We start from the raw sequence: 57,671 nt of genomic DNA on the forward strand, positions 1-57,671 counted from the left end.
GGTCCCGCGGGGACGTGGGTCCGATGATGCCGTGGTCTGGACCGTTGCTGACACCGATCAAGCACGCCAATGAGATGGGCAGATCGGAACTGCATCGAACCAGCATCATGTTGGCAGACAAGGCGCCGACCACGAACCGAAGCATGTACCCGAAGGATCTCAATCGAAGGCCGCGACAGAAAGCAGGGCGGGCACGAATTGATAAAGCGACACCGCCATCGCGGACAAATCATGCTGCGCAAAACAGCTCGACCAAGACCGCCCCGATACCGAAGTCCGGGGCCTGATGGAACCACCTAGGGGGCGCGCGAAGAAATGACAAGGTCCGATCATTTTACCCGATCACGCCACTTCCTTTTTTTCTCCTATACTTGCGAAAAGCCAGTCTTCGATTTCGGCCGCGTCAGGTTGTAGCTGTTGTGCAATTCCTCCGCTAAATTCAAGAAATGCATCCGCGTTTAACTGGTTCAGCCCAACCAATACTGGCAGGTCGAGTGCAAGCGCATCAGCAATGACCAAACGAAACCCTCTGCCTTCGGCTTCATGTTTGCCAAACTTGTTTACAATTAGGCAGTCGCTGACTGACAACCTCGCCAAGGCTAGTCCGACTGCAGATTCCAGAGCCTCGGGGTCCAGCCTGCAACCGCGGGCCTCGCGACCTAAGCTCTGCGAAATCCGTACTTTTGGTCCATCGGGCAAAACAAGAACGTCCATGTCACAAGGTCCTGCATCAGCGCGCTCTGTGTTGATTTGTGCCGTTCCTGCCGGACAGTATCCGGCTTGAATGACCGATTGCGCCACCTGATGCAGGACAAGATCGGTGTCGCCTCTGCCGGGGGCCATTGTGTAAGCGATACGCATATTGGGTCTCAGTTGCTGCTAAAGGGAAGGAATTCGACCAAGGCCCCTTCGGGAAAATGATCGATTTCAGAGGGAAGAAACGACAAACCGTCAGAGGTAGCCAGAAACGACACCTGACCCGAGTTCACATTGGATGGGCATTCAACGATATCACGGCCATAGCCGTCTACTCCGACAATCCGCGCTGCACGGACTTCGCACCGGCCTGCTTTCCGGCTCAAACTGTGTCCAAGAACCACATGACGACGTTCAGGATGAACCTGCGCGTTGCCCGCAAGAGTATTCAGAACGGTTTGGCCGATGACTGACCACGTTACGAAGGCAGATCCTGGATTACCGGGTAGCCCGAGCCAGACTGCGTTGCCAATTTTTCCAAGCGCGACGGGTTTGCCCGGTTTGATTGCGACTCCGGCAAAAAAGATCTCCCCTTGGGCCGCTGTGACCGCGGTGCGTAAATGGTCTTCATCACCGACCGAGACACCGCCCGTCGTGATGATCAAATCTGAGGTCGCAGCCGCCGACTGGAGTGCGCGGCGGATGCTGTCCTTATTGTCATCGACCTTGATGACATTTTGCAAATCGACGTCGGGACGGGACAGCAAAGATTGCAGCATCGGCGTGTTCACGTCCCAAATCTGACCGCCTGTCAGATTTTCCGTTCCCGAAGCGGCAACCTCGGACCCTGAGGCAAGCAGGGTTACGCGGATGCGGCTTCGGATATTGACCACCCCGTGTCCTGCTGCTGCAGCAGCTGCAATTGCGCGGGGTGTCAACATCATTCCAACCGGCAGGATTTCGGCACCGCGCTGATGTTCTTCCCCTCTCAATCGTATGTTTTCAACGGTATTCGGTCGCGTGTTGATCCGGATCATGGTTCCGAGCCGCTCGACCTTTTCTTGCATGATCACGCTGTCAAAGGGGTGTGGAACGGGTGCACCTGTAAAGATTCGACAGGCATCCGTTTCCGCGTACGGCGTGTCCGCAGAGTCACCCGCAGCGACACGTCCGTTGACGGGCAATAGCCATGGTCCATCACCGGCCAGAGCCTTGCTGTTCACCGCATACCCATCCATTGCAGAATGATCGAAACGGGGCATGTCTGCATGTGCAAGCACAGCAGCCGCAAGAATACGTCCGCGGCAGGTGTGGATCGGCGCGCTTTCAGTTCGCGCAACCGGCGTCACATGCTGCAAGACCTGTTGTAAAGCCTGATCGATGCTTATCACATCAGCGGCTACCGAAGGGTCATCGCAGCCACAGCCTGACGAAAGATGTCTTGGAAGATATGTCATGATGAACCTCGGACCCTTACGTTTCTTTTCATGCTTTTGTTGATCTGTGGCTGCGGATATCCGACAGGTGCGACGGGCGCTTGATCCGTGTGGGACCGTCAAGTGTCGTACGGTCTGTCGACAGCAGGTCTGAGATGATGCACTTCATGATCTTGCCTTGGTAGCCATCACTGGCCGGAGATCTGCGCCAGAGATTTCTGCGGATGCGACCAGAGATTGCACAAATTCCTTGGCCGCGTGGGCCCAGGAAGCCTTTTCGATGGCATCGGAAATCTTCTGTTTGACCGCGTCATAGGGCAGGATAGCGCCTTCTGCGACCGCATCCATCTTGATGATGTGCCAGCCATAGCGGGTAAGCACCGGTGCTTCGGTGATACCCCCTTCTGTCAAATCGCGCAGCGCAGCCTCAAACTCGGGAACGGTGTCGCCGGGGCTCAGTTGGCCCAAGGCACCACCGCTTGACTTCGAGCCGCAATCGCTGACGCGGGCAGCAAGGTCGGCAAAGCCTTTCGGGTTTTCCAAAGCCTGCGCCGCCAGATCGACAGCGCGGGCATGTGCCTCTTGGCGCAGGGTTTCATTCTTGGGGTCGCAGGCAATCAATATGTGCGAAACCTCCCACAAAGGCGGGCTGCGAAAGCGTGAGGGGTCTTTTTCCCACTCCGCCCGAACGGAATTCTCTGGCGGAGGCGACACAGCTACCGCTTCTTCGAGAAGGCCCCTGACAAGGGCCTCCTCATCTGTTTCAAACCGGCCTGGGCCGACCTCTTGAACCTGCGCTTCGATCCCGCGTTTCCGCGCTTCTTGCAGAAGCAGGGTGCGCACCGCCAAGGCATTTGCCGCTTTGCGCCATACGATGCCGGGTTTGCCTTTTGGGCCATCATGGTTCTGGGTCTCAGCTGCGATCCTTGCGGACGGCACCGTTTCACCATTGACGACGAGATCAGGAAAAAGCGCGTTCATTAGTACTACTCCGCTGGCTTCGGCATTGCGTCGGACGCGTTTGCGCCCTTGCCTAGTGGCATCTGCGTTTTGCGACCGATAGGTACAGCACCGATATTCGCGGGCAGCACCTCTTTCCGGCGTGAGCGCACCACCTGATAACCGGTCCGACCCAGAAGATAGCGGAACGGGGCAGCAAAGCCTGACAGGATGTGCACCAGCCGTGTGAATGGAAAGACCGCTATGATCAGCAGACCCAACACCAGGTGCAGCTTGAAGATAAACGCCACATCGGCGATGTAACTTGCCGCAGCGCCATCAAAGGTGAAGATACCCTGTGCCCAAGACATGAACTTGACCATCTCGTGCCCGTCCAGATGGCCAAGCGAAACGAAGATCGTTCCGAGGCCGAGGACAAGTTGCGCGATCAGCATCAACAGAATCGCGTTGTCCCAGAAGCTGGAGTTTTTTGCGATCCTTGGATCAGTCCAGCGGCGATGGAACAGCAACACGCCCCCGGCTAGGGCCGCAACACCCGCAATGCCACCCGCCACGACCGCAAGCGTTTGCTTCGCACCATGACTGATGCCGATGGCATCAAAGATCCAGATTGGTGTCAAAAGACCGATGAGGTGCCCAAAAAAGATCACCAGCACACCAACGTGAAACAGTACCGAACCGACGATGAGCTGCTTGCGTCGCAACATCTGTGACGACGAAGATTTCCATGTGAACGGGTCACGTTCGTAGCGCGCAATTGACCCGAGAATCCCGATCGCCAGTGCGATATAGGGAAAGGTTCCGAACAGAAATTGGTTCATTGCTTCCTCCGTCATTCTGCCGCTTGCTGCGGCGCGGGGGTGATGGGTTTATCCATGCGTGCCAGCATGTCGCGTACTTGCGGACAGCCAGCATTGGGATCCGGGCCAAAGCGGACTTCGGATTCTTCCCAAACCTTGTCGAGCGCCTCAAGGTCATCGGGGTCTAACTCTGGCTCTTCCAGCAACTCGGCCACTGCAGCCTTGTCCGCCTTGGCGCCAGATAGCTGTAACAAAGCGGCGAACACGGCACCGTAGGGGCTTTCCCGGCGGTCGAGCCGCGCGTTCAGAGCCTCAAGAATATGGGCCGCGTCCGCCAAGGTTTCCTGTACCTCGGCAAAGGGACGCGTGGACAGGAATTCCAGTAGCATGGGTAGGTGATCGGGCAGTTCCGAGGTTACCGGGTCGAAACCCGCCGCGCGATACATCTCGACCAGCGACACCATCGCGCCCCCCCTGTCCCGGCTTTCGCCATGGACGTGCTCAAACAGGTTGAGCGACAGGGTGCGCGACCGGTCGAAAAGACCCACATAGGTCTCTTGCAGGTCATAGATGTCGCGCCCGCTCAGCTCCCCCACGAGCGGGCGCAACGCCCGACGCGCTGCTGCTGTCAATCGCGTGTCCGAGGCCAGGACGCCTCCGATCTCGGGCATGGCATGCTGCAACTCGCGCGTCGGGTAACTCAGAACCAGAGACAGCGCTTTAAGGGTACGATCCATGGGCATCACATCGCCTCCGGCATTTTTAGGGGTTTCTTTGCTCTGCCGAATAGCGACGCTTTCGAGGTGCCGGTGGAACATCCGTTTCCGTCCGTAAATCCACAGCCGCCCTTAAGGTCATAGGCTTCTTCGACTTGCTCACGATGGGTTGTCGGTATCACGAACCGGTCTTCGTAATCGGCAAGGGCCATGATCTTGTACATATCCTCGATCACTCGGCCGCTAAGCCCAACCCGGGCAGCGATTGCCTCATCGATCACACCGTCCACAGTTTTCGACCGCATATAAGCGCGCATCGCCATCATGCGTTCAAGCGCGCTGACAACGGGGGCCTCGTCGCCTGCCGTCAGCATATTGGCCAGATACCGAACCGGAATCCTTAGATCCTGCACGTTGGGCATCATGCCATCCATGCCGATCTTGCCAGCCTCGGCCGCGTTCTGGATCGGGCTGAGCGGTGGGATGTACCAAACCATCGGCAGCGTCCGGTATTCTGGGTGTAGCGGGAAGGCCACTTTCCACTCCATCGCCATCTTCCAGATCGGGCTTTCCTGTGCGGCTTTGATCCAATCCTCCGGAATGCCGTCGGCCCGCGCAGTTTCGATGACCACAGGGTCGAAGGGATCAAGAAAGACGTCCAGCTGCGCGTCATAGAGCTCTTGCTCTGTTGGCGCATTTGCGGCGGTTTCGATCTTGTCGGCGTCATAGAGCATCACGCCGAGGTAGCGGATGCGCCCAACACAGGTCTCAGAACAGACGGTGGGGTTGCCGCTTTCAATCCGGGGGTAGCACAAGGTGCATTTCTCGGATTTGCCGCTTTCCCAGTTGTAGTAGACCTTCTTGTAGGGGCAGCCGGACACGCACATCCGCCAGCCGCGGCACTTTTCCTGGTCGATCAGAACAATGCCGTCTTCCTCACGCTTGTAGATCGCGCCAGACGGGCAGGATGCAGCACAGGCCGGGTTCAGGCAGTGTTCGCAGAGCCGGGGAAGATACATCATGAAGGTGTTTTCGTACTCTCCGTAGATTTCCTTCTGGATGCCTTCAAAGTTGTAGTCCTCGGACCGCTTCGAGAATTCGCCGCCAAGAATTTCTTCCCAGTTCGGGCCTTTCTCGATCTTTTCGATCCGTTCGCCGGTGATCTTGGAATAGGGGCGCGCCGTTGGGAACGCCTCCATCTCTGGGGCCGACTTCAGGTGGTCGTGGTCGAAATCGAACGGTTCGTAATAATCGTCGATTTCGGGCAGATCCGGGTTGGCGAAAATGTTGGAAAGAATCCGCCACTTTGAACCCTGTTTGGGCTGCAGCTTGCCGGATTTTGTCCGTTTCCAGCCACCGTTCCACTTGGCCTGGTTTTCCCAATCGGTCGGGTAGCCTGTTCCCGGCTTTGTCTCGACGTTGTTGAACCAGGCGTATTCGACCCCATCCCGTGTGGTCCACACGTTTTTGCAGGTCACAGAGCAGGTGTGGCACCCGATGCATTTATCGAGGTTCAGCACCATGCCGATTTGCGCACGAACTCTCATTCTGCTGCCTCCTTTTGGGTCGCTTCTTGGTCGAGCCAGTCGACCTTTTTCATTTTCCGCACGACGACGAATTCATCCCGGTTGCAGCCAACGGTTCCGTAGTAGTTGAAGCCATAAGACTGCTGGGCGTAGCCGCCGATCATGTGGGTGGGTTTCAGAACCGCGCGGGTCACAGAGTTGTGGATGCCCCCACGCTTACCGGTTTTCTCCGAACCTGGCGTGTTCACGATCTTTTCCTGAGCGTGATACATGAACGTGGTGCCGTCCTTGATCCGCTGGGACACAACGGCCCGGGCTGTCAGCGCACCGTTCACGTTGTAAAGCTCTACCCAGTCGTTATCGGCGATACCCGCCTTTGCGGCGTCATTCTCTGATATCCAGATCACCGGACCGCCACGGTTGAGGGTCAGCATCAGCAGGTTGTCGGAATAGGTCGAGTGGATGCCCCATTTCTGGTGGGGTGTGATGAAGTTCAACACAACGTGCGGGCTTCCGTCGCGGGCGTCGTGATTGACCTCTTCGGTGATGGTCTTGAGGTCAACCGGCGGACGGTAAGACACGAAGCCTTCGCCGAACGCGCGCATCCACAGGTGATCCTGATAAAGCTGCTGCCGCCCTGTCAGGGTCCGCCAGGGGATCAACTCGTGCACGTTGGTGTAGCCCGCGTTATAGCTGACCTTCTCGCTTTCGATGCCCGACCATGTGGGCGAGGAGATGATCTTGCGGGGCTGCGCCGCAATGTCGTGGAAGCGGATCTTCTGGTGGTGTTCGCCCTCGGCCAGATGCGCATGTTCGCGCCCTGTGTTTTCGCCCAGTGCTTCCCAAGCCTTGACAGCAACGTTGCCATTGGTCTCGGGGGCCAGCATCAGGATTACTTCGCAGGCGTCGATCGCAGTTTCGATCTTGGGCCGTCCTTTCGCCGCCCCGTCCTGTTTCACTCCGTTCAGAGCGGCAAGATTGTCGATCTCTTCCTGGGTGTCCCAAGTAATACCCTTGCCGCCATTGCCCAGTTTATCCATCAATGGGCCAACAGCGGTAAAGCGGTCGTAGATCGCGGTATAGTCACGCTCGACAACCACATAGGCAGGAGCCGTTTTGCCCGGGATAAGATCGCATTCGCCTTTTTTCCAATCGCGAACCTGATCCTGCGCCAGCTCTGTCGGCATGTCGTGCAGCAGAGGCAGGGCGACGATATCGGTTTCCTTGCCAAGGATTTCCGGCGCCACTTCCTGAACCTTCTTGGCGATGGCCTTGAAGATTTCGAAATCCGATTTGGATTCGTATGCCGGATCCACTGCGGCCTGCAGCGGGTGGATGAACGGGTGCATGTCCGACGTGTTCAGGTCGTCTTTCTCGTACCAACTGGCAGTTGGCAGAACGATGTCGGCATAAACCGCGGTGGTGGACATGCGGAAGTCGATCGTGACCAGCAAATCCAGTTTTCCTTCCGGGCCTTTTTCATGCCACTTGGCCTCTTTCGGCAGGGCGCGACCTTCTTCGCCCAGATCCTTGCCAAGGACGCCGTGCTCTGTGCCAAGCAGGTGTTTGAGGAAGTATTCGTGGCCCTTACCGGAGGAACCCAGCAGGTTGGAGCGCCAAACGAACAGGTTGCGCGGCCAGTTTGCCGGATCGTCTGGGTCCTCGCAGGACATTTCCAACTCACCGGACTTGAGCTGCTGGGCAACGTAGGCCGGAATTTCCATTCCCGCGTCTTTTGCCTGCTTTGCTACGTCCAGCGGATTGGTCTTGAGCTGCGGCGCCGATGGCAGCCAGCCCATACGCTCCGCCCGGATGTTGTAGTCGATCATGCTGATGTCCCAATCGCCGTCCGGTGCGGTCGGTGACAGGATCTCTTTCGCCTCAAGCGTCTCATACCGCCACTGATCGGTATGAGCATACCAGGCCGATGTCGCGTTCATGTGCCGCGGCGGGCGGCCCCAGTCGAGCGCAAAGGCCAGAGGTTGCCACCCGGTCTGCGGGCGCAGCTTTTCCTGCCCGACATAATGGGCCCAGCCACCGCCAGACTGTCCGACACACCCACACATCACCAGCATATTGATGACGCCGCGATAGTTCATGTCCATGTGGTACCAGTGGTTCATGGCTGCGCCGATAATGACCATGGCCTTGCCCTGTGTCTTTTCAGCAGTGTCGGCAAATTCGCGCGCAACATGGATGATCTTGTCAGCAGGTACGCCGGTAATCTTTTCAGCCCATTTCGGCGTGCCGGGGACGTCTTCATCATAAGAGGTCGCCACCCACTCGCCGCCAAACCCGCGATCCACACCGTAATTCGCGCAGAACAGATCAAAGACCGTGGCGACCAGAACTTCGCCATCGGCTGTTTGAACGCGCTTGATCGGAACGTTCTTGGTCAAAACGTCTGGGCGCTGGTCTCCGGTGGTAAAGGCTTCGGTGGCAGCGCCGCCAAAATAGGGGAAGTCCACGCCGCGAATGTCGTCATGATCATCGTCAAGAATGAGCGACATCTGAAGCGTGGCATCCTGTCCGGCTGCTTTCTCTTCAAGGTTCCACTCACCCTTTTCGCCCCAGCGATAGCCGATGGCCCCGTTGGGTGACACCAGCGTGCCGCTTTGCTCATCAATGGCGACGGTCTTCCATTCAGGGTTATTTTCTTCGCCCAGTTTGCCATCAAGGTCATCGGCACGCAGGAAGCGGCCGGGAACAAGATTGCCGTCTTTTTCGTCCAGACGAACCAGCATAGGCATGTCGGAATACTTGCGGCAGTATTCTTCGAAATACTCGGCCTGGCGGTCGATGTGGAACTCGCGCAGGATGACGTGGCCGAATGCCATTGCCAGCGCCGCGTCGGTACCCTGTTTCACGTTCAGCCAGACATCGGCGAATTTGGACGCTTCCGAATAGTCGGGGCAGATCACCGCCGACTTGGTGCCCTTGTATCGTACCTCGGTATAGAAGTGGGCATCCGGTGTCCGGGTCTGAGGTACGTTGGAGCCCCAGAGCAGCAGGTAGCTGGAGTTGTACCAATCCGCGCTTTCCGGAACGTCTGTCTGCTCGCCCCATGTCATCGGTGAGGCTGGCGGCAGGTCGCAGTACCAGTCGTAGAAGGACATGCAGACGCCACCCATCAGGCTCAGATAGCGCGATCCCGCCGCGTAAGAGACCATGGACATGGCTGGGATCGGCGAAAAGCCGAAAATCCGGTCGGGGCCATAGGTTTTGGCAGTGTAGGCGTTGGCAGCCGCGACAATCTCGGTCGCTTCGTCCCAGGTGGCGCGGACAAATCCGCCAGAACCACGCTTGGAGGTATAGCTGCTACGCAGGATCGGGTCATTCTGGATCGTGGTCCAGGCTTCGATCGGTGTCTTGGTCTTGCGCATCTCGCGCCAGACTTTCATGAGCCGTCCGCGAATGAGCGGGTTTTTCACCCGGTTCGCCGAGTACAGATACCAGCTGTACGACGCGCCGCGTGCACAGCCGCGCGGTTCGTGGTTCGGCAGGTCGGGCCGTGTGCGCGGGTAGTCGGTTTGCTGCGTCTCCCAGGTTACGATCCCGGATTTGACGTAGATCTTCCAGCTGCACGATCCGGTGCAGTTCACACCGTGTGTCGAACGGACGACCTTATCATGGCGCCAGCGGTTTCTGTATGTATCTTCCCAGCCGCGGTCTTCGTTCGTGACCTGACCGTGGCCGTTGGCGAACTCTTCCAGTTTGTTGGACTGGAGGAAGTTCAATCTGTCGAGCAGGTGGCTCATGGATTTGTCTCCTAGTGGCTACCCCTTGCGCGGGCAGGTCCGGCGCAAGGGTTTGGTCATTGGATCAGCAGGGAACAGGCGCATTCTTGCGGCTGTAAACGGCCCAGGTGATCACGGCGCAGAGCGCGTAGAACCCGAGGAAGGCCCACAATGCGCCGTGCGGTGCACCCGTCAGCGCGATCGAGGTGCCGTAGCTTTTCGGGATGAAGAATGCGCCGTAAGCTGCGATGGCCGAAGTGAAGGCGATGATTGCTGCGCTCTCACGCTCGATCGCCCGCTGCATGTTGGTTGTTTCTAGCTCGGGCAACAGGCGTGGGATTTCCTGTTTCATGATCGACGGGATCATCTGGAAGGTCGAGGCGTTGCCAACACCGGTCAGGAAGAACAGCGCCATAAAGCAGGCAAAGAAGCCCCAGAAATTGCCATCTGCCGCTTCGGGTGTGGATGGCAGGAACTGCAGTACACCAAATACGGCCGCGATCATGCCCAGGAACACCCAGAAGGTCACGCGCCCACCACCGAACTTGTCGGAAATCCAACCGGTTGCCGCACGGCTCAGCGCGCCGACAAGGGGGCCAAGAAAGGCATAGGACAGCACGTCAACATCCGGGAACTGGGTTTTCATCAGCAGTGGGAAGCCCGCAGCATAACCGATGAACGAACCGAATGTCCCGGTGTAGAGTATACACATAATCCAGTTCTGGCGGCGTTTCAGGATCGACAGCTGGTCACCGAGTGAGGCCTTCGCATCGGCGATATCATTCATGCCGAACCATGCGGCGATAGCACCTACAAGCAGGAACGGCACCCAGATGAAGCCCGCGTTTTGGATAAAGAGCTGGCCACCATCGGACATTTGCTGAGGCTCGCCGCCAATTGCGCCAAAGACGCCCACGGTGATCACGACGGGGACGACAAACTGCATCACCGACACGCCAAGGTTACCAAGGCCCGCGTTCATCGCCAACGCCTGTCCTTTTACCTTTTTCGGGTAGAAGTAGGCGATGTTCGCCATTGAGGAGGCGAAGTTACCACCCCCAAAGCCGCAGAGCAGCGCCAGGACTAGGAATGTGGCATAAGGTGTTTCGGGGTTCTGGACAGCAAAGCCGATGCCCAGTGCCGGCAGCAGCAGCGATGCTGTTGAAATCGCGGTCCACTTCCGCCCGCCAAAAATCGGGATCATGAAGCTGTAGAAGATGCGCAGCGTAGCGCCGGACAGACCAGGCAGCGCGGCCAGCCAGAACCGTTGTGAAACCGTGAAGTCAAAGCCGATGGCTGGCATCTTGGCCACGACGACCGACCACACCATCCAGACCGAAAAGGCCATAAGCAGGTTCGGGATCGAGATCCAGAGGTTACGGGTTGCGATGGCCTTGCCCTTTTCCGCCCAGAACTGGGGGTCTTCGGGGCGCCAGTCCGTCAGGACGTGGCGGCTGTTGCCATTTGAGGTGTCAGAGATCGCCATGGGTAAAACCTCCCGTATTGGCGTTTCGGGGGGCCGGCCAAGCGTGTCGCTCAGCCGGCCGTACATTCATTCAGCCGGTTGTTGGCCACTGTCCGGGCCAAGCCGGGCCAACGCGGTCTTGAGATCGTCAAGATCCTTGAAACGGGCCGTGACTGTCAGACCGTTGCCTTTCTCGGCCAGTGCGACCTTTTGAGAGCCTTCGAAGATCAACGCGAGTTGTGCTTCGGCCTCTTGCTTGCGCTTGGCCTCGGACGCGATGGCCTGGTCCACAGAGCTGAGGACATACTCTTCATCGAAGCCACCTTCCGGTTCCTTGAGCCAGATCCAGCAGACAACCCACGAGATCAGTGCGCCAGTTGCGATGATGAAGAAGAAAGTCTGCGTATCGACGAAGGTGAAGATAAAGAGGTAGAAAACCGCCCCGACGTTGCCGTATGCACCAGCCATGCCTGCGATCTGACCAGTCACCCGGCGTTTGATCGAGGGGATGATCCCGAAGGTTGCGCCTTCGGCACCTTGCACGAAAAACGAGCACGCAATAGTGATTGCGATCGCGATGATCAGCGGCCATGAGCTGTTCAGCAGCCCCATCAACGCAAAGCCGATGGCGATACCCAGCATATAGGCCAGCATCACGAAACGGCGGTTGCCCATGCGGTCTGATACCAAGCCACCCATAGGGCGGGCCACGAGGTTGATGAACGCGAAGGATGCCGCAATCAAACCCGCGACCACAGGTGTCAGCCCCCAAGTCTCCTGAAAGAACATGGGCAGCATCGAAACAACAGCAAGTTCCGCACCGAAGTTGGCGAAGTATGTGGTGTTGAGCGCAGCCACCGAGCTGAATGGGTAGCGGTCATCCTCTGGTACGCCACGGCGCAGGATCGGCAGGTTGGTGCGCAGCACTTGCCACACCTGGTAGACCACCAGGGTTACGACAGCGGCATAGCAGATCGCTGCAACAAAGCCGTCGATATACCCCATCATCTGCACACGGTAGATGAGGATCGACAGTATACCGATCAACGGCACGGTAAAGACGACCAGCATCACGAGGTCTTTGTAGGTCGAAACCTCAAGAGCCGAGCCTTTGGCTTTCTTATGGGTGTCCGGATTGGGGCCATCGGTGATGGCGAACCAGTAAAACACACCATAAGCGGCCATGATGACGCCCGACATGGCAATGGCATAGCGCCAGCCGTCATCGCCACCGAATATATTCAGTGCAATGGTCGGAATGGTCAGCGCCGCAGCGGCCGAGCCGAAGTTACCCCAACCGGCGTAGAACCCTTCGGCAAAACCGATGTCACGAGGTTTGAACCAAAGCGCAGTCATGTGGATACCAACGACGAACCCTGCCCCGACAGAGGACATGATCAGACGCGAGATAAACAGCTGCATTTTTGTGTCGCCGAACGCGAAGAAAAGCGTTGGCGCGGCCATAACCACCATCAGGATCGAGAACACCCGGCGCGGACCGTATTTATCGAGCGCGAGGCCGACAAGAATTCGGGCCGGGATTGTCAACGCAACGTTGGCAATGGCGAAAAGCTTGATGTCGTCTCTGGTCAACCAATCATTGGCGGCCAGCATCGACGATGCCAGTGGTGCCATGTTGAACCAGACATAGAAAGTTATGAAGAACGCGATCCAGGTCAGGTGTAACGCACGTATCGAGCGATCCTGAATGCGAAAGAGTGTTGAGATTTTCATCGCTGTTTTCCCTGGACTCTATTCGGCCGCCTGCATCGAAGATGCGGGGACGTGAGTTGGAATAATGAGGATTGGGCATTTTGCGCGGCGGGCGAGGAAGGCCGACACTGACCCGAACGTCATATGGTCGAATTCCTCGGCGATGGCATCCAGTTTGCGCGTGATGAAACCCAATGCGCCTCCATCAGCCTGATGTGAATGGCGCGCCATGACCAAAAGGTCTGGCTGACGTTCTTCTGTCGCGCGCAAGATCATTTTGCGCGCATCGCCTTCGGCGAGCATGACTTTTGCCTCATAGCCTGCGGCCATCAATTCCGCGGCCGCAGCCTCGGCGCCGGCTTTTTGTTCCTGATACTGTTCCGTGAATAGCTCGTCGGCACCTGAAGTTGCGCTACCGATATCTTCCACAACCGAGACCAGCGTAATGCTGGGTTTCAACGGCCCGAACATCTGCTGAATTGCGTCGAGCGCAATCCGCGCGTTGCGCGAATGGTCATACGCAAGCATGATTTCCATAGGTCCCTCCGTTCTCGCACGCCCGGAAATGGGCGCTTGCGTGTCGGGACCTGATTGAACGCCCTGAAACGGAACTTTCTTGATCTGTATCAAGATAGATTGGGTAACAGATTGAAATAAATGACGAAACCAAGTTTGTCATTTCGACTGTAGTGCAGCATCAATTCGCTGGACAATATTTACCAACTTGCTATTTGACTTTTATCAAGACACAATAAAACAAGTGTCAAAAAGGAGATTGCTAGGTGTATTTGGGGATGCCCGAGCCAGACTATCCGGACATTCGGAGCCTGCATTTGTTTGCAGCGATGAGCGGCGAATACTTCACTGCGCTCATGAGGGGTGCCTATGTTCAGAATTTCCCGCCGCAGGTCGACCTAATCGAAGAAGGCGACCCGAGCGATTTTCTGCACGTTGTCTTGTCTGGTTCAGTCGAGCTCTACTCAAGCTGGAACAATCGGGAAACCTCGGTGGCGACCGTGCGCCCTGTTTCAACCTTCATACTAGCGGCAACAATAAAAGACGCGCCCTATCTTATGTCGGCGCGAACGCTCGAGAAAAGCCGTATTGCCATGATCCCAAGCCAGGATGTGCGAGCTGTATTTGATGTCGACGCCCATTTCGCACGCGCGATCGTTACGGAATTGGCGCAGTGCTACCGATCTGTCGTCAAAAACACCAAGGATCTGAAGCTGCGTACGTCCCTTGAGCGTTTGGCAAATTACCTGTTGCGTCAGCAAAAGCGCGAAAACGGCAACGCCGAATTCCAGCTGCCGATCGAAAAGCGCCGGCTCGCCTCTCTGCTGGGTATGACACCGGAAAACCTGAGCCGGTCCATCAAGAGCCTGCAATCCTATGGTGTGAGTGTAAACGGCAATCATGTGACGATCTCAGACCAAAAGGATTTAGAGAAGTTCGCAAAACCCAGCCCACTCATCGACGACTATTCAACGTAAGAGTATCATATGTCTGAAAAAATGCCCGGCGCCGCCGGAGATATTGCTGCGCAAAACCCCGAGATTTGGAACGCGTATTCAGCCCTCGGCAAAGCTACTGCCGAGTGCGGACCATTGACCGATCGTGAAAAGCGCCTTGTGAAACTGGCTTTGGCAATTGGTGCCAGTTCAGAGGGTGCGGTTCATTCCCACACCCGCCGCGCCAAGTCGGAGGGGATCGAGGACAGTGCCATCATGCAGGTCGCGATGCTTGCAATCGGCCCTCTAGGGCTTCCTCGCGCGGTGGCTGCGAAAACATGGATTGAGGATGTCGACTGACGGATTCGGTCCAGCGACGGCAGGAGGTTAACAAAGAGGGTTCTGAACGGATCGCGAACTCAGCCAAAGGAAAGGCGCTGTGCTTTGGCCGCGCGGTTCAAGCCTGTGCACTCGCGTAGTTCAGTGAAACCTCCAAAAGATGTTTGGTGTAGGCCGAATCCGGTTCCATGCTGCGCATTTTTTCGACGCTCAGGATTTCGACGATTTCCCCGTCGCGCATGACGGCCACGCTGTCGCACATATGACCAACCACTGATAGATCGTGGGACACCATAACGAAGGTCAGCTTGTGTTTGGCCCGCAGGTCGCTCAGCAGGTTTAGAATTTCCGCCTGGACAGATACGTCCAACGCGGATGTCGGCTCATCCAGCAACAGGATTTCGGGTTCGGGGGCCAAGGCTCGGGCAATAGCCACACGCTGCCGCTGTCCACCGGATAATTGGTGCGGATAACGAAACCGGAAGGCACGGCCAAGACCTACATCGTCAAGCAGTTTGTTGACCCGCGTGTCAATGTCCTGAAACCCGTGAAGGTGCAGAGTTTCCGATAAGACGTGATCCACTGAATGGCGCGGGTGCAGCGACGCATAAGGATCCTGGAACACCATCTGCACAAGCTTGTAGAACTCACGCCCCCGTTTATGCGCGACATGCGCGCCGTCAATTTCGATCTCACCAGACCATGTGGGCACAAGCCCCGTGATCGCTCGCAAGATGGTCGACTTGCCCGAGCCGGATTCGCCCACAAGACCGAAACTGCCGCCGCTGGGCACATCAAATGATGCCCCCCTGACGGCGTCAACGCGGTCTCGATCCTCGCCAAACCAGACATTCAGGTTTCTGACAGAAAGAGACTTCATAGCAAACCACTTACGCTGGGTTGTTGGCACCACTCGGGGTCGCGCACCAACGCCTCAAGGCGGGTCTTGGGCGCATCAAGTCGCGGTAAAGAGTTCAGCAATCCCCGGGTATAGGGATGCGATGCTTCGTGTAGCTTGTCGGCATCGCAAACTTCGACGATCCGTCCGGCATACATAATCAGCACTCGGTCGCAGAATTCGGCCACAAGGTTCAGGTCATGGCTGATGAATATCAGACCCATGCCACGGTCCTGCACGAGCCGATCCATGATGTTAAGCACCTGCCCCTGCACGGAAACGTCCAAGGCTGATGTAGGTTCATCGGCAATAAGAATCTCCGGGTTGGGGATCATCATCATTGCGATCATGATCCGTTGGCCCATGCCGCCGGAAACTTCGTGCGGATAGGCCCGCATGACCCGCTCGGGGTCGCGTATTGAAACCGCCTCAAGCATTTCAATCGCCCGCGTGCGGGCAGTGCGATGGGTGGCTTTTTCGTGCAGCCGATAGGCTTCGATGATCTGATCGCCCACTGTCATCACCGGGTTCAGCGAAAACTTGGGGTCCTGCATGACCATCGAAATACGCGAGCCCCGGACCGAGCGCATCTCCTTTTCGGACGCATTCAACAGCGGTTGCCCTTGCAAGTCGATGCGCTTGGCCTCAATCCAGCCCGGTGGGCGGATAAGCTGCAAGATCGCCCGACCGGTCATCGACTTGCCCGAGCCGGACTCACCGACAATTCCAAGCCTCTCACGCCCGAGCGAAAACGATATGCCCCGGACTGCGTCAAATACGCCGGTATTGGTAGGAAATTTGACCCAAAGGTCCTCGACGTCGAGAAGGTTCATGATGCGCCATCCTTTGGGTCGAGTACGTCGCGCAACCCGTCACCCAGCAGGTTGAACGCGAGCGAGACGGTGAAAATGGCCAAGCCAGGGATCGTGGCAACCCACCAATGGTCCAGCAGGAACCGCCGACCCTCAGAGATCATGGCCCCCCATTCCGGTGAGGGGGGTTGCGCCCCTAGGCCCAGAAAGCCGAGGCCCGCCGCAGTCAGGATGATGCCCGCCATATCCAGCGTCACTCGAACAATCAACGAGGAAATGCAAAGCGGCCAGATATGACGGGTGATAATCCTGACAGGTCCCGCCCCCTGCAAACGGATTGCGCTGATGAAATCAGAGGACCGAATTGTCAGCGTTTCCGCTCGCGCAAGGCGCGCATAGGGTGGCCATGCGGTCAGGGAAATCGCCAGAACCGCATTCTCGATCCCCGCGCCGAGGGCTGCAACAAAGGCCAGCGCCAGCACGAGTTTAGGGAAAGCCAGAAAAATGTCGGTGATCCGCATCAGGATCGTATCTGTCCATCCGCCCGCATAGCCCGCGATCGTCCCCACCATCAGCCCGGCAACCGGGGCGATCAGCGCTACTAGGGTCACGATGTACAACGTGATCCGCGAACCATAGATCAGTCGGCTCAGGATATCCCGGCCCAGAGAATCGGTACCCAACAGATGGCCTTCGCTTCCGATTGGAAGAAGACGATCCGACAGCACCTGGGCGAAGGGATCATAGGGGGCCAGCCATGGGGCAAACGCTGCAACAAAGCCCAGCAGAACCAGAATACCAAGACCGAACATGGCCATATGGTTGGACCGCAGCCGCAGCCAGCTCTTGTAGGCCGAGGCCAGCTTTGCGTGGCGGCGCGACGTGGGTGTGTCAGTTAACAGCCAGTCGTGCAGGGACTCTTTGCGCTTTGAATTTGTGGCTTCCGTGGTCATCGCGCCCTCGGGTCAAGGACCTTGTAGAGAAGGTCGCAGAAGATGTTTAGAAGGATGAAAACCAGTCCAACAACCACGGTACCCCCAAGAACGGCATTCATGTCGGCCGACAACAGGGCAGTGGTGATGTAAGAGCCGATGCCGGGCCATGAAAATATGATTTCAGTCAGCACGGACCCTTCCAACAGGTTAGCATAGCTTAGGGCGAACACGGTGATAAGCTGCACGCGGATGTTGCGAAACGCATGCTGCCAGATCACTGCACGTTCCGACATGCCCTTTACCCTTGCGGTCACGATGTATTCCGCTGAAAGCTGTTCCAGCATGAAGCTGCGGGTCATGCGGCTGATATAAGCCAAGGAGTAATATCCCAGGATTGAAGCCGGCAATATGATGTGACTGAAGGCATCCCGGAACACCGTCCAGTTGCCATCAATTGCCGCGTCCACAAGCATCATGCCTGTAACGGTGGGGACCATTCCATCGTAAAAAATAGAAATGCGTCCTGGGCCAGCCACCCACCCCAAGATACCGTAGAAGACCAACAGCCCCATCAGGCCCATCCAGAACACCGGCATGGAATACCCTACCAGCGCAACGACCCGGGCAATCTGGTCAATCCACGATCCACGGTGAACGGCGGCCATGACACCCAGCGGTACGCCTGCAAAAATACCGATCAACGTTCCAAGCGTTGCCAGTTCGAAAGTTGCGGGAAAGACGCGCGCGATATCCTCGCTCACGGGCCGCGCAGTCAGAAGCGACTCACCAAAATCGCCGTGCAATACGTCCCAAATGTAATACCCGAATTGAACAAGTAGGGGCTTGTCCAAGCCCATCGCCTCGTATGCCGCATCATAGGTTTCCTGAGACGCGCGTTCGCCAACTACGGCCAGAACAGGGTCAATTGGCATAACGCGGCCAATTATGAAGGTAACAAACAACAGCCCCAGCATAGTTACTGAAACGGAGGCAAGCGTTGTGATTGTCGTATTTACCCAACGCGGAAAGGGCGGTTTGATCCGCCCAGTCCGTTGCTTTTCAACCAGCGCCATTTACTTGGTAACCGGCCAGTACGAAATCGCCGTAATGGCGCCGCCCAAAGTCAGGCCCTCGACGTTTTCATTCATCCCGGCCTGTTCCGTTTGCTGGAACATGATCGCGAATGGTGCGGTTTCCCGGAACGTGGCCTGAATGTCGTGATACATCTTTTCACGTTTCGATGTGTCACCTTCGACCACGGCTGCTGCGGTTTGCTCGGTCAGACCACCGGTATCCCAGCTGTTACGCCAGGCCAGAAGCCCGGTTGCATTCGCTTCGTCCGAGTTATCGGGGTTATAGGCAAAAGTACCCGCATTGGTTTGGGGGTCAGGGTAATCCGGACCCCATGCCCCAAGGTAGATGTCAAGCTCGCGCGCACGGTACTTGGCCAGGACCTGTTTTCCTGTTCCTACCTCAAGGTTTACCTTGATACCTGCCTGCGCAAAGGTGTTTTGCAGTGACTGCGCGATCTCAAGTCGTTCCTGCGCCTCACGCACACCAATCGTGACTTCGAGGTTTTCGACACCGGCAGAGGCCAGCAATTCCTTGGCCTTTTCAACATTCAGCGAGAACGGGTTCTCATCCACGGCACCAAGATAGGTACGCGGCAGGAAGTTCTGATGGGTCACATACCAGTTTTTCAGAAAGCTGTTTTCCATCCCTTCATAGTCGATCAGGTATTTCAGGGCCTGGCGAACCTCGGGTTTTGACAGTTCCGGGTGCTTTTGGTTGAACGAGACATACATCAGGCGCCCGCGCATCTCGCGCATGATCTTTACGCCTTCGACGCCGTCAAGGCCATCAACATCAGACGGGGTCAGGTCCCGTGCCACGTCGATATCACCACGTTCTAGCATCAGGCGCTGGGTCGCGCTTTCTTGTACATGGCGAACCACCACACGTTCCATCGCCGGAGCGCCCAGATAAAAATCGGGGTTGGCGTTCAGCATGACGCTTTCCTTGGGCTGCCAAGCGCCCAGAACATAGGCACCCGATCCGGCCGAGTTGGTCTTGAGCCACTCGTTGCCAAGGTCACCGTCCTTTTCGTTCTCCATCACCAGTTTTTCATCCACGATACTGCCTAGGGTGGCTGTCAGGCAGTTCAGAACAAACGAAATGGCATAGGGTTTGTCCGTCGTGATCGAAACTGTGTTGCCGTCAACCTTGATTGTTTCGTTGATGTTTTCAGGGGTAAAGCCGAATTGGGTCAGGATGAACGCCGGCGTCTTATTCAACTGGATCACACGACGCAGTGAAAAGGCTGCATCCTCGGCGCGCACGGGGTTGCCCGAAGCAAAGGTGACGCCTTCGCGCATGGTAAAGGTGATTGTCTTTCCGTCCTCTGAGACGTCCCAGCTTTCCGCAAGGTCCGGCTGATATCCGGCCTCAAGGTTGGCCGGGTCAAAATTCACCAGCTTGCCATACATGTTGCGAATAACGTCCGCGCCCGCAAACTCGAAGCTTTCGGCCGGGTCAAGCGTGGTAATATCGTCAATACGGTTTGCGATCACCAATATGTTGTCCGGTGTTTCCGCCGTGGCGGGCAGGGCGGTGAACCCCACTGCCACACCCAGTGCAGCTGACGTCAAGAGCTTGGCGAGGTAGGTCATCGATTGAATCTCCTGTTGGTGTTTTCATTCGTTTTTTTTAGTTTCGGCTGCGTTATTGTTCATTCCAACTGGACCGCAGCACCCTGATCCAGTTGCGATTGCAGATTTTTTCGATGAGCTGTTCATCATACCCGTGCGCGCGCATAGCTCTGCGCAGGTTCGGCAGGCCCGAGACATCCTTAATCTCTTTCGGGACTTTTGCCCCGTCGAAATCGGACCCCAGCCCGACGCGATTTTCCCCCAGTTTATCCAATAGATGGTCGAGATGCCGGATCATTGTCTCAAGCGGTGTATCCTCATCCATGCGCCCATCTTCGCGCAGGAAGGCGGTGGCAAAGTTCAAGCCAACCATGCCGTCCGTCTCGGCAATCGCAGCAAGCTGTTTGTCAGTGAGGTTCCGGGCCGAGGCTGTCACCGCGTTTGCGTTCGAATGTGTGGCGACCAACGGTTTGGTGCTGTGGCGGGCGACATCCCAGAACCCGGCTTCGTTCAGGTGGGACAGGTCGATCATGATACCCAGTTCATTGCATCGCCGCACCAGCCGCAGACCGTGATCGGTAAGGCCGGGTCCCGTGTCACCGTCCGAGGGAAAGCGGAAAGGAACACCATGACCAAAAATCGTCGGGCGGCTCCAAACCGGGCCAAGCGACCGCAGCCCGGCAGCATAAAGCACTTGCAGGGTCTCAAACTCGGGGTCAATGGCCTCGGCGCCTTCCATATGAAAGATCGCGGCAATCCTACCTTCAGCCATAGCTGTTTCTATGTCGCCGGATGTGCGCCCAATGCGCAGCAGGCCGTCTTCCTCCAATTTCAGAAGGATGGCAGCCTGCGACAGCGCAACAGGCACCGCGTCTTCCCAGCTGATCGGCTCGGTTAGGGGCACGTCATAAGGCGGATTCTGCATCTTTTCCTCATCCCGCTCTTCCGCCATGGGAGAGGGGACAAACACGGCGAAAAACCCGCCTGCGAACCCGCCACTTTTCGCCTTGGCAATGTCCAGGTGACCATCGCTGCCGGTTTCAAACATACCGCGCGCCGAAAGACCGCCAGAGCGAAAAAGCTTTAGCAGCAGATCGTTGTGACCGTCGAAAATAAGGGGGCGTGTCATATCCATCGCAGTGGTCGGTCGCACACTTGACGTCTTGGTGTTCATGAGATGCAGGCTATCAGTGAAAAAGGAATAGACAATCCGGAATTGTATTCCATAATCTCATAGAGCTACCAGTTAAGCTGGAACGCACTCAGGTAACGACTTTTTGGCGCGTAAATCTTGGCACAGCCTGCCCGAGTATCAGGCGCTCAGGGCATTTATGGAAACCGGAACTGCATCTGCGGCCGGTACACGGCTTGGGCTGTCGCAGTCTGCCATCAGCCGATCCATCGCCAATCTGGAATCGCGCACCGGGCGTATTCTGTTTGAACGCGACGGCGGCCGCCTGCGCCCCACCGCAGAGGCAATCCAGCTCAACCGGCGGCTGGATCCATTGTTCGAAGCCCTTGACCGCATAGACGGACCGTCTGAAATCACGCGTGAAACCCTGTCACTGATTGCGCCGCCCAGCTATATGCAAAAGTACCTGGTGGAACTGAGTGCAAGCTTTATCAAGGCAAACCCAACTTTCAGTATGAATTTGCTGGTGGGCACCCACGATGACATCCCACGGCACTTGCTTCAGCATAGCTGTGATCTTGCCCTGATTGGCGATGAGATGACGCGCTCGGGCTTGCGAACGACACTTTTCAGGCGATCTCCCGCAGTTTGCGCGTTGCCAAAGGATCACCATCTGGCACAAAGGGATTTGATTGAGCCCGCTGACCTTGTAGGGGAAAAGCTGATAGCCCTGACCCGCAACAACGTCAGCCGTGGCAAAATTGATCAGATCCTTGCCGAAGCCAATATCCACGAACCGCCTGTTTTCGAAGTTGATTCATGGCAGCTTGCCATCGAACTCGTACGGGCCGGAGTTGGCATTGCTATCATAAACCCATTTCCGTCGGCGCTTTACCCCGGTGAAAACCTCGTGTTTCGAAGACTTGCCGCACGGATCAGCTTCACGACGGCCTTCGTCTCAAGCGAGAACCGCCCGCTGTCGCGCGTTGGCAGGTCTTTCCTGCGGCATGTCAGGTTAAACACATGCAGTGACGGCTTTTCCGAAGCCCATTAACTCTTGGGATGCTTCTGGCTAGCGGGATGTTTTTCGACCCCTGTATTGTTTCGGCACCCAAGTGCGTGAAATCTAAAGACCTCAAGGGCCTGATATCTATACCACATCTGCCGGAATTTCAGCCGTTCTTTTTCTTAACGGCTGCGCTGTGCAGGGCGGATGCTTCGGAATTCGCGCTGCGCAGCATAAAGGCGTGCTCGGATGCCACGAAAAACATCGTAACCCCCATGTCCAGCAGCTCTGGGGCGGCGTCCGCATTGGCAGCGAATGTCATGAATGCCTTTCCGGCTTTTGCGGCGGCTGTTCCGGTAGAGCGCATGGCGTCCAACACTTTCGGGTCAGACATATCGGTTTTGTCGTAACAGACCGCCAGGTCCGCAGGCCCCACGAACAGCCCGTCTATCCCGTCAACCGAGGCGATGTCATCTGCTGCTTCGACGCCCGTCGGTTCTTCGATCTGGGCAATGACAATGGTTTCATCCACGCTTTGTTGCAACACGTCCTTCATGGGACGGGTCGCGAAACCCGCCCATCGGGTTGAGCCGGCATAGCCGCGCCCGCCTTCCCCAAAACGCGCCGCGCGGGCGATGTCCCGCGCTTTTTCAACGTTATCCACATGCGGAACGACGACACCAACCGCACCACTGTCGAGCGCTTTGAGCACCTCAACCGGGGTGCCAGTTGGCAGGCGCACCAGCACCGGGAAATCCAGCGCTCGCGCCATGGCAATACAGATGTCCATGCGCGCCCGGTCAAAGGGTGCATGTTCGGCATCGAGGCAGACAAAATCTAGCTTTGATTTCGCTAGAACCTCGATCAACTCATGCGCCGGGGTCTTCAGAAATGTTCCGACAAGTACCTCACCCGAGGCCATGCGCTGTTTGAGTGTATTCATGAATAGGCTCGCTTTTATGCTTGGGATCAGACCGAGCCGCGTTCAATCAGGCGGCAGGGACTCCGGATCTTGTCTTCTACTTTTTCGTCTTCAACAACGATCCGGGTTATGACATCGGTTGCGTGTTTGGCCAATGCCTGAATGGGTAGGCAGATCGTAGTAAGCTGATTGCGTTCCCATTCCGCCATTGGAATGTCGTCGAATCCCACAACCTTCATGTCGCCGGGAAAACTCAATCGCATGGCCGCAGAAAGACGATCCCTAAGACCCATGGCAAACAGGTCATTTCGGCATAGGAACCCGCCGGGTATTTCTTTACCGGTCGACTGTAAGTCATCCGCGACGCGGGCACCATCATCGTAGCCGCAACCGCTATCAAAAACCTTCCTGGGCGTTTGACCCATACGTTGCAGCCCGGCAACGTGACCGGCGAATCGCGCGGCTCTGATCTCGTGTCCGAGAGCGCCGTTGGCCACTGCAAGTCTGCCGCAACCGCAGGATCGGATTTTTTAGCTGCACCATCACGACCCCAACGATTTGCGACAGGTGTGATTTTAGCGCCTGCGCCAATGCGTTGGGTTGATAACCCATTTACAGTGCTGCTTTCAGGATTCGTTCTTGCGTCTGTTCTTGAACAGTGTAATTGCGCGAAAACGCACTTGATACCGCGGCCCGCTGTGCAACGTCGCCTGCGGGAACTCTTTCTTCTGACATCAGCGTCGGTCTGGTTACCTAACCCTTCAAGCTGGCTGTCTCGGCTGGCTTCAGCATTCTCGCCTTGCGGCTATCACCCGAGATCCGGATATTGTTGCCTCGAAAAGTTGACACGGGCAGTCAATATCGCGGGGATCATCCCGGATTTGGCGGGCTCGAACCACTGGTTCAGCGTCTTGCCGATGTTCATCCTGCATGGGTTCTTCACCAATTCTTCGGGCATGGCGAAGGGGGCCTATCGTGCTGCCAAAGCGTGGATCGGCTGGAAGCCCGTCGGTCTGGCCGTGTCGACCGTGCTGGCAGCGGGTACGCTGGCCTCACTCATACCGCCTTCGGCTGCGCTGACGGTCTATGATGCCATCGTGGATGGAGGCATTGAGCGATTGCTGCTGGCAGGCTTTATCCTTGGCGTGTACTCGGTGTTTCTCTATGTTGGGTTTATCATGCTGCGCTTTGCTGCCAATCCCGACCTTGGAGAGCGCTGACCCGAGGAGACCTTCATACCATTCGATATCCGAATCGACGCCTACACAACGGCGGTTCCGTCCGACGGCCGCCTGAAAGAAATCGCGGGGGGCTTCGACTTTACCGAAGGGTCGATCTGGCATCCGACGGAACACTTGCTGATCTTCCCTGACATCCAGGAAAGCCACCAGTACAAATGAACAGAGGCCGAAGGGCACAGGATCTTTCGCACACCATCCAATCAGGCCAACGGCAACTATTTTGATCGTGACGGCCGGGTGATTTCCTGCGAACACGCCTCATCCTAAATTTGGCCGAACTCGCGAAAATAATGGAACTCTACGCGATCAGGACCTGCCCTTTCAGGGCGTATTCCGATTGGCCTCGAACGGCATGCCGATGCTGGTTACGGACGATTCCCAGCAACCCAACAGGTTGTGCCTGCCGGTGGACGAAAGCCAGATTTTCGTCAGGGGCAGCAGGGATGGAATTGAGCACGCTGTTCATCACCGCCGCTACCTCTGTTTGCCGCATTCCGACCGCGATGACTGGTCTGGCTATGTTCTGAACCCGAAAGGAGCCGCGTGACTGACGCCTACGACATTCCTCCAAGCATCGACAATACAAAGCCTGCAACCCTGGTGCATCCGAAGGTCACCTTGCGCATGCGCGACATGTTTCTTGTTTCCATCGTCAGGTGCAACAGTCGATGGATCATCGATGAACACGAAGATAAAGGGCGAAAGTGATCTTGGCCCGATCCCGCTTGTATAGCTACTTGGATCTCTTGTTGGCTGTGAAAGCGCAGTGCTAAAGCCGGTCGCACAGGCCAATATGAACCTGTGGTCAGGCAATTTTGAAGCATACCTCCCGCCACCGGAAACCACGATGCAAGGTGTCCGTATGTTTCAAGAAAAAAAGTTGGGGAGAGCGTTTGGAAAAACAATGGCGTCAAAGCTTTGCGGCACATTTCCGCTGAACCTTGACGCCATTTGGTAGTAGTGAAGTCGCCCCGCAGGTTATGCGGGGCGAGAGGTTTCTTATTCGGCGGGAACCACATCCGAGTGGGTGTTCTCCACATGATGTTTTTCGCGAACCGGACGCACCATCAAGTTGGCAAAGAACGCGATTACCAGCAACGCAGCCATACAGTACATAGTTGTATTATAAAGCGTCGCGGTCGGGTCGGTGGTACCCACAGGCGCGATTTCCATCAATTTCGCAATCGTGACCGTGTTAGCGGCGGCCAATTCGTTCAATTGTGCAATCGGCGCGCCAAATTTCTCAGCAAAGGCTGCTGGATCAATTTTCGCGGCAAGGTCGGCAATCGCGTTTTCTTTGGACAGGCTCCGCAGGTAGGTGATTGCGAACGGCCCCAACACACCAGCCGCTGACCAAGCGGTCAGAAGGCGTCCGTGGATTCCGCCCACATGCATCGTTCCGAAGATATCGGCCAGGTAGGCTGGAATTGTGGCAAAGCCGCCGCCGTACATGGTAAAGATGATCATTGTTGCGATGTAGAAGCCGATCAACGCCGTGACTCCACCGGACGCTGCCCAGAACGGGATGGTGCAGTACAGGATCGTGCCCAGAACAAAGAAGCAATGGTAGGTGTTCTTGCGACCGATATAGTCCGAGGTCGACGCCCAGAAGAACCGTCCGACCATGTTGAAGACTGAAATCATCAGAACGTAAGTTCCAGCAAAAGCAGCCGTTACGAGTGCGAGATCACCAAAAATCTCGTTGATCATCGTCTTAGCCACACCGATCACGCCAATCCCTGCGGTCACGTTGAAGCACAGAACAACCCAAAGCAGCCAGAACTGCGGTGTCTTCATGGCCTGGTCGATGTGCACGTGGTTTTGCGTCACCATGCGTTTCGCAGACGGTTTGGGCTCCCACCCAGCGGGTTTCCAACCTTCGCGCGGAACGCGATATTGAAAGGCGGCGAACATCATGACGAAGAAATAGACAATTCCCAGTGTCAGGAATGTTGCTGCGGCGCCTGTATTGCCAGTGCCGACCACATATACACCTGCCTCGCCGCCGAACTGCGCGGCCTGTTGGGCCGAGGCGACGACAACCTCAATTTTCCCGGCTGCCGTTTCGGCAAAACGACGACCACCTTCCGTGATGAGGTTTACCGTGTTTTCTGCTCCAAGGAATTCGGGCGCTGTTTGAAATGTCGACAAAAGCCATTGGTTCAACGGAGCACCAATCATGGCGCCGCCGCCAAAGCCCATAATGGCCATGCCCGTTGCCATGCCCCTGCGGTCAGGGAACCACCGGATCAGGGTCGATACAGGCGAGACATAGCCAAGGCCTAGCCCTGCGCCGCCAAAGACACCGTAACCAAGGTACAATAGCCACAGCTGATGGGTCGCGATCCCAAGCGAGCCAATGACGAAGCCACCGCCCCACAGGATTGCAGCAACAACCCCAACGTAGCGGGGGCCGACCTTTTCAAGCCATTTGCCGCCGACAGCAGCCGTAAGGCCCAGAACCACGATGGCGACGGAAAAGATCCATACAACGGATGACAGCGACCAGTCACTGCCTGACGAGGCAACGACGCCCAGCTGGCGTGTAAGAGGCGGGTTAAAAACGGACCACGCGTAGACCGATCCGATACAAAGGTGGATGGCAATAGAGGCCGGCGGCACCCGCCATCGGTTGTAACCTTCTGGTGCGACGATGTTTTCCTTGCGCAGAAACCCTAGAGGTCCAGCTGCTGAGTTTGTCATTACTTCTCCTCCGAAATGCGGGACGCCTCCATCCCTGGAACGGCTGCACCCGTGTCGTTGGTCTACGACGGTAGACAGCGCGCTTTTGCCGTATGATCACCGGGCAAAAGGTTGGTCAACAAAAATTATTGTGAGTTAACAAATGGTTATGAGAATTTTTCTGCACTGCAAAAAGGACAAAATGTCCAGTTCCAGACGAAACACTGGAAAACCTCCGGACAAATTGTCCAATTTTCGAAGGGGAGAAATGGCCGGTCAGGACGAATTGTCTCCGGCAGGGCACCACACAAAAAAAGTTGTTCCCCGCCCTTCTTGGCTTGCCACAGTGATTAAGCCACCTGCCCGTGTGATAAGGGTTTGGCTGATGGACAACCCTAATCCGGTGCCTTCTGCGTGTCTGCTAGTAAAGAACGGGTCGAATATTTTGTCTAGCTTTTCAGGCGCAATGCCTTTGCCAGTGTCGGAAACCGAAATCTGACTGCCGGCTACCTCATCCCGGTCCGCGGGTCCCGTTCTGATCGTTAGCGTCCCTGTGTCATTCATGGCCTGTGTCGCGTTAATGATCAGATTCACCAAAACCTGCTGCAACTCCGTTTCCACGATCCTTACTGAAGGCGCTGGAGCATGACTCTGAGTAACCTGAATGCCGTGTTTGCGCAGGTCGGCGGACACCAGAACAAGCGCATCCTCAACGGCACTCTGCGGATCAACCAGAGTCGCAATATCAGACATTTCACCAGGCCGTGTGAAATTCAGCAACTTACCCACAATGATATTTATCCTGTGGGTTTGATCATCAATAAGATCAAGCTCAGTTTTCAGCGCGGCCTGATCCTGAGGGCTCAGGCTGGCCCTGAGAATTTCTAAGTTGCCCTGGATCACCGCGACGGGATTGTTGATCTCATGTGCGACGCCTGCGGTAATTTCGCCGATAGAGGCCAGCTTTTCCGACATCACCAACTGTGCATAGGTTTCTTCGAGTTTCCGATTGGCCTCGCTCAGTTGTTCAGTACGTTTTTCAACCTGATCGTTCAGGTTCTCTGCGTAATCCCTGAGCGCCTCATCGCGGTCTTGAATCTGATCAAGCAAACGATCCAGATGGCGTGCAACCGCACCGATCTCATCCTTGGCCTCGACGACACCGATGCGCGCGTTCAGGGCGCCTTGCTCTGCGCGCTCCATCGTGGCTGTTATTTTCTCCAACGGAGCAAAGACGCCTTGCGCAAGCCGCAAAAAGATCGGCACCGACAGCCCAATTACAGCAATAAACGCCAGAACCAACGTAACGATCGTGGCGTTTCGCTGCATTTTGTAAGGTTCTTCCAAAAAACCGGTGTAAAGCATGCCAATGCGTTTTCCGGTTACATCGGACAACGGCACGTAGCCCGAGATATACCAATCGTTTACAACAAAAGCGCGATCCAACCACGGGAGCCCCTGGCCCATGACATGCCTCCAGACAACCTCGGAAACTCGTGTTCCCAAAGCCCGGGTCTCAGAGAACAGGCGCACATTCGTTGAAATGCGCACATCATCCAGAAACAATGTGGTGGTGCCAGTGCGCGTTTCATGCTTCGCGTCCTCACGGTAGATGAGGGCGTTCATCCTGTCGATAACGGATAGATTTCGGTTCAATAGAAGTCCGCCAATCAACAGGTCCTGACCAACCACATCGCGATGCGTGGCCAAGAGAACCATGCCACGGGTTTCCACAGATCGCTCAATGCTGCGGGCGGCCTCTGTCTGTACCAGTGGAAGGCTGGCTTGCTTTGCCAAGTCTGGTGATATGTTGTTCAAGTCCTGCGCACTCAAAACCGCCAGCCCAGCTCCTGTGGTTCCACGAGAGGCCGCAATCGCTGCATTTCGCAGGCTGGCAGGCATTGTAGACTCGTCCGATTGGTCGAAAAGTAGAAAGTCGAGACCCATTTTGGACTGTTCTTTCGCAAGAAACCGTTTGAAATGCTCTCCTCCTACTGCCCGGGCTTTGGCAAATCGAACCGATTGGACAAGTGCGGCGACTTCGGCGGCTTGCGTTGCCTCTATCCGGCCAAAATACTGCTCAGCCACGCGCAAATCACTCGCGACTTTTGCTAGGAGAAGTTGGTCGTACTTGTCGATCCAGCGCACCATTGTTACGCCAAGAAGAAGTGGCAGCAGAACGACCAGAGGCAACAGCGCTAGCAAAAGCAGCCGCAGCCGCACCGATCGCATCGGCCTCAGAGCCCCCAAGCCTGGCATTTCCGGTCAATCGTTTTACGGGCGACCCCCAATCGGCGGGCGGCCTCGGCCCGATTTCCGCCGCAGGCATCCAGCGTCTCAAGGATATGACGCTGCTCAACGGCTGCCAGGCTTTCAATTTCACCCGTTGCAGAGGTTTTTCCCAATATCGGATCGTAACCCCCATTGATCAGCGCACGCTCAACGGTGTTGCGTAGCTCCATCACGTTGCCGGGCCACCGGTACGCCAGCATTCGCCGGCGCGTCACTGGCGGCAGGGCGGGTTGCGACAACCCAAGCCGCGCCGACAAGCTTTCGGAAAAATACCGGATCAGCTCAACAATATCTTCCCCCCTTTCGCGCAGTGGCGGCAGGGTGATTTCAATGACATTGAACATATAGAACAGGTCGGCGCGAAACCTGTTGTCATTTACCGCCTGTTGCAAGGATTGCGTACTGGAAGAAACGATCTGCACGTCAATTGCTACACTGCGTTTTGCCCCAATTGGCCGAAAACGACCCGTGGTCAATAATTCCACAAGCAGATTCTGGCAACCAGGCGACAGCATCTCGACGTCTTCGAGATAGAGTATCCCGCCCGCAGCGTCCCGCAGCATGCCGTCTTGTTCTTGCCAGTGATCATCCGAGTTCGACTCGATCCGTCCGAAAAGCCTTGTTTGAAGTGTATCTTCGTTCATCCCCTTGCATTGCAGCCAGACAAACGGATTTTCAGCCCGCGAAGAATTGGAGTGCAACATGCGCGCCGCTATTTGCTTGCCAGACCCGACTTCGCCACGAATGACAACATGTGACGACGTTGTCGCGGCTTTGGCTATCGCTGCGCGCACCGATTTTATTTCATTCGAAGATCCCAACAACGCGTCGCTATTGTGCAGCAGATCCTTACCCGCTTCTACCTCGTGTCGCAGGGCCGCGTTCTGTCGTAAAAGCTGCGCGCGCGCCAGGCTACGTGCAATTGCGTTCAACAACTGGTTTACACGGAACGGCTTCAACAGAAAATCCGAAGCCCCGGCCCGGATTGCCGCAATGGCCGTATCGAGGTCGGCAAACGCTGTCATCAGTATGACATCCGAAAACAGACCGATGCGCCGTTGGTCCGCCAGCCATTCAACCCCGTTTTGCTTTGGCATCACATTGTCCAACAAGACAATGTCATAGCTGTTCGCATCAAGCAGATTGGCAGCTTCTTCGGTGTTGGACGCGACGTCCACAGTGGCGCAGTGTCCCATCAGCGCCTTTAACAGGAAATTCCTCATCCCAGGTTCATCATCAATCACAAGAACCGAAGCTTTGGAAAGTTCAGGGGTAAAGCTGCCCACCAAAACATCGGTTGCGCCGACAGTCCGCGCCGCGGATTTCGATGGGTCACTTGTCATCTTGATGGTTCGACTCATTTGGCCTTTGAAAGTGTTTGGCGGATTGAGTCCAGGCATTCATGTCTCGACCGGTTTGACGGTTTTTCAACCAGGTGGGAAGTCATTGCCCATATGGTTCCTTCAAATACAGGATTCAATTGCTGAATTTGCGGTATCTGTCTCGCCCTGTCCCTCCGGATGAATGACGACGCCCCGACCACCGGGCCCAAAACGGCATAAATCATCCGATTGAGAGAGTTTTATTGGTCAACCGGACAGCGCAACAAAATCATGCTCGGATTCTAATCACCACGGCGCGCTATCTTTTTGCGCAAAACTAAACGAATACGGTTTTCGAAGGGTTGTCCACGCGGAACAATCGCCCCTTTCACACTCACAATGATCGGTTCACTTGTTCCACTACAGGCTTTCAAGCCGCCTCGACTAACTCAATCCCGTGATCCTGCGCAGCAAGCGTAGATCGACGAAATGCCGATCCTCACTTTTGCTGGCTCTGTAATTTTCTATGATCCGACAGTGAGTAATCGTGCGATGGCCGTTGTCCGGGGCTCAGAATAATAAACACACCACCTCGTACCACCGGAAACTCCGCGGTTGTTAGAGTTCGGGCAGATCGCTGGGTCTGGGGTAGAAATTGCGGCAGGAACGAACCTCTCTTTTATGCAGATCAGGAATGCTACCCTTATTCATACGCTCCCACTGTGCGCAGCCCGAACTGTATAAACGTAAGCTGAAATGGGTGCTGCGTCTGCGTATGTGCAATTGTATAATAGGTGGCGACGAAATATTAATAATATGATACGTCATAAAAAGAATTTGTAAGTTTTGTTTCCAGAACCCGGGATTTCCTAGCGTATAAAGGCGGCCAGATTGGTGAGTCCGAACGTCAATTGCAGGGAATGTGGTGCGGCCAATCCTGCCGGATCAAAATTCTGTCACAGCTGCGGAAACGCGCTGACGTTTGCATGTGGGGTCTGCGGTGAGGCCGCGTTGGCGAACGCGCGGTTTTGTACGGCCTGTGGCTCGGCTTTGTCGGGTGTCCCCGAGGAACCGGCGCACACCGCGCAACCAGCCACCCAGCAAGCGTCCCAGTCAAAACAATCCGCTGAAAGTGTTGCTGAGCGTCGCCAGTTGACAGTGGTTTTTTGTGATCTGGTTGGGTCCACGGCGCTGTCCGAGAAACTCGACCCCGAAGACTACCGTGAACTCATAACGAAATACCGCGATCTGGTAGGACACAACGTCGCAAAATTTGGTGGAGAGATCGCAAATTATGCCGGTGATGGTGTGGTTGCGATTTTTGGTTACCCGACCGCACAAGAGCTGAGCCACTATTCGGCAGCGCTCTGCGCATTGGAAATTGCAAGCTCGGCGCAGGACATGGATATGGGCTTTTCGCGGCAGCCTGTGTCAACAAACGTGCGTATCGGAATGCATACGGGCCCGGTGGTTGTCGGTACTGCGGCAAATTCCTCAACGGACGAAAGGGTGTGGTTATTCGGGGATACGCCAAACGTTGCTGCGCGTATTCAGGCCGCTGCCGACGTTGGCGAGGTGGTGGTGTCCGAGGTAACGCGCCGGTTAATTGGTGAGCGGTTGGATTTCACCTCCATCGGCAGCCCACAGCTGGCGGGTGTCAGTGCGCCAATGCAGCTCTACCGCGTCCGGCGAAAGGTTTCAGGCTTTGAATCGGCCCGAAAGGACTTTTCGCATGACACGACACCGACAATTGGAAGAGCCGCAGAAATCGCGCTGGTTCGGTCAAGATGGGAAGGGGCATTGGACGGGGAAGGGCAGGTGTTGCTTCTGACCGGTGATGCCGGCGTTGGAAAGTCTAAGATTGCCTTTGGATTGAAAGATGAGCTGTCAGACGAAGATGCGGCCCAACTCACTTTGTTCGGCTCTCCGCTGCATCAGAGCAGCGCATTTTTTCCAATCAAAAATGCACTGACCAAACTGACAGGGATGTCCCCGAACGCCAACCCGGAGGACAGTCGGAACAAGGTACTCGGTTTTCTGAACGATTTGGGCCTGTCTGCTGATGGCTGCGCAGCCCCAATTCTGCGTTTGATGGGACTTGGTAACAGCACCTCGTCGGCCGAGCGGATGGCCCCCGAACGTGAGAAAGGCGCGTTGATTGAAGCGCTGCTGCAATTGTGTGCAGGTTTAGAGCAACGCCGGCCACTGCTGCTGTTGCTTGACGACGTGCATTGGTTTGATGCCTCTACGCTGGAATTCGTAAATGGTTGGGTTGAGCAGTTGGCCAATCGGCGTTGCCTGACCCTGATGACAGCCCGCACGGAGTTTCAATCGCCTTGGCGCAATCAGTCTCATGTCACCAGTTTGGAGCTGAACCGACTGGTGCGCCGCGACATTTATAAGCTGGTCGAGAGTATCTCGGGTGTACGTCCCTCCAAGGAGGTATTGAGCCAACTGGCGGAACGCACCGACGGCGTCCCATTATTTGTCGAAGAACTGACCAAGATGGCGATGGAGTCGGGTCTGCTGGTCAGCCGGGGGCAAAGTCAGGCTGAGCTTTCTATGGCGATCCCTGAATCCTTACAGGATTCTCTGATGGCACGGTTGGATCGGTTGTCTGCCAGTCGTGAGATCGTTCAGGTTGCTGCTGCAATCGGGCGGAACTTTGAACGGAAACTGCTGTCCGAGGTTTTGGATTGGAGCGACGCTGACATTTCGAATGCCCTTGAGCAGCTATTGGAAACTGAACTTATTGTTCCCGCAGGGCAACCCGGCGCAGAGGACGCGTATAGGTTCCGACACGCGTTGGTACAGGATGCGGCCTATCAGTCCATGTTACGATCTACGGCCTCAAGATGGCATGGGCGGATTGCCGAAATACTTGAGGAGCACTACAAGGAAACTGTCACTCGTGAGCCGGAAATCCTGGGCCATCACTATTGGCGCGCGGGAAACTACGCTGCTGCCGAAGGCAAGCTTATGATGGCGGCGCGGCAGGCCTTGGATCATTCCGCCAATGTCGAAGCGATCACGCATTTGAAGCATGCTTTGGACTGCCTGCAGGAACTTCCCGCCTCGCAAGTGCGGGACCGCCGAGAGATCGATCTTCAGATCATGATCGCCGTTCCACTGGCGTTTGTGCGCGGGTATGCGCACAAATCGGTTTTGGCAGCATATTCTCGGGCGCAGGCGTTGTGCCGCGAATATGGCGAAACTGAACGGCTGTTCAAAGTCGTTTATGGGCAGTTCCGGTCAACAATGCTGGGTGGTGAATACGCGATTTCCAAACAGAATGCGGACAGATTGGTATCGCTCTGTGAAGACCTGAAGAGCCCGTTGGTATTGGCGTCGGCTGAACGATCGCATGGATCGCTGAATACATATCTGGGCCATCCGCTGGAGGCGTTGACGCATCTGGACGCGGGGATTGGCGTGAACCTTTCAATCGAGCACCGTTTCGTGGGGCTTGACTACGACGTGGTTGATCTGGCGGTCGCGCTTCAAGGCTATCGGGCTTTGTCGAGCTGGTTGTCAGGTGACGAAGCCACCGCATTGGCGGCGATCAAAGCGTCGTTGGTCCACGCCGAGGAAACCGCGCACCCATTCAGCCAGTCTTTTGCGCATGCCTTCCTGGGATGGATTTCACAGTTCCGCGGCGATGAGACAACGGTGCAGGACAGTTCGGCCACGTTGATTACACTGTCTGAGGAGTATTCGTTTCAATTCTGGCGCGGTTGGGCGCGGGTGATGAACGGATGGGCGCGCCGCAATACGGATGGTGAGAAATCGCTGGAAGGCATTGAATTGGGCCTGCGGGAATGGCGGGATACCGGTTGTCGGCTGGGTTTGAGCTTTTTTCTTTACCTCTACGCGGATGCCGCCATTTTGCACGGACGTCTAGATCTGGCCGAAGACCTTCTGGATCAGGCCGATGGCTTTGCCGAGGACAGCGGTGAAAAGTTCTGGATCGTTGGTTTGACCCGCTTGCGGGGCAGGCTGGCGCTTGGACATGGCGATGAAACCAAAGCCATGGACCATTTCAAAAAGGCCGCGATGCTGGCGCTTGAGCTTGGGCATTATGGCCCGTTGCTGCGCGTGGTTCAGGAACTGTCGAACCTCAATTCTTCATCAGATTGCCTGAGCGAAGTGGCCAGGACCGTTGAAAAAACGATGAAAGCAGCCAAGGCACACAAACCCGCCCTGATCGAGGTGGATACCATTTTAAAGAAACTTAAGACAGCAGTTCCGGAGGCATCATCGGGCAAAAACTGAGATCGAAAATCTGTCGCAGAAAGTCGGAAGGACACAGCCAATATGACAAGGAAAACCAAGGATGATCGGTGCCATCAAACGGATGTTACCGGTGTCATGCCAAAACTGCCAAAGCAGTTTGATACCTTCCCCTTCTACTATGCCTCGCTGCAATGCCAATGGATGTATTGGTACACCTCGCTCGAAGCCGCGAAACCGTTTGTTAAAGACACCGGTCTGTGTGTTGCTGAATTTCCCGACGAGAAAGGTGACAACAAGGCTGTTATACTGCTGAACTTCCAACGCTATACGGCGCATTACGATAACTCATTGGGTTTCGTGAACGAGGTGGAATTCAATCTTCTGGTCTACCCCTCGAACCGGGTGCCAGGTGTCCCGAAAATGACTTTGACCGAGTATTTGCACGGTCGCGACCAGACCAAGACAATTGGTCATCTGCGCGTTCATGTGGCTGCCGATAATGCGATGGCGGTCAAGGCGGGGCGGCAGGCTTTTGGCGAGCCAAAATTTCTAGGGCAGTTTAACTACAAAGTTCCCTCGCTGAACGCCAAGATGAAAGGCGATCCCCCGATTTCGCCGAAGGCTTGGTGGATACAACTGGTTAACCCGGATGATCCCCAGACCATTGTCTACGATCTGGATGCCGATCTGGGCAAACTGTCAGGCGATCAGTGGACGCTGACGAATTGCACTCCGATCCCGGAATTTGCGACCGGGCTTGGCCGTACGGTTTGGACAAGATGGACCATCGCAGGCCTGTTTGAAACTGCAATGCTGACGACCAAGGAAGGCAAGAAAATCGCGAAGTCGTTCAAGCTGAAACTGGGCAGGAATGATTTTCCAATGACCCGCGACATGCACAGGTTGTTTACAGACAAGACGCCGGTTGCCGTGCAGGTTTTTGAAAGCCCACCGGCGTGTTTTGAACCCCGAGGCTTTTACGTCGACGCAATAGACGGGGACCGCCATGACCACGCATGACGATACCATCGCCTACGATGCCTTTCTGACTGTCAGCGCCGCATTGACCGGGTACAACGCTGCCGAGTTGCAGGCGACTGGCTGCGCGGCAGAATATTGGCATCATGTGCAGCAGGTTTTGCCCGAGGGCATTCTGAAAAAGTTTCTGTCCCTTGCACCGAGGCTGGGCAAGAAAGACGACGACAAGATCATCCGCGAGTCTTACTTGCCTGACAGATGTCTTGGTCCGGTGGCCCGGTCACTGATCCAGCTTTGGTATACCGGGCAATGGGTGCCGCTGCCACAGGAATGGCGTGAAAACTACGGCGCCTCGCGCTTTGACGTGGTCAAGATCATCTCGACCCGGGCGTACAAGGAAGGTTTAGTCTGGGACGCCATCGGCGCACATCCACAAGGGGCCAAGCAACAGGGATTTGGAGCGTGGAGCCTTGAGCCCCCGAAACAGAGAGGGCAGGCCGATGAACGCAATTCCTGACGACGAAAGATGCTATGATGTGGTGATTGTGGGCGCGGGGTTTGCCGGTGGTATCCTGGCGAAAGAGCTTGTGTCCGAAGGGCATTCTGTTCTGATCCTCGAAGCCGGAGAGGATCATGGCAAGACATGGGAAACCTACAGATCTTATCTGGATCAGTACTATCTGTCTTTGGCAAAAACGCCGAATTCACCCTATCCGAACCTGCCTACCCTGCCGTCGCCTTCGGTTCTGGACATCACCGCAGTTCGCGGGACAGAGCCCGACACCAACGGGTATTTCGTTCAACGTGGCCCTTTGCCGTTCGGCAGCAATTACCTGATGGCGTATGGCGGAACGTCGTTGCATTGGCTGGGCACGAGTCTTCGGATGATGCCCGCAGATTTTGAGATGCAAAGCCGGTTTGGGCTGGGGGTCGACTGGCCCTTCAAATACGACGACCTGAAGAAAGACTACGAGCGCGCCGAGTGGGAGATCGGAGTCTCTGCCGATGCCGTTGAACAGACCCCCAAGGCACTTGGGATCAAGACTTCGGGTCCGAAGGACAGCAAGGACTATTTTGCAAAGGATTATGATTATCCGATGCATTCGATCCCTTCATCTTATGTGGACGAGTTCTTTGCCCGTGCCGATGGCATGGCGATTGAGGTTGGCGAGGATGCAAGCGATGCCGTTCACCTAAAGGTTTCACGTACGCCGCAGGGTCGCAACTCAACACCGCGCAGCCCGAAGAATGGCAAGGGCATTCCGGTTGGTGATGAAGTACGAAACCAATTTCAACCGCGCGGCGCGACCGGTCCGTTCGCCTATATGGGCCAGCGGTGCGAGGGGAATTCCAGCTGCATTCCAATCTGCCCAATTCAGGCCAAATACAACGCGATGAAGACCCTGGAAGATGCAAAGCACATCGGCAAGAACCTGATGGAGACCATCACGCAGGCGATCGCATCAAAGGTTGAACTGGATGAAAACGGACGGGTTTCCGGTATAACATACAAAAAGTACGCGTTCCCCGGTGTTCCGCAGTACGAATTACGCCGCGCGACGGGCAAGCACTATGTCCTTGCGGGCGGTGCTGTCGAAAACGTTACGCTCGCTCTGGCGTCTGGGATTTGTAAAAGCAGTGACGAGTTGGGGCGCAACCTTATGGACCATCCCTATATGATGACATGGGGCGCAGCCCCCGAACCCGTAGGGCCGTTTCGCGGGCCGGGATCGACATCCAGCTATGCGAATTTCCGCGATGGAGCCTTTCGCGACAAAACGGCTGCATTTCGGTTAGAGATCGGTAACTGGGGCTGGAACTTTGCCGCCGGATCGCCAAATTCAGACGTTGCGCGGCTGGTTGAACAGGAAAACCTGTACGGCAGTGCCCTGCGTGACAAGCTGTATCACGACGTCCAAAGACAGGTGCGCCTGGGAACACTGGTCGAACAACTGCCCCGGTCTACAAACCGCATCACAATCGACCCGGCTTATCGCACGCCCATGGGCGAATACCGTCCGGTGATCAGCTATGATCTGGACGATTATTCACGCGCCGGGCTGGCCGCCGCTTATGACGCCTGCGCACGGATATTTCAAAGGTTGGGCATCAAAAATCATACGTCCTACAACCCGTCGGATGCGGGATATTTTACCTATGAAGGCAAAGGTTACACCTTTTTCGGGGCCGGCCATCTGGTCGGCACGCACCGGATCGGCACCCACAAAACCAATTCTGTAACCAATGATCAGATGCGGTCGTGGGATCACGATAATCTCTGGCTGGTCGGCGCTGGTTCAATGCCCACGATCGCCACGTCAAACCCGACACTGACTCTGTCAGCCATGGTCTACAGGGCCGCCAGGGCCATTACTGCGGCCGTTCGGAAGGGGATGCGAAATGACTTCAAACGACACGCTTGAGAAAACGCGGGAAAAACTGTGTGGTCTGCTTCAAAAAGCGCTGATACTCGAACTTTCCACAATACCACCCTATGCAACGGCCTGTTACTCTATTTTGGAGCAGGGGCAATACGATCGGTCTGAGCCTACCATAGTGAATGCCGAACCCATCGAGGTGATCCGCCAGGTCATGGTCGAAGAAATGTTGCACATGGTGCTGGTGGCAAATGTCCTGAATAGCATCGGAGGCCATCCAAAGCTAAACGACCCAGATCAGTTGCCGACCTATCCAACGAAACTGTTGGACGGTCGCGGGCCAAAGGTACACCTGCGCCGGTTTACCCCTCAGCAGGTCAAAAGCTTTCGCCTGATCGAGACGGCCCCAAAAGATACAGGCCCAGCCAAAAAAGGTGATTATCACACGATCGGAGGGTTCTACACCTACATCAAGCAAGAGCTTGAAAATGCCTGTGACACGTTCGGCAATGACGCGATCTTCATCGGTGATGAAAAGCGGCAAATCTCAAATGATGATTATTTTGGGGCAGGGGGTGAGGTGATCGAAGTGGTCGGCACCCCGAAACAACGCCGCATTTCTGCGATGCGAGCGATCACGGAAATCATGGAAGAAGGTGAAGGTGCCGATATGGGCCACAGGGCAGGGGACAAAGACGTAATCCCAGGGCCCGAAGGACGCGAAGACGTCGCGCATTACTTTAAGTTCAACGAAATTCTCCACAGCCGGTACTATCATCCAGATGATGCGGTAGATGAACCTCCGACAGGTGGTGATCTGATTGTCGATTGGAGCGCAGTCTCTCCGATGCAGGATGATCCGTGCGAAAGCAACTATGCGCGCGCACCGGAGGTTGCGGAAATGTCTGCGGAATTCAATACCGCCTGGACCGGTTTGCTGGACGGCTTGGAGATTGCTTTCAACACGGACAAGAGCGCTTTGCGTGACTTGGTGCCGACGATGTACATCATGAAATCTCTGGCACAAAAACTCATGCGCATACCGTTGCCAGACGGATCAGGTGAAACTGCCGGTCCTACCTGGACATATTTGGTAAAAGCTTAGATTCAGCTTGGCTTATACGCGTCCCTCCAATCACCCGGCACGTTCGACCAAACACGGTTTCGTTGGATTATCCCGCTTGACTGCCGTTTTCTAATGGCCGGGGTTTTCCGGTTCCGTCAGCGCGGCTTCGCGATCAAAGGCTGATGCCCAGTCATCCAGCAGAGGGCTGTTGCCGTGCAAGAGACGCCACTGTCGAATGCCGTTGCGCCAGCCCGCACGGCCAACACGGGTGAGTGGCTCGGGCGCTTCAGCGGCAGGCACACCCTGCTCTAACAGGCGCCACGCGTCTTTCTTGGCGGTGATGTAGTCTTCGGGTGCCCAGGCGTTTAGCATCTTTTGAAATGCTTCAAAGGCGGCCCGGTTAAATGGCTTATCCTCACCCATTCGACCGATCACGGGATTTTCGGGATGCAACGCTCCGCATGGCGTCAGCCCGGCTGGAATCGGTGTATTAGCAGAATGCGTACGTCCTGCCCGCAGCAGTTTGGGCAGGACGTGGGTGTGCGGCCCGTCGGGAGATCTGCCGCCCGTGTCCGGACCTCCGATCATTTGATAGACTTCTACGCGCCCAATCCGTGTCAGCGCGACGCGATGCGGGTGGGCGGCGAGGATCGCAGGCATCGCAGGGTTGCCAACCTCGAACAGCGACCTTCCTGCGTTTTCCCGCAGGATCTTCAAAAGGTCGCCATCCAAAGTGCGGATACAGAAATCCACCTGGAACTGGTTCAGCCCCATGTCGAACAGGATACCATGGCGGTCTTCGACGCGGATCGCGTCCGCGTCCGGCCCCAGTTCCATCAGCACCTCCCGCTGGTTCATGGCCGCCATTTCCTGTGGCAAACACAATGAGACAGCCTGGGTCCAGCGATGCGGTTTCGGGCTTAGGGTTTCATAGGCAACGGGAACGACATTTTCCAAGCTATCCAAACGAATACCGCCACGTGACGTGAATTGCACGTGCTCCTTCATATCCCCGGGGGAGGGATCGCTTGAGACATGATGGAACTCGGCAATGGCACCGAAAGACCCCATATTCCAGCCGCTATCTTCCTGAGTCAGAGCCTGTTGCGTGACCATGGCCAGATCAAGCATGCGTGGGTTCCTTTCGTTCCGAAATCCAAGCGGTCATCCCGGCAGCAACCGCATCGTAGACGGCGCGCCCGACAGCTTCACCAATATCTGTATGAAGCCCGGCAAAGTCGACTATTCCGATCGGTGCCGCAACGGCAACGCAATCCGTACCCGTGCCAGTTGCAATCCCCGTGGGCAGGTTAAAATGGGCGTCCATCACAGCAGCGGTCCGGGCTTGCACGGCGATGCTCATGGCTTCGATCAGACCGGTTTGGCTTAGCCCGGTATCGACGCGCACGGCCACGTTGATGGTGCCCCAATCACGGTTTGAGTAGTCGACACGCTGGCCGACCCTTTCACCATTGGACAGGCCCACCGTGGCCACGGCCTGCGCCATCACAGATCCAACTTCGGCAGTTCGAGACTCAAAATGCTTGATCGCCCGTGACGTCAACAGGGCTACTGCATCCTCGCTGTTGCGGCGCTTCAACTCGTTTGCCAACCACATGCGCACATCCATTCCCTGGGGCAGATCGGCGTTGCGCACCTCACGCCACAGAATCTGTGAGGCCAGAACAAAACCGGGCCGGTTGACTGCCCAGCTCAGCACTGCCATTTGCTGCCCCAGATCAAAACTCAGCCACGGGGCGTTCAACGTCAGACCGTTCACCCGACGACCTCAAGCGGTTGAAACACGGGACCAGAGGCGGTGTTCTCGTGCCAGACGGAAATGCCAAAGCTGCGCGCCATCAGATTGGCTGAGAGGACTTGCGCAGGAGGGCCGTCAGCGATCACACCGCCCTCTGCCAACAGGATCAGCCGCGTGCAATGACGCGCGGCAAGCCCGAGGTCATGCAAGGACACAAGCACAGCCCTGCCTTCATCGGCAAGATCACGGAACACTTTCATGGTCGAAATCTGATGTGCAGGGTCCAGACCTGCGGTGGGCTCATCTGCCATCAGGATGGGCGTGTCTTGTACCACGGCCCGCGCGATCAGCGCACGGGCCTGCTCACCGCCCGACAGGCGGGATGCAGCACGCAGGCGTAGCGCCCCCAAGTCCATTCTGTCGATGACCTGATCAATAAGAGCCTGATCCCTTTCAGCTATCGCACCTGTTGGTGAAAGATGCGGCAGGCGTCCAAGCGCAACAAGCCGCTCAACGGTGACCGGCCATGCGATTTCGCGCGCTTGCGGCATCCATGCGACTGTCCGGGCCCGGTCACGGGCGGTCAGGTTCGCAAGCGAGCTTTGACCAGAATGTGGTATCAACCCCAGGGCCGCCCGCATCAGACTGGTCTTGCCTGCACCGTTGGGGCCGATTAGCCCCACCATCTCACCAGCAGAAATCGTAAGGCTGACCCTGCGAAACACCTCTCGGTTGCGCAGGGTAACGCCTAGATCGCGCAGTTCCAAGGCGGTCATAGCATGTCTCTCCGCGTCTTGTAGATCAGGTGCAGGAAAAGTGGCGCACCGACAAGGGCGGTAACAACACCCAGTTTAAGATCACGGTCAGGCAGGATCACGCGCACCGCGATATCAGCCAGTTGCAGCATGACGGCGCCACCAAGCGCTGAAGCCAAAAGCAATCTGGACGGGCTGGCGCCGACCATTGGCCGTAAGATGTGTGGGACCACAAGGCCGACAAATCCTATCGCTCCGGCAACGGCCGTTCCTCCCCCTACGATACTTGCCGTTCCCAGCACCAACAAGATACGCAGACGGGACAGGTTGATGCCAAGCGTTTCGGCTGCTTCTTCGCCCAGCGTCAGCGCATCCAACCCTCGGGCCGTTACAGCAATCATAATTGCACCCACGAGGAAAAAGGGCAGCGCGAGCCAGACATGCACCATCGACCGATCTGCCAAAGATCCCATCATCCAAAAAACGATTTCATTGGCCGCAAAGGGATTGGGCGAGAGGTTCAGCGCCAGCGAGGTCAGCGCCCCGGCCAAGGCAGAGATTGCGATCCCGGCAAGGATAAGCGTCAAAGACCCACCGCGCGGCCCTGCAAGGATCATGATTAGTGTGACGCCGATAACAGCTCCGGTAAGAGCGGCAAAAGGAAGGGCCAGTACACTGCTTGCGGCCAGACCGGTATAAATCGCCAGCACAGCCCCCAAGGCCGCAGACCCGGAAACGCCCAGTAACCCGGGTTCGGCCAGCGGGTTGCGCAGATAACCCTGCATCGCGGCCCCTGCAAGGCCCAGCCCTGCGCCAATAAAAATCGCCAAAATGGCGCGCGGCAGACGTATTTCGCGCATCACCAGCGTCAGCGGCCCGTAATCTGCGGAGAACAAGGCAGCCAGACTGTCCCCGGCGGGGATACCCGCCGGACCGATGGTCAGTGATAACAGAAACAGCCCAACCCCGCAGAACAGCAGAACGATCACAAGCCGCCTCATTCAATGCCCCATTGCCAGTCTTCGCGTGCACGCCTGAGGTTTTCAATCGCGCGAACGACGTAAGGAGTACCGCAAACCCAGTCGCGATCCGACACCAGTACCTGACCCGAGCGCGCCCGTAGATGTTTGACCACGGGATGCTGCAAGTATTCTTCGGCCCGGCTGTGTCCCGGATAGGGTTGCGCGGTGATCACGATGTCCGGGTCGGACAGCGCCAATTGTTCCAAAGGCAAAACGCCCCCGGCGGTCATGCCCATCTCTGTCGCGATATTTTGCAGCCCTGCCGCGGTCAGAATTTGGCCAGACAGGGTTTGATCGCCAGATGTCCAACCGTGCGTTGAGTATATCGCGGCACGTGGTCCATGCGCCCCATTTGCGGTTAGTGCTGCAAGCCCTGCATCATAGTCCTGCAAAAGCTTGTCCGCAGCGTACTGACGCCCCAGGACCTCTCCCATTTTCAGGATGTTGGTGCGGATATCCTCCAGCGAGCGGGCGGACTCGAAAACGACGACAGGAACACTCAGCCTTTTGAGCATGTCCACCGTCGCCTGTGCAGAAAAGCGATTTGCGATCACGAGATCCGGCCGTTGCAGGTAGATTTCTTCGGCGAGACCGTGATTGACCCCGTGGCGCATGGCTTCTTTAGTCATGGCCGACACGCGGCTGTCGCGCGCGAAATAAGACACCGAGATCAGTTGGCCAGGGGCAGCCAGCATCATGGCCAACTGATCGGTGCACACATTTATCGAGACCACGCGCTGAGGTTGCGCCCAGGCCATTTTGGTCAGGCTGACCAGAACACAAACAGCAATCAACCGCAGCCACATGATCAAAACGCCGCGCTCAGGCCGATATATCCGGTGCGCCCGCGTTTGGCGAAACCCCAAACGTCGGAATATTCTCGGTCGAACAGGTTGACGATACGACCAGTCAGTTTGACTTTGTCGGTCAGTGAGTATTGCGCCGCGACATCAACGGTTACGTAGTCGGGCAGTTTTTTCGTTTCAAAGCTACCGAAGAATTGCGTGTCGTAATTGTCCGCCACATAACGAATATCGCCGGTTACAGACCCGCGCCCTTGCAGGAACTCTTGCGTTGCGGTCAGCAATAATTCGTGCCGGGGGCGGCGAACTTCCACCGATCCATCCGGGTTTTCCGCGTCGATATAGGTATAGCTAAGACGCAGATCGAGCGTGTCTGTCGCCTCAAGCGTGCCCGAAACCTCTACCCCGCGGCGGGTACTGTCCCCGGCTTGGTTGATGAAGGTCGAACTGCCCAAAACCGGATCGAAGACCGCCGTGATTTCATCAGTTAGATCGTCGTGAAACAGGGTCACATCAACCAATCCGCGACCGGCCCAGAACGGCACTTCGGCACCCAGATCGAAAGACTTGTTTTTCTCGGGTTTCAGGTTCGGGTTGCCGACAAATCCAAAAGAGTCGGCAAACAATTCGAAATAGGATGGATTGACGATGCCTGTCCCGGCCGATCCGTGCAAACGCACGCCTTGGGGCAGAGTGTAAGACGCCGCCAGTGTCCAGGTGAAATCATTCTGGAACGTTTTGTTATCGTCGTACCGGATGCCAGCCTGAACATTCAGCCCATTCTCCAGCGATCCCCGGTACTCCAGCGCGTATGATGTTGTTTCGCGTTCAAACTCGGGATCAGAGGAACTGCTGTCTTCTTCCCATTCCACGATCCCGTTCAGCAAGTGGTTGCTGTCAACCGTCGCGCGCCCGTCCAGGCCGAGGCTTAAAAGATAACGGGCCGAGTCCCGGTCCGTTTCGGTCGGTGTACCACCATTGGTGGATTGTTCGTTATCCGTCCGATCATAGCTGAAACGGTGAACCATTTGACCTCCTCGCGCCTCGTATTCAGCGTAGACCTGACCAAGCCGCTCCTTCCGCTCAGACCGTTGGGTAGGATCGTCTACGACGTAACCCTCGGGGGTAGTGGCCAGGAAGTCTGTGCTGTCGAAGTCATAGTTTTCATCTGAATCGCGAAACACAAACCCAAGTTTCAAACCTTCGGCAACAAAATAATCTCCGGTAAGGTCAATCGTGGTGCGGTCAACACTGTCTTTTTCCCCGTTGCTGCCGGAATAGTCATATCCGTCATCGTCCAGCCGCGCGATACCGACAGCGACGCCGCCTTTATCGTTACGATAGGAATACCGGGCGGACGCGTTGTACCCGTCACCAAATTCAACCGTGCCACCATATTCGTGACCTAGCCCGCCTCTCTTGGTGATGATGTTGACCACACCAGCCGAAGCGTTCGAACCATAGAAGACGGATTGCGGGCCGCGCAAAACCTCGATGCGTTCAATGTTGGCCGTCTGAATGCCGGACAGGATGTATTCTCCGTCACCGCCGGCTGCCGGAACGCCGTTGATCAGGATCAGCGTATGGTTGGCTTCGGCGCCCCGGATTCGAACTTGCGTCAAGGCATCACCTGATCCGCTGACGGACACACCCGGAACAGCCCGCAGGGCGTCTTGCACTGTCGTGATACCACGCTGCTCAATCTCCTGAGAGGTAATCACACTGGCTGCACGGCCGTATTTCTGTTCTTCAATGGGCGTGAAGCCCCCGGAAATCACGATTGTTCCGATATCAATCGTTTCTTGCGCGTGGGCAGCCGTGGCAACTGCAAAAACTGTCGCGGCTGACGCTTTCAGTAAGGCGGTTTTCTTCATTGTTTGTCCCTCGGACCCCTTTCCGGAGAAAGGGCATAAGACACCTTGTTCGGTGTCTTGATTGGTTGTTGTCGTTGGAGGAAAACAACCTCCGCAGACGGCGAAATGTCACCGCTACGGATAGACCGTTGCCAAAGACGCGCCCCGCGTCCGGACAGGGTGATCGCTCTGGCAGGTCTCCTGACTCTCGGATCGACGCCAAACCGGGCCTTCCCATCCCTTTTGGGACAGTGGCATATGCCGGCAAAGCTCACCGCTTACAGTTGCGGGGGCAGTCGAGGAATTGGCGCAATGGCCGCACCCCGTTCCCTATTATCCGGATGGAATCCCACCCGGACCAGAACGCGCGGAAATTGACTGTATCTACTGCGAATTGTCAATCGTGAAGTTGCGATAAGCCTTGAAAATCAGGTTGCGCTGTCTCAAAAGTCTGCCGTGCGCGCCGATTAGGTGGGGTCGGCTGTCCGCAGTTTATGAGCTATGAGTCATCTGCGTCGTCGCATCAGTTTATGCCCAAATCGTACAGGGTCTGGTCAATCCCGTCGCATTCGTGACAGATGATCAGGAGGTCGGGGATCGAGCCGATCATAGACTTAGCCCACATTTTCGCACCGCGACCTGCTCATGATCGCGCGCAAAGGGCAGCGCGACGAGTTTTCTATCTGGCGTATGCCCGCTTTGACCTAGTGGTTTGGCAATGCCTGCGGCCTCTTTTGGGTCAGCCGGCATACAGAGCTTTGTCGAGGCGGCGTTGGTCGCTTTCAACGTTGAGACAAGCGGTGACAAAATGGTACGCTTGGCAGAAATGCAACAAACCAGATACTTGCCAAGGCTGTCATAAACACTGTGCTAACTTTTTGGTTGTGGCTTCTCGGGCTGATCCATAGGCCTTTTTCGGAAGTGGGTATTGTTCTGGAACAAATTTCTTGCGGCGTCATGCGCGGGTGGGATCGGCGAGATTTAGTGGCCACTAGCCCGGATGTTGTGGCATAGGCGGTTCATGAACGACCTACCGACGCGCAAGACCTTACCGCAGCTTGACGAAAGCCTGCTGACGCATCTGCCGCCCTTTTCAAAACTGGAGCGCCGACAGATGCGCACGATCCTTGATCAGGCAAGCTCACGCCGATACGAACCTGGTACCGTAATCTTTGAAGAAGATGCGCCGGCCGACCGGTTTTATTTGTTGCTTGATGGATGTGTTCGCGTCGTCAGGGTTACGCCGACAGGTGAACAGGTCACTGCACTACACATTCCAGCGGGACAATTGATGGGTTTTGCCAAGGCGATTGGGCGGCAGACCTATCCAGCGACGGCGATCACGGCAACCGAAAGCATCGCGTTGAGTTGGCCCATGCGGCTTTGGGAAACGTTCGCAGTAGAATATGACGGCTTTTCGACCGAAACCTACAAGACCGTTGGAATCCGTCTGGGTGAAATAAACAATCGGGTCGTCGAAATCTCAACCTTACAGGTTGAACAACGCGTCGCCAATGCGCTGCTGCGCCTTATCCATCAGACCGGCCGTAAAGTCCCGGACGGGATCGAGATCGACTTTCCGATCACGCGGCAGGATCTTTCGCAAATGACTGCAACCACCCTGCATACTGTCAGTCGCCTGCTTAGTGCGTGGGAAAAGAAGGGGATGGTTGAAAGCCGCCGAAAAAGGATCAAGGTTCTTGATCCGCGAGCTTTGGCCGCAATCAGTGAGGCCAGAATAGAATAGAGTTTCGTTGCTTCCCATAACTCGGGCGGAAACGCGTCATCATTCACGTCGTATTCGCAATGCGCTTCCGCGTTCGTGTGAAAGGGACTTATCAAACAGCACACACAGCGTCCAATGCCGCATGAGCACGGTAACTGTTTGCGGACGGCACGGCATTATACTTTCCAAGGACAGATTGGAATTTTCCAGGCTTGGTTTTCGCATTGACCTCTCCTCCTTTTCGAAAGTCTAGGCAAGGAAATCATCAGAACATTGCGCTTGCGCAAACTTGGTCCGATTGCCACCGGCTAACTATTCCCCATTCCTTGCCCGCAAAGGTAAGCTAATGGTGGAAATCTTAACGAAATCGTCCGCGCGCAACATTTTCTACGGAGGCTCGATCTTTTTTGTCGTGGTTTTCGTGGCCCTGACCGTTCAGTCCCACCGGTATGTCGTCGGCACGTCAACTTCGGGTATGGAGTTGAGTGATGTGGTCGTTCACAGCAAACACATTTGGGGAAAACACTCCTGCATCAATTGCCACAGCCTTCAAGGAGAGGGCGCGTATTTTGCGCCCGAACTCGGAAATGTCATGACTCCGTGGGGCGTTCAGAACAGTCTCGAAGATGCCTTTGATATCCTGAAAGGTTGGATCGAGTCGCAACCAAGCGGCATCGCAGCCCAACCCCAGCTTCCGTTTTATGAACCGACAGGCCCCGAATGCAACCTGTTCGAAACGGCCCATGAAAACGGTTTGCCCCTTCTGCTGAAGGGGCCCACCGGATGTGGCAAGACGCGGTTTGTCGAGCATATAGCGTCTCGCCTTGGCAAACCACTTTACACGGTGGCCTGTCATGATGATTTGTCGGCGGCTATTCTGAACGGACGTAACCTGTTGAAAGGTGGAGAGACCGTATGGGTCGACGGGCCCCTGACCCGCGCTGTGCGCGAAGATGTCACGGTTGTTCTTCATCCGCTGACGGATACGCGCCACACGCTGATGATCGACCGAACCGGTGAAGAACTGATTGCGCCCTCTGAGTTTATATTGGTGGCCAGTTACAACCTCGGGTATCAGAATGTCCTGAAACGGTTGAAGCCTTCGACGCGACAGCGGTTTTTGTCGATCAGTTTCAACTTTCCAGACCCTGAAACCGAGATCGAAGTTTTCTCGATCGAAAGCCGGTTAGAGCCGGGCGGCGCCGCGCCACTGGTGCGCCTGGGCGGGCATATTCGCAATCTCTCCGGCATGGATCTTGAAGAAGGCGTCTCAACCCGTCTTATGATCTATGCCGCCACGCTTATAGCGCGCGGTGTGAGGGTGGATCAGGCAATCAAGGCGGCTGTCATTGAACCTTTGAGCGACGAGCCAGACGTGCAGCAGGCGTTGCGTGATCTTGTTCTAGCAGTTTACGGATAGGTCGGATGCGTCTCGTTGATCTCATGGAGCCAGAGGAAACGATCGGTAACCTCTGGCACGATATGGCAAGTGGGATTGGCGCTGAGACGCGCTTGCCCTCGGCGCGTGTGGAATTGGCATCTGTGCGACCCAGCCTTGCGGTTTTTTTCCAGGCACTTGGTGGCTCTGGCGGGGTTGAAATCGGAGAGGCTGCCACGACGCTGGTGCGACATCGGCAGCCACTCAAGCGTAAGTTGGGGGCAGAACGCGACCATGAATATGTGGCACGATACGATAGCGAAAAGCTATACCTTCCTCCGGTTATGGACGCGTTTCCCGACCCCAGGCTGAACCGCGCGGCCTATTTCTGGCTGACTGCCCTTGCCGCGCAAACCGGGTTTGTGCCCTTGGACCTTGCAGGTGTTGGACCAGCCCAGGATTATGCTCAGATCCGCGCAAACGCCCAAGTGTCGGATGCCGTCTTCAAAAGTTGCCCGGGTCTGCGCGCAGATTATTCAGAGATGGCGGCCTATTGTGCCAAGACGCGACCGGATTTGCATCGGCCCGCACAAGAAGCGTCGATCGAACAGGCAATTCGCATGCAGCTGGGCGGTGATGTGCTTAGCTTTGGTAAAACTGCAAGCACAACCCGCAGTTTCATGCCATATGCAACAGTGCCAATCTGGTTGCGGTTTGAAGCTCCGGGACAAGGCGGAAGCGCCGCGCCTGAGGTAGAAACAGAGCAACCCGCGCCGGCTCCATCGGCGCCACTCAGCCGCCGCAAGCTCGGCGAGCGCAAAGATCAGGATCAGATTACGCTGTCGAAGCAGGATCGAAAGACCGCGACACGACTGAGGCTGCATCTTGATCTGTCGCCCGCCGATGCAGATCACGAAGCGTTGGCCGGCGAATACTCATACCCGGAATGGAACCACCGAACTCGTAGCTATATGCAGGATCACTGCCGGGTTCTTGAGGCGCCGATGCAGTCCGAACGGCCACAGTCTGCCCCGAATGACCGATATCTTCGCGCTGTGCGTCGGCGGTTTGAGGCGCTTCGCCCCCGGCGCGTGCTGCAACCGCGTCAGATTGATGGGCAAGAGCTTGATCTTGATGCCCTGCTGACCGCACGCGCGGACATAATGGCCACCGGACGCGGGTCTGATCGTATCTGGCAAGCCGCACGACAGGTGGACCGCAATGTATCGGTTGCTTTTTTGATCGACACGTCCCGATCACCCGAAGCCGCAATCGGCGATACCTCGGTCATCGACGTTGCGCGCGACACCATGGCGGCCCTGGCGGTGGGAATTGACGCGGCCGGGGACCGCTCTGCGATATGGGGGTTTTCGTCCCTGCGGCGCAATCGCGTGTTTCTGACGCGCTGCAAGGGGTTTGAAGAAAAGATGGGTGCCAATGCGACCAACGCCATCGGCGCGTTGAAGCCTGGCCACTATACCGGTCTTGGCGCAGCCATCCGACATGTCAGTACACAGCTTGCCAAGGAGCCAAGCGCCCGCAAACTGCTGATCGTGCTGACGGACGGCAAACCCAACGATCTTGATCACTACGAGGGCCAGCACGGTATCAAAGACAGCCATATGGCCGTGCGCGAAGCCCGGGCCGCCGGCCAGAGCTTGCATGGCGTGATCATCGACGAAGACGGGCAGGATTGGTTTGCGCGTATCTTTGGGCGCGGTGGTTTCACGCTTTTGCCAAACCCCGAGCGCCTGTCGCGGGCGCTGCCGGAGATCTACCGAACATTCACACAGGAGACCTGACATGCGCAGCCCATTATTTTGCGTCGCCGTACTATTTGCGTCACCGGCATTTGCCGAAACCTTCGACCGGCCAATCCCGCAGGCGCAATCCGCAACTGCTGAATTCTGGTACGCATTGGCTTGCATTACCCTCATAATCAGCATGGTGGCCGCGCAATGGCTGATTTCGCGCAGATGAAACGACGGGGGTGGTCGACCCGGCGCATCGCGGTTGCGCTTTACCCGTTTGGGGCGGGCGCTGCGGCAGTTAATGTATTTTTCGCCTCGTTGATCTTTAGCTGGGTCGGTGGTCCGGTCCTGTCGACCGAACTTTCAATCCTTGCAGGTGCCGTACTGGGTATCCCTGCAACATGGTTTTTTGCAAAGCACATCCGCCACCTTATGGGTGTGGCAGACAATGGAACTCAAAGATGAAGACCGATACGTGTGGCGTCCGACCCAAACGTGTTGCGCACCTTGGCAACAGCTTGCATTACTTTCCGCCAGTGAAGGAGGACGGTGATGTCACAAACTTCTGCTGAACAGATGCGCGCCTGGAAAGGCCCGGCACTCTTTAGCTTTGGATTTCGGCCCTTCTTTCTGTTTGCGGCTGTATGGGCGGTAGTTTCAATGCTGCTTTGGCTCGCGGCGCTGGCAGGCGCAGTGGTTTTGCCAACAAGATTGGATAGCATCTCATGGCACGCGCATGAATTTCTTTTTGGCTACCTGGGTGCTGTGTTAGCCGGTTTTCTGCTGACGGCAGTGCCAAACTGGACCGGGCGATTGCCGATCGTGGGGTGGCGGTTGGCAGGTCTGTTTGCGCTTTGGGTCATCGGGCGGTTTGCAATCCTGTTCTCAGCGACCCTGCCAATCTGGTTGGCCCCGATTGTCGACCTGGCCCTTCCGGTTGGTCTTGGCATGGTTATCCTTCGTGAGATCGTTGCAGGTAAAAACTGGCGCAACCTGATCGTGTTGGCTTTGCTGGCGGTCTTTACCGTTGCCAATGCCATTTTCCACTACGAAGCCCTTTCCGGTGGCTATGCGGCGCAAGGCGTTGGCTTAAGACTTGGCGTTGCCACCGCCATCATGATGATCGCAGTCATAGGTGGCCGCATCGTGCCCTCATTCACGCGCAACTGGCTTGTTCGCCAGCACAACCCGGCCCGCCCCGCTCCGCCGATGCAGAGATTTGACAAAGCTGTCCTTCTTCTGAGCCTTCTTGGCTTGGGTCTTTGGACGCTGAGGCCCTTTGATCTGCTCACAGCAATAGCCTTGATTGCTCTGGGTGTGCTGCATTTCGTCCGGCTTATTCGATGGCAGGGACATCAGACATTTGGCGAACCGTTGGTTTGGGTTTTGCATATGTCGTACCTCTTGATCCCGCTGGGTGCGCTGGCGATCGGGGTTGATCGGATTTTGGGTAGCCCAAACACTGCAGGAGCGCAGCATTTGTGGATGGCTGGTGCGATCGGTACCATGACACTGGCTGTTATGACCCGGGCCACTTTGGGTCACACGGGTCAGGAGCTAAGGGCCAATCGAATGACCGTTTTGGTGTATTTGTGCATCTTCGGATCCGTGTTCACCCGACTGTTGACGTCTGTCTGGCCAGAGATGATCCATATCTCAGGATGCTTGTGGTTGGTCGCATTTGCCGGGTTTGTCTGGGCTTACGGCCCCGCCCTGATACGACCCAAAACGGTAGATGGGGCATGAGTTGGGCCGGTTTTGCGGCGATATTTGCCGCGTTCTTCGTTACTCATTCGATCCCGGCGCGCCCGGCCGTCAAAGCCCGCATCGTCGCGCAGACGGGCCCGGCGGGTTTCGGTATCGGATACTCGATCTTGTCGCTTGCTATGCTGTCCTTGCTGATCTGGTCCGCAGGTCAGGCCCCATATGTGCAGCTTTGGCCCCAGCATCCGTGGCACCGCCACATAGTGCAGATCGGTATGCTTGGGGTGTGCCTGATCCTGGCGTTCAGTGTCGGACGACCCAATCCCCTGTCGTTTGGGGGCCGCCGAAACGAACGGTTTGACCCGCAACACCCTGGAATCGTGCGCCTTACAAGACATCCAATCCTCTTGGCTTTGGCGTTGTGGGCTGGGTTGCACCTGTTGCCGAACGGTGATCTTGCGCATGTGTTGTTGTTCGGCGTTTTGGGCTGCTTTGCCATTGCCGGCCGCAAAATAATTGACCTGCGTACACATCGTGACTTAGGCGAGGAGAATCGGGAGGCTGTTGTGGCCCAGATCAATCGTGCACCGCTGTTTCAAATATCAGTGTCATGGCGGCAGGTATTGTTGCGCCTGTTCGCGGGCGTTGTTCTTTTTGCAATTCTTTTGACATTGCACCCACTTGTCATCGGAGTTTCAGCCGGTTGATCTTGAGCAGACGCTTGGTCAATCAGGAGAATTCACAACCGTTTTCCACGATGTACAGAGGTATTGCAAAAGCGGCTGCCGACAGGTCCGTCGTCCGCAGCCGCTTGGGTGTTTAGTTGGTCTTCAGTGGGGCGTTCAGAAGCAAAGGCTTGCTTCCGGATGTATCTATCCACGCATTTGTCCCATTCAGACGTGACCCGGCAATATTGTCCGCGTCGAACCGCATCTCGAATTGGTCGGGACCATGGGCATAGGCAACAACGAGGCCGAATTCGGGGTCAAGAAACCCGCCATGGGGCTTGATACCCGGATAGCTGATGCGCCATGCCTCTCCGTCCAGACCGACATAGCCGAGTGTCAGCTTGCCGATAACATCGCCGGGCAGTTCGAAAAACCAAACCCAGGGTCCGCCAGAGACAATCGTCATGACCTCGTCAATGCCCACACCCTCATCCGTATGGTTGACGTGCAATGGGCCGAACTTGTTGTGAACCCATGCACGGGTTTCGGCGTCCATCTTGTTCATGTCGTAAATTTTGGGGTACGGTGCCATCCCTTCTTCGAATGTGGTAAGTGAGCCACCGTTTTCGACCGTCGGCGTGCGACCAGCCGCCTTAATCTCGGCCAGAAGGTCCGTACGAGTCAGCTCGAAATCAGAAATCAGCTGCGCTTCTTCTTCGGCTGTGATCGCGCGGCTGTGCGACGCTTCAAGTATCGGCAAGGCCTGTTCCGGGATCACGACAGTGCTGACGCGGACGCCTATGCTTTGCAGCACTGCGTTCACGTCTTCTACGCCAAATGTTGCGGCGCGCCCATCGGTGTATTCAAGTTTCAACACACCAGCGGTGTCTTCTGGGTTGGCAAAGGCCTGCGCGGGAAAGCACAGAACAGCCGCTGCCATGACAAGTTTTGAGAAGATTTTCATGGTGGAATTCTCCGGTTCAGGTTTCACAGGGCGTCCCCGGTTGGTTGCCAAAAAAACAGGGACAATCTGCGGCACGGTTTTGCACTGCCGCATGGCTTCTTCTGGATGGCGCTGTAAATCTATTCAGTTTCCATGCCGCAGATAATCCGGCTAATATGAAACCGTATGTTGAGAAAAAGTCACCATATGCTGGAGAGGAATAATGGAAGGAATGGGCGATATCCCGGTCGTTGTGGCAGTTGCTGAAACGCAGGGGTTTGCTGCTGCGGCGCGTCGGCTGGGGGTGTCCAAATCCGCAGTCAGCAAAAGGGTTACGCAGATTGAAAAACGACTGGGCGCGCAGCTGTTTCACCGATCTACACGCAACGTCAGCCTGACCGAGGCCGGCGAGCATTTCTATTCGCATGCAGTCAGGTCGCTTGATGCGGCGCGTGAGGCTGAAGACAGCGTTCTGGCCCTTCAGGATTCGCCCAAAGGACGTCTTAGGGTGAACGTGCCAATGGCTTTTGGGCGCTTGCACATCGCGCCGCTCATGTCCGCGTTTTTGCGGCGGTATCCGGGCGTGGCCGTCGATATGGTGATGGATGACCGGGTGATCGATTTGTTTGCTGACGGCTTTGATCTGGCTTTGCGCGGCGGCACGCTGGCGGATTCGATGCTTGTTGCGCGTAAAATCGCACCTTTACGTAATGTTCTGGCGGCCTCACCAGAATATCTGGAGCGGCATGGGAGGCCGGCAACGGTTAGTGATCTGAACGGCCACAACTGCTTGCAATATTCCTACAGCAGGGACTTTCAGGAATGGGTCTTCCAGTTTGGAGGCAAGACCAAAACCTTTCGCCCCACCGGCAGCTACAGTGTGAATAACGGCGATGCCCTGCGAGAGGCGATCCTTGGCGGAACGGGCATCGGACGATTGCCGACCTTCACGGCAGGGCCAGATCTTGTGGCGGGACGGCTGGAGAGAGTGCTGCCAGAATGTCCACTCCCGTCACAGACGCTTTACGCCATCTATCCAGAGCGTCGCCATTTGCCTGCGAAGGTGCGTGTTTTCATTGACTTCATTCTGGAACATCTCGGAGGGGATTTGCCGCCTTGGGACAGGGATGTCGGCGAATAAGACCTGCAACCGTGTGATGAGTTGGCCGAGTGACCGAGACGAAGGGGCGCACAACTCGTTTGCGAAGGCCTCTACACGAAGCTCAACCGATGCCATTGATCAGTCGTATCGAGAAGCCCATAAAATACAAATATTTGAATAAAGGATGATAGTATGACCCATCGCAACCCTACAATCCCATGATTTTTGTCAGCGATGAATTTGATAAACAAACGGGTTATAGCGTTGAAGAGGCATTAGGGCGAAATTGCCGTTTTCTGCAAGGACCTGACACCAGTCCGTGGACCATCGAAGCCATTCGCATGGGGCTTAAGGCGCAAACACGATTTACAATCGATATTCTGAACTATCGCAAAGACGGAACGCCATTCGTAAACCGTCTGCGCATCCGTCCGATTTACGATGGGCATGGGCAGTTGATGTTTTTTGCCGGTGCTCAGAACCCAGTGGGATGAAAACAATCAGGATTGACCGGCGAGCCGTATTATTACGAAGGCTGCGCAGCAGATATGTGCCAATGTTATCACTACAGACAAAGTGTGAAGCCGCTTAAATCGGCTTTTATCTCCTGAATCCGTTGCAGCATTGATCGCGGGCATCAGAACCTGCCGTGCGAAAACCGTCGTCACCGCAATTACACCCATGAATGCGCTGGATATCGGGTCTATGGCTATCAGAAGGATGGCAGCCACCGCCGAAGTTGCCAGTACGAAAAAGTAGAAATACGGGAATGCACGTCGAATAAGTGGCCCCGCCGTTTCCGCCGGAAGAGCCGTGAAAACGAACGCAGCGAACCCGAAGGAATAGAGCGTCGTCCCACCAAACATCAGAGCGGTGACAAGAAGTGCAAATTCAAGCATCTCTGGACCTTCCCTGTTCTAATTCTTGGAAACGGGACGCCGAAGACCCTGCGCCGACAAGCGACCAGTGCATTTCAGCTTTGGAACGGCGTAGGGGACGTCTCTCTTGTAGTCTTCAAAGCGGCGGCCAAAACGTTTTTCAAAACGACGCTCTTTTAACATCGGTGCCACAAGACAGTACGTCGTAAGCGCGATTGCAAGGGCAAGCTGGTCAGGGGTCCATATCGGGACCGTCCACAATGTCAATGCGAAGGCAACGTATATCGGCTGGCGTATCACGCGGAACAAGCCTGTTGTTGGCATGTCGGGAAACACGGGCTTTGCATTTTGCATCAGGGACATCCAACCCAGTGCACCCGACTGAACTTCGGCGCCCGCGTCCCAACTGGCTTTGATCAACAGTGCCCACGACGCCGCATAAAACGCCGTGAACAAGTACAAGACCCATCCCTCGGCCTGCCACCAGACAATACCGCTTGGGGTCCACAAAACAAAAAGAGCCAAAAGCTGCACGGAAGCGATCATGGCGTAAGTTGTCGTGCCCAAAGTTGCGCCATGCGGGCCGGGGACAAAACGAGCCAGCCACTTCATACCACGGCCGGTCAGCAAAAGAGAGTGCGCCAAAGGGAACTGTAAAATCAGTAGGGCGTTGGTAAGTGTGGCGGTTGGCCATGGCACCGTGCCCAGGCTTTTGCTCATGCCGAAGAACATCGCAATGACCATGGCCGCAACCGCCAACGCAAAAACAATATGAGTGAAGAGACCAAAACCGAGCGCGATCATTATCCTGCCGGTGCCCGGTTCGGGGTTCAATGCACCGTTTGCAAGCCTGAGCAGTCGCTTTAAATGACCATCGCCTGGACTGGTCATACGGTGGTATCCGAGTGTTTCTTCGGCTTAGCCCCCAATCGCGAGGCGATCCGTGACAGCATCGGTCGCAGCGGCAGGAAAATGCGATAGGCAAACTCCATCACCTGCACCGCGCCGGGAAGTTGAGCTACGCGCGCAAGCCATCGCCACTTGGGCAAAGCCTGCCAAACGGCGACAAACCCGTTTGCTCCGGACACAAGCGTTCCATCAGGCAATTGCACGTGAAACCTTGCCATTGCTTTGTCCTGCGAGAGCCCCTCTGCAAGCTGTGCGTCAGGGTTTGAAACATCCACAAACCGTAAGCCATTTGCGCCTTCGCAAGAGGCATAATGCCCTATTTCAAGGGAACACAGCGGGCAGGAACCGTCAAAATACACAGTGGCACGTTGCGGGGAAGTGTCATCTGCTCCGCAAAGGATTTGCTTTTGAACCGCCTGATCGTCAGCCTTGGGCATGTGGTTTTTCTTCCTGAAGTTATCAGTTCAGTCCCGGAAGAACGTAGTCCGAGGAACCAAAAAGCCACTGTGAAACGATGCGATATGACGCCGCATTGTTTCGTTTGTCCTCCGCCGACCTTCCTGATTTTGAGTCTTCAGATGGCCAAAGAACAACCCATCAAGGTGAATGCTTAGGATCGTTTACGTAAAACAGCGCCAGCGCGGTTTGTAAAACGTTCACTTGTTCTGGGGCAACTCTCTCGTTTTCCTTCGTTGTAAAGCCCCGAGCTTGGTTGGCTGGCATGGCGCAAACGACCGGGTATGTTCCGTTTCGTGGGCGCGCCGTGCGCTCAGTGTCCAAAGTGACGATGCAAATGTGACGGCAATCGGACGTCCGGCCGCGTTTTACCTGATTGATAACCGACCAGCGGTGTTTCAATGCGCTAATCCGAAAGGCACAGTTTATTGCTGTCCAGATCCCGTACATATGCTGAAAATCGTGGGCCACGCTGTTTCGGCTCGCCCGCGCATGTCCCGCCTAGCGTGACTGCAAGAGTGTAGAGCCTCTCGACCTCTGCGGGTGATCCCACGCTAAAGCCGACCATGGTGCCGTTGCC

Annotated in this window: 52 protein-coding genes and 1 riboswitch (1 of these 53 running past the window's edge); of the genes, 19 read left to right on the forward strand and 33 right to left on the reverse strand. The window is 56.1% G+C overall.

Annotated elements, in window-relative coordinates; genetic code table 11:
- Nucleotides 1-342: 342 nt before the first annotated feature.
- The 10 genes from AC2FIT_RS04820 to AC2FIT_RS04865 all read right to left on the reverse strand — a co-directional run bounded on the left by AC2FIT_RS04820 (nucleotide 343) and on the right by AC2FIT_RS04865 (nucleotide 13,586).
- Complete coding sequence (locus AC2FIT_RS04820; RefSeq protein WP_496827178.1) at nucleotides 343-861, reverse strand: DUF2478 domain-containing protein; 519 nt, start codon at nucleotides 859-861, stop codon at nucleotides 343-345.
- A gap of 8 nt (nucleotides 862-869) precedes the next feature.
- Nucleotides 870-2,153 carry a molybdopterin molybdotransferase MoeA gene (locus AC2FIT_RS04825; RefSeq protein ID WP_496827180.1) on the reverse strand — a complete coding sequence of 428 codons (1,284 nt, stop codon included), beginning with the start codon at nucleotides 2,151-2,153 and terminating at the stop codon, nucleotides 870-872.
- Between the two features lie 144 nt (nucleotides 2,154-2,297).
- Nucleotides 2,298-3,113, reverse strand: a complete 816-nt coding sequence (locus tag AC2FIT_RS04830) for a peptidylprolyl isomerase (protein WP_496827182.1) — start codon at nucleotides 3,111-3,113, stop codon at nucleotides 2,298-2,300.
- A 5-nt stretch (nucleotides 3,114-3,118) separates the two neighbouring features.
- On the reverse strand, nucleotides 3,119-3,913 hold the full coding sequence (gene narI, locus AC2FIT_RS04835; RefSeq protein ID WP_496827184.1) for a respiratory nitrate reductase subunit gamma: 795 nt from the start codon (nucleotides 3,911-3,913) through the stop codon (nucleotides 3,119-3,121).
- An 11-nt stretch (nucleotides 3,914-3,924) separates the two neighbouring features.
- Nucleotides 3,925-4,629 carry a nitrate reductase molybdenum cofactor assembly chaperone gene (gene narJ / locus AC2FIT_RS04840; RefSeq protein ID WP_496827186.1) on the reverse strand — a complete coding sequence of 235 codons (705 nt, stop codon included), beginning with the start codon at nucleotides 4,627-4,629 and terminating at the stop codon, nucleotides 3,925-3,927.
- 5 nt (nucleotides 4,630-4,634) lie between these two features.
- Nucleotides 4,635-6,155, reverse strand: a complete 1,521-nt coding sequence (gene narH, locus AC2FIT_RS04845; RefSeq protein WP_496827188.1) for a nitrate reductase subunit beta — start codon at nucleotides 6,153-6,155, stop codon at nucleotides 4,635-4,637.
- A complete protein-coding gene (locus tag AC2FIT_RS04850) occupies nucleotides 6,152-9,892 on the reverse strand; it encodes a nitrate reductase subunit alpha (RefSeq protein ID WP_496827190.1) in 3,741 nt (1,246 codons plus the stop codon). Before AC2FIT_RS04850 ends, narH begins: the two co-directional genes overlap by 4 nt.
- A gap of 64 nt (nucleotides 9,893-9,956) precedes the next feature.
- A complete protein-coding gene (locus AC2FIT_RS04855) occupies nucleotides 9,957-11,357 on the reverse strand; it encodes a NarK family nitrate/nitrite MFS transporter (RefSeq protein ID WP_496827192.1) in 1,401 nt (466 codons plus the stop codon).
- 66 nt (nucleotides 11,358-11,423) lie between these two features.
- A complete protein-coding gene (locus tag AC2FIT_RS04860) occupies nucleotides 11,424-13,070 on the reverse strand; it encodes an MFS transporter (RefSeq protein ID WP_496827194.1) in 1,647 nt (548 codons plus the stop codon).
- A gap of 18 nt (nucleotides 13,071-13,088) precedes the next feature.
- Complete coding sequence (locus AC2FIT_RS04865) at nucleotides 13,089-13,586, reverse strand: universal stress protein (RefSeq protein ID WP_496827196.1); 498 nt, start codon at nucleotides 13,584-13,586, stop codon at nucleotides 13,089-13,091.
- Nucleotides 13,587-13,843: 257 nt separating this feature from the next.
- On the opposite strand from AC2FIT_RS04865, the gene AC2FIT_RS04870 reads away from it, so the two are divergent.
- A complete protein-coding gene (locus AC2FIT_RS04870; RefSeq protein WP_496827198.1) occupies nucleotides 13,844-14,542 on the forward strand; it encodes a cyclic nucleotide-binding domain-containing protein in 699 nt (232 codons plus the stop codon).
- A 9-nt stretch (nucleotides 14,543-14,551) separates the two neighbouring features.
- A complete protein-coding gene (locus AC2FIT_RS04875) occupies nucleotides 14,552-14,860 on the forward strand; it encodes a carboxymuconolactone decarboxylase family protein (RefSeq protein WP_496827200.1) in 309 nt (102 codons plus the stop codon).
- Between the two features lie 97 nt (nucleotides 14,861-14,957).
- Here AC2FIT_RS04875 and AC2FIT_RS04880 read toward each other — a convergent pair whose 3' ends face one another.
- Genes AC2FIT_RS04880 through AC2FIT_RS04905 form a run of 6 tightly spaced genes read right to left on the reverse strand, consistent with a single transcriptional unit; the run spans nucleotide 14,958 to nucleotide 21,261 of the window.
- A complete protein-coding gene (locus AC2FIT_RS04880) occupies nucleotides 14,958-15,719 on the reverse strand; it encodes an ABC transporter ATP-binding protein (protein ID WP_496827202.1) in 762 nt (253 codons plus the stop codon).
- Nucleotides 15,716-16,573, reverse strand: coding sequence for an ABC transporter ATP-binding protein (locus AC2FIT_RS04885; RefSeq protein ID WP_496827768.1), 858 nt, complete (start codon nucleotides 16,571-16,573; stop codon nucleotides 15,716-15,718). The genes AC2FIT_RS04880 and AC2FIT_RS04885 overlap by 4 nt, the downstream gene beginning before the upstream one ends.
- Nucleotides 16,567-17,502, reverse strand: coding sequence for an ABC transporter permease (locus AC2FIT_RS04890; RefSeq protein ID WP_496827204.1), 936 nt, complete (start codon nucleotides 17,500-17,502; stop codon nucleotides 16,567-16,569). The genes AC2FIT_RS04885 and AC2FIT_RS04890 overlap by 7 nt, the downstream gene beginning before the upstream one ends.
- On the reverse strand, nucleotides 17,499-18,557 hold the full coding sequence (locus tag AC2FIT_RS04895; protein ID WP_496827206.1) for an ABC transporter permease: 1,059 nt from the start codon (nucleotides 18,555-18,557) through the stop codon (nucleotides 17,499-17,501). The genes AC2FIT_RS04890 and AC2FIT_RS04895 overlap by 4 nt, the downstream gene beginning before the upstream one ends.
- Nucleotides 18,558-20,153 carry an ABC transporter substrate-binding protein gene (locus AC2FIT_RS04900; protein WP_068333467.1) on the reverse strand — a complete coding sequence of 532 codons (1,596 nt, stop codon included), beginning with the start codon at nucleotides 20,151-20,153 and terminating at the stop codon, nucleotides 18,558-18,560.
- Between the two features lie 52 nt (nucleotides 20,154-20,205).
- A complete protein-coding gene (locus tag AC2FIT_RS04905) occupies nucleotides 20,206-21,261 on the reverse strand; it encodes a dipeptidase (protein ID WP_496827770.1) in 1,056 nt (351 codons plus the stop codon).
- 148 nt (nucleotides 21,262-21,409) lie between these two features.
- On the opposite strand from AC2FIT_RS04905, the gene AC2FIT_RS04910 reads away from it, so the two are divergent.
- Nucleotides 21,410-22,318, forward strand: coding sequence for a LysR family transcriptional regulator (locus AC2FIT_RS04910; protein ID WP_496827208.1), 909 nt, complete (start codon nucleotides 21,410-21,412; stop codon nucleotides 22,316-22,318).
- A 118-nt stretch (nucleotides 22,319-22,436) separates the two neighbouring features.
- Here the strand turns inward: AC2FIT_RS04910 and AC2FIT_RS04915 are convergent, their stop codons facing one another.
- Nucleotides 22,437-23,213, reverse strand: a complete 777-nt coding sequence (locus AC2FIT_RS04915) for an HpcH/HpaI aldolase family protein (RefSeq protein WP_496827210.1) — start codon at nucleotides 23,211-23,213, stop codon at nucleotides 22,437-22,439.
- A 26-nt stretch (nucleotides 23,214-23,239) separates the two neighbouring features.
- On the reverse strand, nucleotides 23,240-23,689 hold the full coding sequence (locus tag AC2FIT_RS04920) for a substrate-binding domain-containing protein (RefSeq protein ID WP_496827212.1): 450 nt from the start codon (nucleotides 23,687-23,689) through the stop codon (nucleotides 23,240-23,242).
- A gap of 345 nt (nucleotides 23,690-24,034) precedes the next feature.
- On the opposite strand from AC2FIT_RS04920, the gene AC2FIT_RS04925 reads away from it, so the two are divergent.
- On the forward strand, nucleotides 24,035-24,412 hold the full coding sequence (locus AC2FIT_RS04925) for a hypothetical protein (protein ID WP_496827214.1): 378 nt from the start codon (nucleotides 24,035-24,037) through the stop codon (nucleotides 24,410-24,412).
- A 319-nt stretch (nucleotides 24,413-24,731) separates the two neighbouring features.
- On the opposite strand, the gene AC2FIT_RS04930 is transcribed toward AC2FIT_RS04925, so the two are convergent.
- Complete coding sequence (locus tag AC2FIT_RS04930; RefSeq protein ID WP_496827216.1) at nucleotides 24,732-24,899, reverse strand: hypothetical protein; 168 nt, start codon at nucleotides 24,897-24,899, stop codon at nucleotides 24,732-24,734.
- Between the two features lie 77 nt (nucleotides 24,900-24,976).
- Here AC2FIT_RS04930 and AC2FIT_RS04935 point away from each other — a divergent pair, with 77 nt between their 5' ends.
- Nucleotides 24,977-25,141 carry a hypothetical protein gene (locus AC2FIT_RS04935; protein ID WP_496827218.1) on the forward strand — a complete coding sequence of 55 codons (165 nt, stop codon included), beginning with the start codon at nucleotides 24,977-24,979 and terminating at the stop codon, nucleotides 25,139-25,141.
- Between the two features lie 291 nt (nucleotides 25,142-25,432).
- On the opposite strand, the gene AC2FIT_RS04940 is transcribed toward AC2FIT_RS04935, so the two are convergent.
- The 3 genes from AC2FIT_RS04940 to AC2FIT_RS04950 form a co-directional block, all read right to left on the reverse strand.
- Complete coding sequence (locus tag AC2FIT_RS04940) at nucleotides 25,433-27,136, reverse strand: OFA family MFS transporter (protein WP_496827220.1); 1,704 nt, start codon at nucleotides 27,134-27,136, stop codon at nucleotides 25,433-25,435.
- A 255-nt stretch (nucleotides 27,137-27,391) separates the two neighbouring features.
- Entirely contained in the window at nucleotides 27,392-29,347 is a 1,956-nt protein-coding gene (locus tag AC2FIT_RS04945; RefSeq protein WP_496827222.1) for a sensor histidine kinase, read from the reverse strand.
- A 5-nt stretch (nucleotides 29,348-29,352) separates the two neighbouring features.
- On the reverse strand, nucleotides 29,353-30,768 hold the full coding sequence (locus tag AC2FIT_RS04950; RefSeq protein WP_496827224.1) for a sigma-54-dependent transcriptional regulator: 1,416 nt from the start codon (nucleotides 30,766-30,768) through the stop codon (nucleotides 29,353-29,355).
- A gap of 855 nt (nucleotides 30,769-31,623) precedes the next feature.
- Between AC2FIT_RS04950 and AC2FIT_RS04955 the strand changes: the two genes are divergently transcribed.
- From AC2FIT_RS04955 to AC2FIT_RS04975, 5 genes are read left to right on the forward strand one after another with little or no spacing between them, the layout of a single operon-like run.
- The gene (locus AC2FIT_RS04955; RefSeq protein ID WP_496827226.1) at nucleotides 31,624-35,001 is read left to right on the forward strand and encodes an adenylate/guanylate cyclase domain-containing protein; all 3,378 of its coding nucleotides are present in this window, start codon (nucleotides 31,624-31,626) and stop codon (nucleotides 34,999-35,001) included.
- Nucleotides 35,002-35,043: 42 nt separating this feature from the next.
- The gene (locus AC2FIT_RS04960) at nucleotides 35,044-35,982 is read left to right on the forward strand and encodes a hypothetical protein (protein ID WP_224890114.1); all 939 of its coding nucleotides are present in this window, start codon (nucleotides 35,044-35,046) and stop codon (nucleotides 35,980-35,982) included.
- Nucleotides 35,969-36,457 carry a hypothetical protein gene (locus AC2FIT_RS04965; RefSeq protein WP_496827229.1) on the forward strand — a complete coding sequence of 163 codons (489 nt, stop codon included), beginning with the start codon at nucleotides 35,969-35,971 and terminating at the stop codon, nucleotides 36,455-36,457. Before AC2FIT_RS04960 ends, AC2FIT_RS04965 begins: the two co-directional genes overlap by 14 nt.
- Nucleotides 36,441-38,363 (forward strand): GMC family oxidoreductase, encoded by a 1,923-nt coding sequence (locus tag AC2FIT_RS04970; protein ID WP_496827231.1) that lies wholly within the window; start codon nucleotides 36,441-36,443, stop codon nucleotides 38,361-38,363. Before AC2FIT_RS04965 ends, AC2FIT_RS04970 begins: the two co-directional genes overlap by 17 nt.
- Nucleotides 38,341-39,423, forward strand: a complete 1,083-nt coding sequence (locus tag AC2FIT_RS04975) for a ferritin-like domain-containing protein (protein ID WP_496827233.1) — start codon at nucleotides 38,341-38,343, stop codon at nucleotides 39,421-39,423. The genes AC2FIT_RS04970 and AC2FIT_RS04975 overlap by 23 nt, the downstream gene beginning before the upstream one ends.
- Nucleotides 39,424-39,513: 90 nt before the next feature.
- Here AC2FIT_RS04975 and AC2FIT_RS04980 read toward each other — a convergent pair whose 3' ends face one another.
- From AC2FIT_RS04980 to AC2FIT_RS05005, 6 genes are read right to left on the reverse strand one after another with little or no spacing between them, the layout of a single operon-like run.
- The gene (locus AC2FIT_RS04980) at nucleotides 39,514-40,515 is read right to left on the reverse strand and encodes a DUF6925 family protein (protein WP_496827235.1); all 1,002 of its coding nucleotides are present in this window, start codon (nucleotides 40,513-40,515) and stop codon (nucleotides 39,514-39,516) included.
- Entirely contained in the window at nucleotides 40,508-41,164 is a 657-nt protein-coding gene (locus tag AC2FIT_RS04985) for an adenosylcobinamide amidohydrolase (protein WP_496827237.1), read from the reverse strand. Before AC2FIT_RS04985 ends, AC2FIT_RS04980 begins: the two co-directional genes overlap by 8 nt.
- Complete coding sequence (locus AC2FIT_RS04990; protein WP_496827239.1) at nucleotides 41,161-41,919, reverse strand: ABC transporter ATP-binding protein; 759 nt, start codon at nucleotides 41,917-41,919, stop codon at nucleotides 41,161-41,163. Before AC2FIT_RS04990 ends, AC2FIT_RS04985 begins: the two co-directional genes overlap by 4 nt.
- Nucleotides 41,916-42,899, reverse strand: coding sequence for a FecCD family ABC transporter permease (locus tag AC2FIT_RS04995; protein WP_496827241.1), 984 nt, complete (start codon nucleotides 42,897-42,899; stop codon nucleotides 41,916-41,918). The genes AC2FIT_RS04990 and AC2FIT_RS04995 overlap by 4 nt, the downstream gene beginning before the upstream one ends.
- A complete protein-coding gene (locus AC2FIT_RS05000; RefSeq protein ID WP_496827243.1) occupies nucleotides 42,896-43,726 on the reverse strand; it encodes an ABC transporter substrate-binding protein in 831 nt (276 codons plus the stop codon). The genes AC2FIT_RS04995 and AC2FIT_RS05000 overlap by 4 nt, the downstream gene beginning before the upstream one ends.
- Before the next feature lie 2 nt (nucleotides 43,727-43,728).
- A complete protein-coding gene (locus AC2FIT_RS05005; RefSeq protein WP_496827245.1) occupies nucleotides 43,729-45,597 on the reverse strand; it encodes a TonB-dependent receptor plug domain-containing protein in 1,869 nt (622 codons plus the stop codon).
- A 153-nt stretch (nucleotides 45,598-45,750) separates the two neighbouring features.
- Nucleotides 45,751-45,954, reverse strand: a riboswitch (cobalamin riboswitch).
- A 643-nt stretch (nucleotides 45,955-46,597) separates the two neighbouring features.
- Here AC2FIT_RS05005 and AC2FIT_RS05010 point away from each other — a divergent pair.
- The 7 genes from AC2FIT_RS05010 to AC2FIT_RS05040 all read left to right on the forward strand — a co-directional run bounded on the left by AC2FIT_RS05010 (nucleotide 46,598) and on the right by AC2FIT_RS05040 (nucleotide 52,842).
- Nucleotides 46,598-47,323, forward strand: coding sequence for a Crp/Fnr family transcriptional regulator (locus AC2FIT_RS05010; protein WP_496827247.1), 726 nt, complete (start codon nucleotides 46,598-46,600; stop codon nucleotides 47,321-47,323).
- A 652-nt stretch (nucleotides 47,324-47,975) separates the two neighbouring features.
- On the forward strand, nucleotides 47,976-48,722 hold the full coding sequence (locus AC2FIT_RS05015; RefSeq protein WP_496827772.1) for a CbbQ/NirQ/NorQ/GpvN family protein: 747 nt from the start codon (nucleotides 47,976-47,978) through the stop codon (nucleotides 48,720-48,722).
- 5 nt (nucleotides 48,723-48,727) lie between these two features.
- Nucleotides 48,728-50,482 (forward strand): nitric oxide reductase activation protein NorD, encoded by a 1,755-nt coding sequence (locus AC2FIT_RS05020; RefSeq protein WP_496827249.1) that lies wholly within the window; start codon nucleotides 48,728-48,730, stop codon nucleotides 50,480-50,482.
- A gap of 1 nt (nucleotide 50,483) precedes the next feature.
- Complete coding sequence (locus AC2FIT_RS05025) at nucleotides 50,484-50,660, forward strand: protein NnrT (RefSeq protein WP_496827251.1); 177 nt, start codon at nucleotides 50,484-50,486, stop codon at nucleotides 50,658-50,660.
- Entirely contained in the window at nucleotides 50,639-50,896 is a 258-nt protein-coding gene (locus tag AC2FIT_RS05030) for an NnrT protein (protein ID WP_496827253.1), read from the forward strand. The genes AC2FIT_RS05025 and AC2FIT_RS05030 overlap by 22 nt, the downstream gene beginning before the upstream one ends.
- 87 nt (nucleotides 50,897-50,983) lie before the next feature.
- Nucleotides 50,984-52,177 carry an NnrS family protein gene (locus AC2FIT_RS05035; protein WP_496827255.1) on the forward strand — a complete coding sequence of 398 codons (1,194 nt, stop codon included), beginning with the start codon at nucleotides 50,984-50,986 and terminating at the stop codon, nucleotides 52,175-52,177.
- A complete protein-coding gene (locus AC2FIT_RS05040; protein WP_496827257.1) occupies nucleotides 52,174-52,842 on the forward strand; it encodes an NnrU family protein in 669 nt (222 codons plus the stop codon). The genes AC2FIT_RS05035 and AC2FIT_RS05040 overlap by 4 nt, the downstream gene beginning before the upstream one ends.
- Nucleotides 52,843-52,954: 112 nt before the next feature.
- Here the strand turns inward: AC2FIT_RS05040 and AC2FIT_RS05045 are convergent, their stop codons facing one another.
- Nucleotides 52,955-53,767: a hypothetical protein gene (locus tag AC2FIT_RS05045; RefSeq protein WP_496827259.1), complete on the reverse strand. Its 813-nt coding sequence runs from the start codon at nucleotides 53,765-53,767 to the stop codon at nucleotides 52,955-52,957.
- A 202-nt stretch (nucleotides 53,768-53,969) separates the two neighbouring features.
- Here AC2FIT_RS05045 and AC2FIT_RS05050 point away from each other — a divergent pair, with 202 nt between their 5' ends.
- A complete protein-coding gene (locus tag AC2FIT_RS05050) occupies nucleotides 53,970-54,887 on the forward strand; it encodes a LysR family transcriptional regulator (RefSeq protein ID WP_496827261.1) in 918 nt (305 codons plus the stop codon).
- A gap of 179 nt (nucleotides 54,888-55,066) precedes the next feature.
- Entirely contained in the window at nucleotides 55,067-55,342 is a 276-nt protein-coding gene (locus tag AC2FIT_RS05055) for a PAS domain-containing protein (RefSeq protein WP_496827263.1), read from the forward strand.
- A gap of 6 nt (nucleotides 55,343-55,348) precedes the next feature.
- Here the strand turns inward: AC2FIT_RS05055 and AC2FIT_RS05060 are convergent, their stop codons facing one another.
- From AC2FIT_RS05060 to AC2FIT_RS05075, 4 genes are all read right to left on the reverse strand, one after another.
- Nucleotides 55,349-55,747 (reverse strand): DUF4149 domain-containing protein, encoded by a 399-nt coding sequence (locus AC2FIT_RS05060; protein ID WP_496827266.1) that lies wholly within the window; start codon nucleotides 55,745-55,747, stop codon nucleotides 55,349-55,351.
- Between the two features lie 18 nt (nucleotides 55,748-55,765).
- A complete protein-coding gene (locus AC2FIT_RS05065; RefSeq protein WP_496827268.1) occupies nucleotides 55,766-56,617 on the reverse strand; it encodes a methyltransferase family protein in 852 nt (283 codons plus the stop codon).
- Nucleotides 56,614-57,072, reverse strand: a complete 459-nt coding sequence (locus AC2FIT_RS05070) for a thiol-disulfide oxidoreductase DCC family protein (protein WP_496827270.1) — start codon at nucleotides 57,070-57,072, stop codon at nucleotides 56,614-56,616. The genes AC2FIT_RS05065 and AC2FIT_RS05070 overlap by 4 nt, the downstream gene beginning before the upstream one ends.
- A gap of 425 nt (nucleotides 57,073-57,497) precedes the next feature.
- Nucleotides 57,498-57,671: the 3' end of a VOC family protein gene (locus AC2FIT_RS05075; protein ID WP_496827272.1), read on the reverse strand. It continues 183 nt past the right edge of the window; only the last 174 of its 357 coding nucleotides appear in the window; its start codon lies off the right edge, out of view — the gene reads right to left on this strand; the stop codon is at nucleotides 57,498-57,500.

Source organism: Ruegeria sp. YTSA135, assembly GCF_059610165.1.

Bases quoted from the DNA above. Each gene is read 5' to 3' on its own strand.
- AC2FIT_RS05055 (WP_496827263.1), top strand. From the start codon at position 55,067: ATGATTTTTGTCAGCGATGAATTTGATAAACAAACGGGTTATAGCGTT.
- AC2FIT_RS04950 (WP_496827224.1), bottom strand. From the start codon at position 30,768: ATGAGTCGAACCATCAAGATGACAAGTGACCCATCGAAATCCGCGGCG.
- AC2FIT_RS04980 (WP_496827235.1), bottom strand. From the start codon at position 40,515: ATGCTTGATCTGGCCATGGTCACGCAACAGGCTCTGACTCAGGAAGAT.
- AC2FIT_RS04900 (WP_068333467.1), bottom strand. From the start codon at position 20,153: ATGACCTACCTCGCCAAGCTCTTGACGTCAGCTGCACTGGGTGTGGCA.
- AC2FIT_RS04870 (WP_496827198.1), top strand. From the start codon at position 13,844: ATGCCCGAGCCAGACTATCCGGACATTCGGAGCCTGCATTTGTTTGCA.
- AC2FIT_RS04930 (WP_496827216.1), bottom strand. From the start codon at position 24,899: ATGAACAGCGTGCTCAATTCCATCCCTGCTGCCCCTGACGAAAATCTG.
- AC2FIT_RS04915 (WP_496827210.1), bottom strand. From the start codon at position 23,213: ATGAATACACTCAAACAGCGCATGGCCTCGGGTGAGGTACTTGTCGGA.
- AC2FIT_RS04965 (WP_496827229.1), top strand. From the start codon at position 35,969: ATGACCACGCATGACGATACCATCGCCTACGATGCCTTTCTGACTGTC.
- AC2FIT_RS05020 (WP_496827249.1), top strand. From the start codon at position 48,728: ATGCGTCTCGTTGATCTCATGGAGCCAGAGGAAACGATCGGTAACCTC.
- AC2FIT_RS04825 (WP_496827180.1), bottom strand. From the start codon at position 2,153: ATGACATATCTTCCAAGACATCTTTCGTCAGGCTGTGGCTGCGATGAC.
- AC2FIT_RS04905 (WP_496827770.1), bottom strand. From the start codon at position 21,261: ATGACACGCCCCCTTATTTTCGACGGTCACAACGATCTGCTGCTAAAG.
- AC2FIT_RS04820 (WP_496827178.1), bottom strand. From the start codon at position 861: ATGCGTATCGCTTACACAATGGCCCCCGGCAGAGGCGACACCGATCTT.
- AC2FIT_RS05050 (WP_496827261.1), top strand. From the start codon at position 53,970: ATGGAAGGAATGGGCGATATCCCGGTCGTTGTGGCAGTTGCTGAAACG.
- AC2FIT_RS04890 (WP_496827204.1), bottom strand. From the start codon at position 17,502: ATGACCACGGAAGCCACAAATTCAAAGCGCAAAGAGTCCCTGCACGAC.
- AC2FIT_RS04895 (WP_496827206.1), bottom strand. From the start codon at position 18,557: ATGGCGCTGGTTGAAAAGCAACGGACTGGGCGGATCAAACCGCCCTTT.
- AC2FIT_RS05005 (WP_496827245.1), bottom strand. From the start codon at position 45,597: ATGAAGAAAACCGCCTTACTGAAAGCGTCAGCCGCGACAGTTTTTGCA.
- AC2FIT_RS05035 (WP_496827255.1), top strand. From the start codon at position 50,984: ATGTCACAAACTTCTGCTGAACAGATGCGCGCCTGGAAAGGCCCGGCA.
- AC2FIT_RS04970 (WP_496827231.1), top strand. From the start codon at position 36,441: ATGAACGCAATTCCTGACGACGAAAGATGCTATGATGTGGTGATTGTG.
- AC2FIT_RS05045 (WP_496827259.1), bottom strand. From the start codon at position 53,767: ATGAAAATCTTCTCAAAACTTGTCATGGCAGCGGCTGTTCTGTGCTTT.
- narJ (WP_496827186.1), bottom strand. From the start codon at position 4,629: ATGGATCGTACCCTTAAAGCGCTGTCTCTGGTTCTGAGTTACCCGACG.
- AC2FIT_RS04865 (WP_496827196.1), bottom strand. From the start codon at position 13,586: ATGGAAATCATGCTTGCGTATGACCATTCGCGCAACGCGCGGATTGCG.
- AC2FIT_RS05030 (WP_496827253.1), top strand. From the start codon at position 50,639: ATGGCTGATTTCGCGCAGATGAAACGACGGGGGTGGTCGACCCGGCGC.
- narH (WP_496827188.1), bottom strand. From the start codon at position 6,155: ATGAGAGTTCGTGCGCAAATCGGCATGGTGCTGAACCTCGATAAATGC.
- narI (WP_496827184.1), bottom strand. From the start codon at position 3,913: ATGAACCAATTTCTGTTCGGAACCTTTCCCTATATCGCACTGGCGATC.
- AC2FIT_RS05040 (WP_496827257.1), top strand. From the start codon at position 52,174: ATGAGTTGGGCCGGTTTTGCGGCGATATTTGCCGCGTTCTTCGTTACT.
- AC2FIT_RS05025 (WP_496827251.1), top strand. From the start codon at position 50,484: ATGCGCAGCCCATTATTTTGCGTCGCCGTACTATTTGCGTCACCGGCA.
- AC2FIT_RS05010 (WP_496827247.1), top strand. From the start codon at position 46,598: ATGAACGACCTACCGACGCGCAAGACCTTACCGCAGCTTGACGAAAGC.
- AC2FIT_RS04855 (WP_496827192.1), bottom strand. From the start codon at position 11,357: ATGGCGATCTCTGACACCTCAAATGGCAACAGCCGCCACGTCCTGACG.
- AC2FIT_RS04960 (WP_224890114.1), top strand. From the start codon at position 35,044: ATGACAAGGAAAACCAAGGATGATCGGTGCCATCAAACGGATGTTACC.
- AC2FIT_RS04975 (WP_496827233.1), top strand. From the start codon at position 38,341: ATGACTTCAAACGACACGCTTGAGAAAACGCGGGAAAAACTGTGTGGT.
- AC2FIT_RS04945 (WP_496827222.1), bottom strand. From the start codon at position 29,347: ATGCGATCGGTGCGGCTGCGGCTGCTTTTGCTAGCGCTGTTGCCTCTG.
- AC2FIT_RS04830 (WP_496827182.1), bottom strand. From the start codon at position 3,113: ATGAACGCGCTTTTTCCTGATCTCGTCGTCAATGGTGAAACGGTGCCG.
- AC2FIT_RS04940 (WP_496827220.1), bottom strand. From the start codon at position 27,136: ATGACAAACTCAGCAGCTGGACCTCTAGGGTTTCTGCGCAAGGAAAAC.
- AC2FIT_RS04990 (WP_496827239.1), bottom strand. From the start codon at position 41,919: ATGACCGCCTTGGAACTGCGCGATCTAGGCGTTACCCTGCGCAACCGA.
- AC2FIT_RS05000 (WP_496827243.1), bottom strand. From the start codon at position 43,726: ATGTGGCTGCGGTTGATTGCTGTTTGTGTTCTGGTCAGCCTGACCAAA.
- AC2FIT_RS04875 (WP_496827200.1), top strand. From the start codon at position 14,552: ATGTCTGAAAAAATGCCCGGCGCCGCCGGAGATATTGCTGCGCAAAAC.
- AC2FIT_RS04850 (WP_496827190.1), bottom strand. From the start codon at position 9,892: ATGAGCCACCTGCTCGACAGATTGAACTTCCTCCAGTCCAACAAACTG.
- AC2FIT_RS04880 (WP_496827202.1), bottom strand. From the start codon at position 15,719: ATGAAGTCTCTTTCTGTCAGAAACCTGAATGTCTGGTTTGGCGAGGAT.
- AC2FIT_RS05070 (WP_496827270.1), bottom strand. From the start codon at position 57,072: ATGCCCAAGGCTGACGATCAGGCGGTTCAAAAGCAAATCCTTTGCGGA.
- AC2FIT_RS04860 (WP_496827194.1), bottom strand. From the start codon at position 13,070: ATGAAAATCTCAACACTCTTTCGCATTCAGGATCGCTCGATACGTGCG.
- AC2FIT_RS05060 (WP_496827266.1), bottom strand. From the start codon at position 55,747: ATGCTTGAATTTGCACTTCTTGTCACCGCTCTGATGTTTGGTGGGACG.
- AC2FIT_RS04995 (WP_496827241.1), bottom strand. From the start codon at position 42,899: ATGAGGCGGCTTGTGATCGTTCTGCTGTTCTGCGGGGTTGGGCTGTTT.
- AC2FIT_RS05065 (WP_496827268.1), bottom strand. From the start codon at position 56,617: ATGACCAGTCCAGGCGATGGTCATTTAAAGCGACTGCTCAGGCTTGCA.